Origin of the sequence: Bradyrhizobium iriomotense (assembly GCF_018129405.1) — a bacterium.
Taxonomy (GTDB): Bacteria; Pseudomonadota; Alphaproteobacteria; order Rhizobiales; family Xanthobacteraceae; genus Bradyrhizobium; species Bradyrhizobium iriomotense_B.
The window spans coordinates 108,425-162,336 of the sequence record NZ_JAFCLP010000019.1 but is presented as its reverse complement, the minus strand read 5'-3'; the positions used below and the strand labels follow the sequence as shown (position 1 = coordinate 162,336).

Annotated in this window: 42 protein-coding genes, 2 tRNA genes and 1 pseudogene (1 of these 45 cut by a window edge); 12 read left to right on the top strand and 33 right to left on the bottom strand. The window is 65.2% G+C overall.

Annotated features, from left to right (window positions below):
- The 7 genes and pseudogenes from JQ592_RS30150 to JQ592_RS30120 form a co-directional block, all read right to left on the bottom strand.
- Positions 1-294: pseudogene (locus tag JQ592_RS30150) on the bottom strand (hypothetical protein); the annotation flags it as partial.
- A gap of 20 nt (positions 295-314) precedes the next feature.
- The gene (locus tag JQ592_RS30145) at positions 315-698 is read right to left on the bottom strand and encodes a RidA family protein (protein ID WP_211406398.1); all 384 of its coding nucleotides are present in this window, start codon (positions 696-698) and stop codon (positions 315-317) included.
- 14 nt (positions 699-712) lie between these two features.
- The gene (locus JQ592_RS30140; RefSeq protein ID WP_211406403.1) at positions 713-3,043 is read right to left on the bottom strand and encodes an acetamidase/formamidase family protein; all 2,331 of its coding nucleotides are present in this window, start codon (positions 3,041-3,043) and stop codon (positions 713-715) included.
- A 274-nt stretch (positions 3,044-3,317) separates the two neighbouring features.
- Positions 3,318-4,559, bottom strand: a complete 1,242-nt coding sequence (locus tag JQ592_RS30135) for an acetamidase/formamidase family protein (RefSeq protein ID WP_211406397.1) — start codon at positions 4,557-4,559, stop codon at positions 3,318-3,320.
- Positions 4,560-4,602: 43 nt separating this feature from the next.
- A complete protein-coding gene (locus JQ592_RS30130; RefSeq protein ID WP_211406396.1) occupies positions 4,603-6,225 on the bottom strand; it encodes an amino acid ABC transporter permease/ATP-binding protein in 1,623 nt (540 codons plus the stop codon).
- Positions 6,225-7,139 carry an ABC transporter substrate-binding protein gene (locus tag JQ592_RS30125; RefSeq protein WP_211406395.1) on the bottom strand — a complete coding sequence of 305 codons (915 nt, stop codon included), beginning with the start codon at positions 7,137-7,139 and terminating at the stop codon, positions 6,225-6,227. Before JQ592_RS30125 ends, JQ592_RS30130 begins: the two co-directional genes overlap by 1 nt.
- Before the next feature lie 433 nt (positions 7,140-7,572).
- Positions 7,573-7,833: a hypothetical protein gene (locus tag JQ592_RS30120; protein WP_211406394.1), complete on the bottom strand. Its 261-nt coding sequence runs from the start codon at positions 7,831-7,833 to the stop codon at positions 7,573-7,575.
- Between the two features lie 263 nt (positions 7,834-8,096).
- Here JQ592_RS30120 and JQ592_RS30115 point away from each other — a divergent pair, with 263 nt between their 5' ends.
- Positions 8,097-8,291 carry a hypothetical protein gene (locus JQ592_RS30115; RefSeq protein WP_018641869.1) on the top strand — a complete coding sequence of 65 codons (195 nt, stop codon included), beginning with the start codon at positions 8,097-8,099 and terminating at the stop codon, positions 8,289-8,291.
- A gap of 83 nt (positions 8,292-8,374) precedes the next feature.
- Here JQ592_RS30115 and JQ592_RS30110 read toward each other — a convergent pair whose 3' ends face one another.
- The 7 genes from JQ592_RS30110 to JQ592_RS30080 all read right to left on the bottom strand — a co-directional run bounded on the left by JQ592_RS30110 (position 8,375) and on the right by JQ592_RS30080 (position 18,792).
- Complete coding sequence (locus tag JQ592_RS30110) at positions 8,375-8,521, bottom strand: hypothetical protein (protein ID WP_211406393.1); 147 nt, start codon at positions 8,519-8,521, stop codon at positions 8,375-8,377.
- Positions 8,522-8,685: 164 nt separating this feature from the next.
- Positions 8,686-8,759, bottom strand: a tRNA-Cys gene (locus JQ592_RS30105).
- Between the two features lie 93 nt (positions 8,760-8,852).
- Positions 8,853-9,593, bottom strand: a complete 741-nt coding sequence (locus tag JQ592_RS30100; RefSeq protein ID WP_211406392.1) for a tRNA-uridine aminocarboxypropyltransferase — start codon at positions 9,591-9,593, stop codon at positions 8,853-8,855.
- Between the two features lie 37 nt (positions 9,594-9,630).
- Positions 9,631-12,738 (bottom strand): efflux RND transporter permease subunit, encoded by a 3,108-nt coding sequence (locus JQ592_RS30095; RefSeq protein ID WP_211406391.1) that lies wholly within the window; start codon positions 12,736-12,738, stop codon positions 9,631-9,633.
- On the bottom strand, positions 12,738-15,884 hold the full coding sequence (locus JQ592_RS30090) for an efflux RND transporter permease subunit (RefSeq protein ID WP_211406390.1): 3,147 nt from the start codon (positions 15,882-15,884) through the stop codon (positions 12,738-12,740). The genes JQ592_RS30095 and JQ592_RS30090 overlap by 1 nt, the downstream gene beginning before the upstream one ends.
- Before the next feature lie 36 nt (positions 15,885-15,920).
- On the bottom strand, positions 15,921-17,318 hold the full coding sequence (locus JQ592_RS30085; protein WP_211406389.1) for an efflux RND transporter periplasmic adaptor subunit: 1,398 nt from the start codon (positions 17,316-17,318) through the stop codon (positions 15,921-15,923).
- Complete coding sequence (locus JQ592_RS30080; protein ID WP_211406388.1) at positions 17,308-18,792, bottom strand: efflux transporter outer membrane subunit; 1,485 nt, start codon at positions 18,790-18,792, stop codon at positions 17,308-17,310. Before JQ592_RS30080 ends, JQ592_RS30085 begins: the two co-directional genes overlap by 11 nt.
- 745 nt (positions 18,793-19,537) lie before the next feature.
- Between JQ592_RS30080 and JQ592_RS30075 the strand changes: the two genes are divergently transcribed.
- Positions 19,538-20,572 (top strand): cysteine synthase A, encoded by a 1,035-nt coding sequence (locus JQ592_RS30075; protein WP_211406387.1) that lies wholly within the window; start codon positions 19,538-19,540, stop codon positions 20,570-20,572.
- A gap of 61 nt (positions 20,573-20,633) precedes the next feature.
- Here the strand turns inward: JQ592_RS30075 and JQ592_RS30070 are convergent, their stop codons facing one another.
- The 6 genes from JQ592_RS30070 to JQ592_RS30045 all read right to left on the bottom strand — a co-directional run bounded on the left by JQ592_RS30070 (position 20,634) and on the right by JQ592_RS30045 (position 29,858).
- Positions 20,634-22,877 carry a tetratricopeptide repeat protein gene (locus tag JQ592_RS30070; RefSeq protein WP_211406386.1) on the bottom strand — a complete coding sequence of 748 codons (2,244 nt, stop codon included), beginning with the start codon at positions 22,875-22,877 and terminating at the stop codon, positions 20,634-20,636.
- A gap of 131 nt (positions 22,878-23,008) precedes the next feature.
- Positions 23,009-25,249, bottom strand: coding sequence for a tetratricopeptide repeat protein (locus tag JQ592_RS30065; protein WP_211406385.1), 2,241 nt, complete (start codon positions 25,247-25,249; stop codon positions 23,009-23,011).
- A gap of 99 nt (positions 25,250-25,348) precedes the next feature.
- The gene (locus JQ592_RS30060) at positions 25,349-26,086 is read right to left on the bottom strand and encodes an amino acid ABC transporter ATP-binding protein (protein WP_080138647.1); all 738 of its coding nucleotides are present in this window, start codon (positions 26,084-26,086) and stop codon (positions 25,349-25,351) included.
- Positions 26,087-26,097: 11 nt separating this feature from the next.
- Complete coding sequence (locus JQ592_RS30055) at positions 26,098-27,618, bottom strand: amino acid ABC transporter permease (protein ID WP_211406384.1); 1,521 nt, start codon at positions 27,616-27,618, stop codon at positions 26,098-26,100.
- Positions 27,615-28,820, bottom strand: a complete 1,206-nt coding sequence (locus tag JQ592_RS30050; RefSeq protein WP_211406383.1) for an amino acid ABC transporter permease — start codon at positions 28,818-28,820, stop codon at positions 27,615-27,617. Before JQ592_RS30050 ends, JQ592_RS30055 begins: the two co-directional genes overlap by 4 nt.
- A 21-nt stretch (positions 28,821-28,841) precedes the next feature.
- A complete protein-coding gene (locus JQ592_RS30045; RefSeq protein ID WP_211406382.1) occupies positions 28,842-29,858 on the bottom strand; it encodes an amino acid ABC transporter substrate-binding protein in 1,017 nt (338 codons plus the stop codon).
- Between the two features lie 381 nt (positions 29,859-30,239).
- Here JQ592_RS30045 and metC point away from each other — a divergent pair, with 381 nt between their 5' ends.
- Entirely contained in the window at positions 30,240-31,424 is a 1,185-nt protein-coding gene (gene metC / locus JQ592_RS30040) for a cystathionine beta-lyase (protein WP_211406381.1), read from the top strand.
- Positions 31,425-31,556: 132 nt separating this feature from the next.
- Entirely contained in the window at positions 31,557-33,248 is a 1,692-nt protein-coding gene (locus JQ592_RS30035) for a Na/Pi cotransporter family protein (protein ID WP_211406380.1), read from the top strand.
- Here the strand turns inward: JQ592_RS30035 and JQ592_RS30030 are convergent.
- The 7 genes from JQ592_RS30030 to JQ592_RS30000 form a co-directional block, all read right to left on the bottom strand.
- Positions 33,231-33,659, bottom strand: coding sequence for a DUF3592 domain-containing protein (locus JQ592_RS30030; protein ID WP_211406379.1), 429 nt, complete (start codon positions 33,657-33,659; stop codon positions 33,231-33,233). The two genes, JQ592_RS30035 and JQ592_RS30030, sit on opposite strands and share 18 nt — an antisense overlap.
- Positions 33,660-33,702: 43 nt before the next feature.
- Positions 33,703-34,041 carry a lipid-A-disaccharide synthase N-terminal domain-containing protein gene (locus JQ592_RS30025; protein ID WP_211406378.1) on the bottom strand — a complete coding sequence of 113 codons (339 nt, stop codon included), beginning with the start codon at positions 34,039-34,041 and terminating at the stop codon, positions 33,703-33,705.
- Positions 34,038-34,775, bottom strand: a complete 738-nt coding sequence (locus JQ592_RS30020; RefSeq protein ID WP_211406377.1) for a glycosyltransferase family 2 protein — start codon at positions 34,773-34,775, stop codon at positions 34,038-34,040. Before JQ592_RS30020 ends, JQ592_RS30025 begins: the two co-directional genes overlap by 4 nt.
- Before the next feature lie 66 nt (positions 34,776-34,841).
- On the bottom strand, positions 34,842-35,687 hold the full coding sequence (locus tag JQ592_RS30015; protein WP_211406376.1) for a phosphatase PAP2 family protein: 846 nt from the start codon (positions 35,685-35,687) through the stop codon (positions 34,842-34,844).
- A 1-nt stretch (position 35,688) separates the two neighbouring features.
- Positions 35,689-37,431, bottom strand: a complete 1,743-nt coding sequence (locus JQ592_RS30010; RefSeq protein ID WP_211406375.1) for an ArnT family glycosyltransferase — start codon at positions 37,429-37,431, stop codon at positions 35,689-35,691.
- A gap of 50 nt (positions 37,432-37,481) precedes the next feature.
- Positions 37,482-39,542: a penicillin-binding protein 1C gene (pbpC, locus tag JQ592_RS30005; protein ID WP_211406374.1), complete on the bottom strand. Its 2,061-nt coding sequence runs from the start codon at positions 39,540-39,542 to the stop codon at positions 37,482-37,484.
- A 137-nt stretch (positions 39,543-39,679) separates the two neighbouring features.
- Positions 39,680-44,884 carry an alpha-2-macroglobulin family protein gene (locus JQ592_RS30000; protein WP_211406373.1) on the bottom strand — a complete coding sequence of 1,735 codons (5,205 nt, stop codon included), beginning with the start codon at positions 44,882-44,884 and terminating at the stop codon, positions 39,680-39,682.
- Positions 44,885-45,288: 404 nt separating this feature from the next.
- Between JQ592_RS30000 and JQ592_RS29995 the strand changes: the two genes are divergently transcribed.
- From JQ592_RS29995 to JQ592_RS29980, 4 genes are all read left to right on the top strand, one after another.
- Positions 45,289-45,365: transfer RNA gene (locus JQ592_RS29995), tRNA-Arg, on the top strand.
- A 184-nt stretch (positions 45,366-45,549) separates the two neighbouring features.
- Entirely contained in the window at positions 45,550-46,167 is a 618-nt protein-coding gene (locus tag JQ592_RS29990) for a hypothetical protein (RefSeq protein ID WP_211406372.1), read from the top strand.
- A complete protein-coding gene (locus JQ592_RS29985; RefSeq protein ID WP_211406371.1) occupies positions 46,164-47,108 on the top strand; it encodes a hypothetical protein in 945 nt (314 codons plus the stop codon). Before JQ592_RS29990 ends, JQ592_RS29985 begins: the two co-directional genes overlap by 4 nt.
- Positions 47,109-47,296: 188 nt before the next feature.
- Complete coding sequence (locus JQ592_RS29980) at positions 47,297-47,533, top strand: hypothetical protein (RefSeq protein WP_246820756.1); 237 nt, start codon at positions 47,297-47,299, stop codon at positions 47,531-47,533.
- A gap of 23 nt (positions 47,534-47,556) precedes the next feature.
- Here the strand turns inward: JQ592_RS29980 and JQ592_RS29975 are convergent, their stop codons facing one another.
- Together JQ592_RS29975 and JQ592_RS29970 are read right to left on the bottom strand one after the other, a co-directional pair.
- Complete coding sequence (locus JQ592_RS29975; protein WP_211406369.1) at positions 47,557-48,834, bottom strand: hypothetical protein; 1,278 nt, start codon at positions 48,832-48,834, stop codon at positions 47,557-47,559.
- Between the two features lie 278 nt (positions 48,835-49,112).
- Positions 49,113-49,265 (bottom strand): hypothetical protein, encoded by a 153-nt coding sequence (locus tag JQ592_RS29970; RefSeq protein WP_211406368.1) that lies wholly within the window; start codon positions 49,263-49,265, stop codon positions 49,113-49,115.
- Positions 49,266-49,527: 262 nt separating this feature from the next.
- Between JQ592_RS29970 and JQ592_RS29965 the strand changes: the two genes are divergently transcribed.
- A complete protein-coding gene (locus JQ592_RS29965; protein ID WP_211406367.1) occupies positions 49,528-49,689 on the top strand; it encodes a hypothetical protein in 162 nt (53 codons plus the stop codon).
- A gap of 105 nt (positions 49,690-49,794) precedes the next feature.
- Here the strand turns inward: JQ592_RS29965 and JQ592_RS29960 are convergent, their stop codons facing one another.
- The 3 genes from JQ592_RS29960 to JQ592_RS29950 form a co-directional block, all read right to left on the bottom strand.
- The gene (locus JQ592_RS29960) at positions 49,795-50,577 is read right to left on the bottom strand and encodes a hypothetical protein (RefSeq protein WP_211406366.1); all 783 of its coding nucleotides are present in this window, start codon (positions 50,575-50,577) and stop codon (positions 49,795-49,797) included.
- A gap of 196 nt (positions 50,578-50,773) precedes the next feature.
- Positions 50,774-50,998, bottom strand: a complete 225-nt coding sequence (locus tag JQ592_RS29955; RefSeq protein ID WP_211406365.1) for a hypothetical protein — start codon at positions 50,996-50,998, stop codon at positions 50,774-50,776.
- 76 nt (positions 50,999-51,074) lie between these two features.
- Positions 51,075-51,311: a hypothetical protein gene (locus JQ592_RS29950; protein ID WP_211406364.1), complete on the bottom strand. Its 237-nt coding sequence runs from the start codon at positions 51,309-51,311 to the stop codon at positions 51,075-51,077.
- A gap of 267 nt (positions 51,312-51,578) precedes the next feature.
- Here JQ592_RS29950 and JQ592_RS29945 point away from each other — a divergent pair, with 267 nt between their 5' ends.
- The gene (locus JQ592_RS29945) at positions 51,579-51,926 is read left to right on the top strand and encodes a DUF6481 family protein (RefSeq protein ID WP_211406363.1); all 348 of its coding nucleotides are present in this window, start codon (positions 51,579-51,581) and stop codon (positions 51,924-51,926) included.
- A gap of 152 nt (positions 51,927-52,078) precedes the next feature.
- On the opposite strand, the gene JQ592_RS29940 is transcribed toward JQ592_RS29945, so the two are convergent.
- Positions 52,079-52,321, bottom strand: a complete 243-nt coding sequence (locus JQ592_RS29940) for a pentapeptide MXKDX repeat protein (protein ID WP_130367076.1) — start codon at positions 52,319-52,321, stop codon at positions 52,079-52,081.
- A 333-nt stretch (positions 52,322-52,654) separates the two neighbouring features.
- Between JQ592_RS29940 and dctP the strand changes: the two genes are divergently transcribed.
- Both dctP and JQ592_RS29930 read left to right on the top strand, forming a co-directional pair.
- Positions 52,655-53,677, top strand: a complete 1,023-nt coding sequence (dctP, locus tag JQ592_RS29935; protein ID WP_211406362.1) for a TRAP transporter substrate-binding protein — start codon at positions 52,655-52,657, stop codon at positions 53,675-53,677.
- Positions 53,674-53,912, top strand: partial view of a TRAP transporter small permease gene (locus JQ592_RS29930; protein WP_211406361.1) — the 5' portion only. It continues 316 nt past the right edge of the window; the window shows 239 of its 555 coding nt (coding positions 1-239); the start codon lies at positions 53,674-53,676; its stop codon lies off the right edge, out of view. The genes dctP and JQ592_RS29930 overlap by 4 nt, the downstream gene beginning before the upstream one ends.

Below are 53,912 nucleotides of genomic sequence, written 5' to 3'. Positions count from 1 at the left end.
GCCTTCGCTCACGGTTGCCCGCCCTGCGATGCCTTCTCGCGCCGATGTGACTAGCGTCCACCGCCGCTCACCCCGCGCGTCGTGACGATCGCGATACGCCCCTCTGACCGGGATGAGGTGGCGCACGAATACGCCAAAGCCGAATTTCGGTAAAGTGGAATATTTTTGAAGTTGCGGATGGACCTGCAGGTTGTGTGTTTTGCCCGGCGGGCAACGCAAGGGCTTGTAGCCCGGATGAGCGAAGCGACATCCGGGATTCGTGCGAGCAGCGGTCCCGGATATCGCTTCGCTCATCCGGGCTACGAAAGCTGGCCTCACGGCCGCCGGCACACCAGGTCGATCTCGATCAGCGCGTCATAGGCAAGGCCGGTGACGCCGACGCAGGTCCGGGCCGGCAGGCGATCCGATGCGAAGAAGCTGCGATAGGTCTCGTTCATCGCGGCGTAGTCTTCCTTGAAGCGCGTGAGATAGATGCGCGCCATCACGACGTGCTCGAGGCCGAGATCGAGGCCCGCCAGAACGACCTTCAGGTTCTCCATCACCGCGCGGGTCTGCGCGACGATGCCCTCGGGCAGCACGCCCGGCGTCTGCGGCGTATCCGGCATCTGGCCGGTGACGAATACAAAGCCGTCGGTCTCCACGGCATGGCTGAAGGGCGCGACCGGCTTCGGCCCGCCGCTGATCATGTGGAATTTCACTCGATGTGTCCTCGTTAAGTCGCGCTCTGGAACAGGCGCTTGCTGAGAATGGCGTGCACGCCCCAATTGCCGTCGACGACTTGCGTGACGCCGAAATCGACGGCAGCCGACATCAGTGCGATCGCCTCGTCCTCACTGAGCCCCTTGGTGTTCATCAGGAAGCGCCGCATCTTGCGGAACGCATCCTTCATGGCGAGGTCGAGCGACGATTTGGCGTAGACCTCGCTCTGCCCTTGCGCGCCGAACTCGGCGAGGTAATTGGGATGGCTGAAGCCGGTCAGCACCCAGTCAGTGGCGGTTTCGATCAGGGGATATGAGAGATCAGCGAAGGGACGGCCGGAAAGATCGGCCTTCTTGTGCAGGATCACCTCGAAGGTGCCGGTCATCGAGCACTCGATCGCGGTGCCGCTGAGCTCGCCGTCGCCTTGGGCTGCGTGGGGATCGCCGACCGACAGCAGCGCGCCGGGCACGGAGACCGGAAGATAGACGGTCGCCCCCTTCCCCAGCCGCCAATTGTCGAGATTGCCGCCGAAATAGGACGGCGGCACGGAATCGACGAAATCGACCTCACGCGGCGCCACCGCGATCACGCCGAAATGCGGCCGCAAGGGAATGCGGATGCCGTCGAGCACGGCGTGCCGGCGCTTGATCGTACCGGGTGCGACGGGAACGCCGGGATAGTCGTAGGTGGCGTGCACCACGCCAAAGGGATCGGTCTGCGGTTCCCAGCGATAAGAATAGAGCGCGCGGGCATGGGGCGCGTCCACATCGTCAAAGATCTCGTAAATGGTCACGGCCTCGCGCGGCTTGGGACCGCCGAGAAACTCGTTGTAGTGATAGCCCCACCAGGCCGCCACAGAGGAGCCGAACACGCGCCCGGCATGGTTCGGGCTCCGGCTCGCCCGCGGCACGATGTCGAGGATGCGCACCTCCAGGACATCGCCGGGCTGGGCGTCCTTCACCGCGACGGGGCCGGTGCAGATGTGCACGCCAAACCCCTCGCCGGCACCGCGGCCGAACACGCTGGCATCCATGGGTCCTGCGCCGCGGCGGTCGACGTTCTTCTTGTTCCGCGTCCAGCCGAACACGCTTTCGGCGGCGGCATCACCGGCGATCATCATGTCAGGGGCATCGGAGGCGTGCTGGGTCAGCGTCTCGATGGTGATGGTGTCGCCCGATGCGATCTCGATCTGCGGCGGCAGCGAGCGGCTGAAATAGCCCCAATGGACGCGGCTGGCCTCGACCGGGAGATGATGATGCCGGCGCTCCGTGGTCGTGCGCTCCCCGGCGCCGGCACAGGCGACGTTGCTGCGTGTCTCGACGCTCTGATGTGCACGCAGCTGTGCCAGCGCCTCCTGTGGCCAGCCGCGCTGGCCGGCGACGCCATGCTGCGAGGTCGCCCGCTCCGCCTCCTGCTGGCGAAACTCGCGCGGCGGCAGGCCGAAGCGATGGCGGAAGGCGCGGCTGAAATGTGCGGAGTCGCCGAAGCCATAGGCGTAGGCGATCTCCGAGATCGAGCGATGCGCCTCGGTCGGGTTGGAGAGATCCGCCCAGGCGCGCTGGAGACGACGCTCGCGAACGTAATGGGTAAAATTGTCGCCGACCGTTTCGAACAGCTTTTGCAAGTAACGTTCGGAAATGCCCTCGGCTTGCGCGACACGCGCCGGCACAAGGTCGGGATCGTCGAGCCGGCGTTCGATGGTCTGGCAGATCCGATGCAGCAGCGCGGCCTGCGTTGCGCTCGACCCGGCGTCGGACGTCGACGCCGCCAGTTGATGCGCGAGCGTCAGCAGCAGATCGACCAGCGACTGCGCCAGCGAATTCCATTCGGTATCGCTCAAACTATCGAGCGTGCGCGCGGTCGCGTCCAGCAGGCGCGAGAACACGTCGGCAAAGCCACCGGGCGGAACGACACGGGGCTCGCCGAGCCGCGGCTTGCCCGACAGGCGTCCGTGCAGCGCCTCCGACGTCACCGACAGCACGATGGCGCGCATGTCGCGCTGGAACACGATGCTCCAGTCGCCGCTGCGCGGCAGCAGCACGAGATGGCCGACGGGAACGATGCGGTGGCCGCCGGCGCTTCTGAGCACCATGCCGTCCTCGACCGGCATCAGCGCGATCGGGAGGTCTTCGTTGGCTTGCGAGAGCGGTGCGACGCTCTGCGCGCCCGCGGCCATGCGCGTCAGCGCAACACCTGCGGCCTGGCGATGCGAGGCGGTTGCGTGCCCGTCAAAGAAGGAATGACCGCCTGCCGGTTGCAAGCCGACCGCCGCCAGCACGTCCCGCCAGGCTTCGGGGCGGTCGTCTTGCGCGTAGGACTCGCTCGTGAACGGCCGGAAGCTCATCGGATCGACCCAGATTGCAGTCGATCGAAGCAACCTCTGTGCCAGACGAACGCGGTCATCCGTCGCAGCGACGGGCCGCAAATGGGGTTCATTGGTCAAGTGTTCATCCAGGAATTGGACTGTTCTTCAAAGTGTTAGAGTATGGCGGCCCCCCTTCGTCATTCCGGGGCGCGCGCAAGCGCGAACCCGGAATCCATTGCGCGCAGAAGACGGTAGTGAAATGGATTCCGGGTTCGACGCGTTGCGTCGCCCCGGAATGACGAAGTGGAGAGATTCAGTCGCACCGGAAGATGTTCTTGCGGATCGTGCCGTGGACACCCCAATTGGCATCGACCACCTGGGTGACGCCGAAATCGGCGCCGACCGACATCAACGAGATTGCCTCGTCCTCGCTGAGGCCGTGCACGGTCATCAGGAACCGGCGGAGTTTTCTGAACGCATCGCGCATCGCACGGTCGAGGCTGGAGTGATTGGCAATCTCGGTTTGCGCATCAAGGCCGAGCGCTGCGAGATAGTTCGGATAGGTGAAGCCGTAGAACGACCAGGCGTGGTCGGTCTCCAGCATGGGATGATCGAGGCCTTCCAGATGGGTGCCGGCAAGGTCGGCCTTCTTGTGCAGGATGAATTCGAAATCGCCGGTCAGGGAGGTCTCGATCGCGGTGCCGCCGAGCTCGCTGTCGCCCTGCGCGGCATGGGGATCGCCGACCGAGAAATAGGCGCCGGGCACGGCAACGGGATAGAACATCCGCGCGCCCTTGCCGATGCGCCAGTCGTCGATATTGCCGCCGGTGTAGCTCGGCGGGATCGAGCTGACGAAGTCGGCTTCGGACGGTGCAAGGCCCATGGTGCCGAAGTGCAATCGTGCGGGTACCTTCACGCTGGAGAGGATGTTCTCGCGTTTCCTGATGGTGGCGTGATCGACGCGGACGCCGGGATAGTCGATGGTCGGATGCACGATGCCGTCAGGATCGGTCTGCGGCGTCCAGACATAGTTGTAGACCGCCTTCGCATAGGGCTCGCCCGAGGTGTCGAGCTCGAAGATGGTGACCACTTCGCGCGGCTTCGGCTCCTCGATCAGATCGTGATAGTGAAAGCCCCAGTTGGCGGCGACATTGGAGCCGAAGCAGCGGCCGGCATGGCAGGCGCTGCAGCTCGGCCGCGGCCTGATGTCGAGGATGCGCACTTCGAGAACATCGCCGGGCTCGGCGCCTTCGATTGCGACCGGCCCGGTGAGCAGATGCACGCCGATCCCCTCGCCTGCGCCGCGGATGAACGGGCCTTCGACCGGGCCTGAGCCGCGGCGCGCCACCGCCTTGTGCTCGCGCGTCCACTGAAACACGCTCTCGGCGCCGGGATCGCCCTGGATCATGCGCTCGTAGTCGTCGTTGGCATGATGGGTCAGCGTCTCGATGGTGGCGCGATCCCCGGAACGCAGCGTCAGGGCCGGCGTGACTTTCTTGGAGAAATAGCCCCAGTGGACGGTTTTCGGCGAAACCGGCAGCGTGACATGCTTCATGAGGTGGCCTCTTCGGGAGTCTTGAACCTTGTGGATGCGCCGCTCATCGCACCGCCTCCGGAGTCTTGTCGGCTTCCATCACGCTGAGGAAGCGCGCCGTCAGCGCATTGCGCGGGTTGGAGAGCACCTCGTGCGCCGGCCCCTCCTCGATGATCGCGCCACCGCTCAGGAACGCGACGCGGTCGGCGACCTCGTCGGCGAACCGGATCTGGTGCGTCGAGATGATCATGGTGAGGCCGTCGTCGATGGCGAGACGCCGGATCACCTCCAGCACCTCGTTGACGAGCTCGGGGTCGAGCGCCGAGGTCGGCTCATCCAGCAGCAGCACGCTCGGATTGGGCGCAAGCGCCCGGGCAATGGCGACCCGTTGCTGCTGGCCGCCGGAAAGATGCCGCGGCAGCGCATCGGCGCGATGCGACAGCCCGACGCGGTCGAGCAGCTCGCTGGCGCGGCGGTCGGCGTCGATGCGGGTCATGCCGTGGACCCAGCGCAAGGGCCCGGCGATGTTCTCCTTGGCCGAGAGATGGGCGAACAAATTGAACTGCTGGAACACCATGCCGACGCCGACGCTGGCCCGCTCGTTGGCGATGGCGCGCGGCGACAGCGGCTTGCCGTCCTCGGAAAAGCCGAGGCGCCGGCCGCCGACGCGCACGGTGCCGGCGTCCCAGTTTTCGAGATGGTTGATGCAGCGGAGCAGCGTGCTCTTGCCCGAGCCGCTCGGTCCGAGCAACGCCACCACCTCGCCCACACGGACCGTGAGGTCGAGACCGTCGAGGACTTTCTGCGGTCCGTAGCTCTTGGTGAGATCCTTGACCTCGACCGCGGTGTTGTTGCGCGCGATCGTCGCGGTGCGGCGGGCGCGTTCCTCCCGGGTCAGGGCCAGCGGCGGCGTATCCGTGAGCTCTGCTTGCGCGGGCTCGGGATCGATGGCGGTCGCATCGGCAGGTTCGAGCTTGGTGACGAGATCGACACGGCGCCAGGGCAGATAGTCGGCGAGCTTGCGCTCGCGGCCCTTTGTACGATCGAGATCGAGCAGCCGTTCGACGAACAGCTGAATGCCGCTGATGGTCGCGGTCAGCACGAGATAGAGCAGGCCCGAAGCGAAGAAGATCGAGAAGAAGTCGAATGTGGAGGACGCCAGCTGGGTCGAGCGCAGCGTCAGCTCCTGGACCGCGACGACGGAGGCGAGCGAGGAATTCTTCAGCGCACTCACCGCCTCGTTGCCGAAGGCCGGGATCATGGTGCGGATCGCCTGCGGCGCAATCACCCGCCACATCAGGATCCGGGGCGTCATGCCGAGCGCCTGTCCAGCCGTCACCTGCCCGCGGTCGACGCCGAGCACGCCGGCGCGCAGCATCTCCGCAATGAACGGCGCCTCGTTGCAGGCGAGCGCGAGGCCGGCGGCCAGCACCGCCGGCAGCTTGATGCCGATATGCGGCAGCGCGTCGTAGGCGAACACCATTTGCAGGATCAGCGGCGTGCCGCGGAAGATCACGGTGTAGGCCCTGGCGATCGCCGCCAGTGGCCAGAAGCGCGAGAGCTGCATGCCGGCGAGGATCAGTCCGAGGATCAATCCGCCGCCGAGCCCGAGGGCAGTCACCTCGAGGGTGAGCTCGATGCCCTCGAGCAGATACGGCATGCTCAGGTAATGGAGGAACAGCGACATCAGTCAGCCGTCAGAATGTCCGGCTCCTTGAAGTTGTTCACATCGAGCCCGTGTTTCTTCAGAAGCTCCATGTGCGTGCCGGCCTTCTGCACCTCGATCAGCGCGGCGAGCACGGCGTCACGGAATTTCGGCTTGTCTTTGGGAACGGCGATGCCGACCGAATACGGGATCGTCACCGCGATCGCCTTCTCCAGCTTGTCCGGATAGGCCTTCACCGCACTGTCGACCGTGTTGACGTCGTTGACATAGGTGTCGGCGCGGCCGGCGAGGATCGCCTGGATGCAGTTGGCGTTGTTGTCGTAGAGCTGGATGGTCGGCTCCGCCTTGCCGGCCTTCTTGCATTCCGGGATCAGCGCCTGGATCAGGGGCACCTCGACATAGCCGGTGTTCTCGGCGGCAGCCGCGCCGCACATCGACATGTTGATGCCGTTGATGCCCTTCGGATTGCCCTTGGCGACCAGCACGCCGTCGAACACCTTCGAGTAGGTGATGAAGTCGGCGGCCTTGGCGCGCTCCTTGGTGGCGTAGATGTCGGAGATCACGATGTCGGCCTGGCCGGCGGCGAGCGTGGTCAGGAGCGCTGCGAACACCACGGGCTTGTAGGTCAGCTTGAAGCCGAGGCATTCGCCGATGGCCTCGCCGAGATCGATGTCGAAGCCGATATATTTGCTGGGATCCTTGGGATCGATGGTCTCATAGCCCGGCGTGTGCGGGTTGATGGCATTGACGAGCGTCTTGCCCTTCCAGTCCGGATATTTCTGCTGGAGCGCGGCGCAGGCGGCGGGCGCTGCGGCCTGCGCGCTCAGCGGTGCGGCGGCGACGAGGCCGAAAGCGATGGCCGCGCCGAGCGCGGCCTTGCGCCACGGCAATGCGCGCGACATCCCCCGCGCCTGGGGCAATACCCGTGTCTCCATCTCGAACTCCCTCGAATTGCCATGGCATCGGCCATGTTCCAGATCTCGGGGAGCGAGCCTAGGTGGGATGCGAACCGGAAAGCTTGTCCGCGGGCGTACAAAAAATTGGATGGAGGCGGCCCGCGATTTGGGCAAGCGGCTGCACAAAAACTGTTCGCAAGTCGCGAGCCGATGCAGATACGGGATTCCGAATTCGGGGGAACCAAACAATCCCGGATGACGCAGCGATCAGTATGATCCAGCAATCATCTGATGAGGCTATTTGACAGAGATATGACGATTACCGAGGGAGATGCGGCGCGGGATCGACGCATTTGCGGTCGGTATCCACAGCACTCCACAGACTGTCCGCAGCATATCCACAGGCTGACTATGCCGGATTCGCGAGACCGCGCTAGCCACTTGCTGCGCACAAACTCACAGGGCTGGCATGTCAGCCGCCGGCCTGATCGAACACGGTGCGGCAAGCCTCGCTCAAGCTTGATCGCTTACGGCGCAGGCAGGCGGTGATGGCGCGGACATTGGGGATCTCGCCGGCGCAGAGCCGGTAGACGTCGGGGGTGCAGGCTCGGCGCTGTTCCGCCGTTCCCTGCGCGTGAGCCGCAGAGGCGAACAGCGTCAGGAACAGCCCGACCGTCGAGGCGCGACGCGCCCGGCTCTTCACGCCCGCAAACCGCAAGAACCTTGTCTTCATGACCAAGTCTCCCGTTCTGCCCGCCCGCTCCCGGCCCGCGTTGGCCGGTCGTCGCGAAGGGTTAGGAGAAATAAATCGCCGAGAATGTGATCTCTTTCACACTGGCGACGGGCCAGGGACGCCTAGGTTCCCGCGGGGATTTTTTCAGGAATCGCTAACCAAACGGGCCCCGATCGCCGGATCGTTAAAATGCGAACGATCGGCTCAATCGGCTAACAAACCGGCTTTGCGACATTGCGCCATCCGCGTTCTGCGAGGGTGTGATGAGCGAAGCCGAATTCAACTTGCTGCTGGATGCCGTCCGGGACGCCATGATCAACGAAGATTTTGCGCCTGAGCCGGAGGAGAATTTCGTGCCCCGCTCTTGGTCGTATGCCGCAACACCCAAGGCCGCCAATGACAATGAGGGCGCCTGGCCCCTGCTGCCGTTTCCGGACGGCTGGTACGCGGCCTGCTGAGGCCCGCCCTGCCGTGACCTGATGCGCCCGCCCTGCAGGCGGTTCGGCGTCAACTGCGCGCCGGGGAATGGCGCCGACCCCGATCAGTTCTTGACGCGTTCCTTGCCATCCTGCGGCGCCCGGTCGGGTGCAGCGGGCGGAAAGATGCTGTCATAGATCGCGCGCGCCTCGGCAATGAGGCGGGCCCGCTCCAGCTCGGATTTCGGGACAAATCGAACGACGTCGGCCACGTGCTCTCCAGCTCCAGGGTTTGGATGCGTCCCTTCGCAGATGCGAAGTCTATGCCAGAGGGCCTGAATCGTGGCCCCGGGCAAACCCGGTGGCTCCCGGCGCGCGCCGCCCCGGCGGAACCGCGCAGAACTCAAATTTTGGCTGAAAGATCAGAGATTTGTGATGGAGGCCACGACCAGAATTGAACTGGTGTACACGGTTTTGCAGACCGTTGCGTAACCACTCCGCCACGTGGCCCCGTAAGGGCGGACCAATATAGGGGATCAATGGCTTAGGCAACCGCCTTCGTCCGACTTTGGCGGCGATCGCCTCTTCCGATGTGGACCAAGCTCAGGCGCGCCTGCTGCGCCGGAAATCGCGGCGGCGGCCCTTCGGAGCCGGCTTTGGCGCGAGTTCCGGCATCTCAGCCTGGACCTCGCGATAGCGCGTCAGCATCCGCTCGAAACTGGCATGCAGCGTCTCGGCGATGTCGGGGCGCCGTTCGAGGCCGGCGAGGATCGTCGCGGCCGCTTCGATGGTCGAGAGGCCGTCGCGGCGCGGCTCCTTGCGCAGACGTCCGTATAGCGATGGGCGCGACGGGTTGAGGATCACGCGCTGGCATTTCAGCATCCAGGGATTGCGCCACCACAAGGCCTTGGCCTGGCTCCAGGTGCCGTCGAGCAGCACCACGCCTTCGAGCTTGCCGAGGATCGCGCGCTGGTTCTCCGCGATCTCGCCCTTGCGGGTCAGCGCCACGATCTCGCCCTCGGCCTCGAGATCGGCCGCGCGGGCCGAGCCGAGATAGAGCACGCCCCAGCGCGCGGCATTCTCGACCGGTCGGCCCAGTGCCTTCGACAGGCTCGGCCAGGACAGGCCGACCCGCACGGTGGCATCGGCAAAATGCTTCGCAAGCAGCCGCGCGGTGCCGAGCGCCCTGTCCTGCTCCTGCGGATGCTGCAGGATCAGCAGCGAAAGCCGGTTCTCAATGGGCGTGACACTGTCGCAGATGCACAGCGGCATCGGCTTCTGACAGTGCGGGCATTCGGGGATCGGCTCGGGCGCGGCGGCCGGGGCCTCGGACGGGTTCGACATGATTGCCGCTATACGCTTCGCGCAGCGCTGCAACAACCTATTCCGCGGGCGCGGGCAGCGCACGCCGCTCCGACCGCCGCCGCAGGCGGTCGATCAGGAGGTAGATCACGGGCGTGGTGTAGAGCGTCAGGATCTGCGAGACGAACAGGCCGCCGATGATGGTGATGCCGAGCGGTCGCCGCAGCTCCGTGCCGGGGCCTGTTGCGATGACGAGCGGAATGCCGGCGAACAGCGCCGCCATCGTCGTCATCAGGATCGGGCGGAATCGCGCCTGGCAGGCTTCAAAAATCGCCTCCGCCGAGGACAGGCCGCGCTGGCGCTCGGCGTCGAGCGCGAAGTCGACCATCATGATTCCGTTCTTCTTGACGATGCCGATCAGCAGGATGATGCCGACGAACGCGATCACCGTCAGCGGCGTGTTGGTCAGCTGCAAGGCCAATAACGCGCCGAGGCCGGCCGAGGGCAAGGTCGAGATGATCGTGAGCGGATGGGCGAGGCTCTCGTAGAGCACCCCCAGCACGATATACATTGCCACCAGTGCGCCGAGGATCAGCAGCGGCTGGCGGCCGCTGGTTTTGGCGAAGTCACCGGCATTGCCGTCAAAGCTGCCGCGAATGCCCTCGGGCATGTGCAGCTCCTCGACCGCACGCTGGATGTTTTGCGTGGCAGCCTGAAGCGGCACGTCCGGCAGCAGGTTGAACGACACCGTGGTCGAGGGGAACGATTGCGAATGGTAGACCGCGAGCGCGGCGAGCCCGCGCGTCGCGTGGACCACGGCCGACAGCGGCACCTGCGCGTCGCCCGCGCCGGCGACATAGATGCGGTCGAGGTTGGAGGGATCGACCTGGAATTTCGGATCGATCTCCAGCACGGTCATGTACTGGTTGCGCTGGGTGTAGATGATCGAGATCTGCCGCTGCGAGAACGCATTGTTCAGCGCGTTGTCGATGTCCTGGACCTTGACGCCGAGTGCTGAGGCCTTCTGGCGGTCGATGTTCAGCGTCAGCTGCAGCCCGCCGGGATCGCGGTCGCTGGAAATGTCGGTGATACCCTCGACGCTCTCCATGCGCTTGGCGACGATCGGCGCCCATTTCTGCAAGAGACCGAGGTCGGTGCTGGTCAGGGTGTATTGGTAATCGGAATCGCTCTGCCGTCCGCCGGCGCGCACGTCCTGGGCGGCGAACATGAAGAGGCGGATGCCCGGCACCGGGAACAGCGCCCGCCTGAGACGGTCGATCACCACTTGCGTCGAGACGTGGTCGCGCTCCTCCGGCGGCTTCAGGCTGATGAACATAGTGCCGCGGTTCGAGGTCGCCGGCCCCGGGCCCCCGCCTCCGCTGCCGACGGTGGAGCCGATGCCGGCCACCGCCGGATCCTGCATCACGATGTCGGCGAGCCGCTGCTGCAGGCCGAGCATCGACTGGAACGAGATGTCGGCCGAGGCGCGCGTCGCGCCGATGATGAAGCCGGAATCGTCGGTCGGGAAATAGCCCTTGGGGACCTTGATGTAGAGCGTCACCGTGAGGCCGATGGTGGCGAAGAACACCAGCAAGGTCAGCATCGGATATTCCAATACGGTCCGCAAGCTGCGGGCGTAGAAGGTGACGATGCGCGACAGCGAGCCCTCGATGAGGCGGTCGAACAGCGTCGCGGTGCCGGAGGTGGTCTGCCGGATGTAATGCGCGCAGATCATCGGCGTGACCGTCAGCGACACCAGCGTGGAGACCAGGATCGCAAAGGTCAGCGTCAGCGAGAATTCGCGCAGCAGGCGGCCGACGATGCCGTCCATGAAGATCAACGGCGTGAAGGCCGCGATCAGCGACAGGCTGATCGAGACCACGGTGAAGCCGATCTGCCTGGCTCCCTCCTGTGCCGCCTGAAACGGCCGCATGCCGTGCTCGAGATTGCGGAACATGTTCTCGATCATGACGATGGCGTCGTCGACCACGAAGCCGACGGAGATGGCGAGCGCCATCAGCGACAGATTGTCGATCGAGAAGCCTGCGACCCACATGCCGGCGCAGGTGCCGGCCAGCGCCAGCGGCACCGAGATGCCGGCGGCGATCGTCGGCGTCATCCGCCGCAGGAACACGAACACGACGACCATCACCAGGATGGCGGTCGCCAGCAGCGTCCATTGCATGTCCAGCACGCTGGCACGGATGGTGCCGGTGCGATCGACCAGGGTCGAGATCTCGACACCGGCCGGGATCCACTGCTTCAACTCGGGGATCAGCGCCTTCACCCGGTCGACGGTATCGATGACGTTGGCGTCGCCCTGCTTGGTGATCTGGATCAGCACCGCAGGCTGCTTGTTGAACCAGGCGATCGAGCGGGCATTGCGGACGGAATCCTCGATGTCGGCGACGTCGGAGAGCCGGACGAAATTGCCGTTCGAGCTCTTGATGACGATGTCGCGGAACTCTTTCGCCGTGCGCATCTGCTTGTTCAGCGACAGCGTCTCGCTCTGGCGCTCGCCGTTGAAGATGCCGACAGGTCCGAGCGGATTGGCGTTGATAATCGCGGTCCGCACGTCGTCGGTGGCGATGCCGGCGTTCGAAAGCGCGACCGGATTGAGCTGTACCCGTACCGCCGGCTGGTCGGCGCCCGAGACTGTCACATCACCGACACCAGGCACCTGCGAGATGCGCTGCGCCAGCACCGTGTCGGCGACGTCGTAGATCGCGCTCGCCGACAGCGTCTTCGAGGTCAGCGCCAGCACGAAGACGGGCGCGCCCGCCGTGTTGGCCTTGCGGAAGCGCGGCAGCGTCGGCAGGTCGCTCGGCAGGTCGACCAGCGAGGCGTTGATCGCGGCCTGCACGTCGCGCGCGGCCTTGTCGATGTTGCGGCCGATATCGAACTGAAGCTGGATATTGGAGATGCCGAGCGAACTCGTCGAGGTGATCTGGTTGATGCCCGATATTTCGCCGAGGCGCCGCTCCAGCGGTGAGGCCACCGTCGCCGCCATCACGGACGGGTCGGCGCCCGGCCGGCTGGCCGAGACGAAGATGGCGGGGAAGTCGACGTTCGGGACCGAGGCGACGGGCAGGAACTCGTAGGCGACGACACCCAGCAGGAACAACCCGATCGACAGCAGCGTGGTTGCGACCGGACGGCGGATGAAGGGCTCCGAGATCGATACCATCACATCCCCTCGGTCGCGCCCGCGACCGGCGGCCCACCGGATTCGGCCGGCGGCAGCGCCTGCTCGAGGCGGCGGTTGATGCGGTCGAGCGCGAGATAGATCACGGGCGTAGTGTAGAGCGTCAGCAACTGGCTCAGCAGCAGGCCGCCGATGATGGAGATGCCGAGCGGGAAGCGCAGCTCGGCGCCGGTGCCGCTCTCGATCGCCAGCGGCAGCGCGCCGAACAGCGCCGCCAGCGTCGTCATCATGATCGGACGGAAGCGCAACAGGCACGCCTGCACGATCGCCTCGTTGGGCGACATCCCCTGCCCGCGCTCGGCCTCCAGCGCGAAGTCGATCATCATGATCGCGTTCTTCTTGACGATGCCCATCAACAGGATGATGCCGATCAAACCGATCACCGAGAGGTCCTGCCCGCACAGCACCAGCGCCAGGATCGCGCCGACGCCGGCCGAGGGCAGCGTCGACAGGATCGTGATCGGGTGGATGTAGCTCTCATAGAGCACGCCCAGCACGATGTAGATCGTGATCACGGCGGCGAGCAGCAGCCAGGGCTGTCCCGCGAGCGCTTTGGCGAATTCAGCCGCGTCGCCGGCATAGACGCCGACGATGCTGTTGGGCATTTCGATGCGGGTCTCGATCGCCTTCACGGCCTCGACGGCATCGCCGAGGGCCGCGCCCGGCGCGAGGTTGAAGCTGAGCGAGACCGACGGGAATTGCGCCTGGTGGGAGATCGCGAGCGGCGCCGTGGTACGCTTCAGCGTCGCCACCGCCGACAGCGGCACCTGCGCGCCGGGTGCGCCGACGATCGTGCTCGCGGCGCCCGGCAGATAGAGTTTTGACAGGATCGAAGGATCGCGCTGGTACATCGGCAGCGCCTCCAGCACCACGCGGTACTGGTTGGCCTGGCCGTAGATCGTCGAGATCTGCCGCTGCGCGAAGGCATCGTTCAGCGTGTCGGTGATTCCTTGCAGGCTCACGCCGAGCTGGCCCGCACGGGTGCGGTCGACATCGAGCTGCGCCCGCAAACCGCCCTCCTGCGCTTCCGAGGAGACGTCGCGGAACAGGGGATCGCGCCGCATCTCCGCAACGAGCTTGCGCGCCCATTCCGAGACCAGCGCCGCATCGGTGCCGGTCAGCGTGTACTGGTATTGCGAGCGGCTCGACTGGGTCGAGATCTGCACGTCCTGCACCGGCTGGAAATAGACGGTCATGCCGGGAATGCCCGCCACCCTCTCCTTCAGCCGGGTCACGACCACGCCGACATCGTCACGCCGCTCGCCGCGCGGCTTCAGCGTCATGACCAGACGCCCGACATTGGTGGTCGGGTTGACCGAGCCCGCGCCGATCACGGAGACCACGCCGACCACGTCAGCGTCGGCCTTGATGGCGTCGGCGGCCTCGGCCTGCCGCTTCTGCATCTCCGCGAACGAAACGTCGGGCCCCGCCTCCGTCACCGCCGTGATCGAGGCGGTGTCCTGCAGCGGCAGGAAGCCTTTTGGCGCGACGACATAGAGGACGAGTGTCGCTATCAGCGTCGCAAAGGTCACGACCAGCGTGGCGCGCTGGCGCTCCAAGACCCAGAGCAGCGTGCGGTGATAGAACTCGACGGTGCGGTCGATGAAGCGGCTGATGGCGGCAAGGCCCGGCACCGCCAGCTCCTCGTGCGCGTGCTTGAGCAGCCGCGAGCACATCATCGGCGTCAGAGTCAGCGACACCACGGCCGACGTGACGACCGCGATCGTCAGCGTCAGCGCGAATTCGCGGAACATGCGCCCGACGAGGCCCGACATGAACAGCAGCGGGATGAACACTGCGATCAGCGACACCGTCAGCGAGATCACGGTGAAGCCGATTTCGCTGGCGCCCTTCAGCGAGGCCTGCATCGGCCCGTCGCCATTCTCCATGTGGCGGACGATGTTCTCGATCATGACGATGGCGTCGTCGACCACGAAGCCGGTGCCGATCGTCAGCGCCATCAGCGACAGATTGTCGAGGCTGAAGCCGGCGAAATACATGATGCCGAAGCTGGTGATCAGCGACAGCGGCAGCGCGACGCCTGCGATCAGCGTGGCGCGCAGCGAGCGCAGGAACAGCAGCACCACCAGCGTCACCAGCACGACGCTGAGGATCAGCGTGAACTGCACGTCGCGCACCGAGGCGCGGATGGTCACGGTGCGGTCGGAGACGATGGTGAGGTTCACGCCGGCGGGAATGGCGCGCTGGACTTTTGGAATTTCGGCACGGATCTGGCTGACGACGTCGATGACGTTGGCGCCGGGCTGGCGCTGGATGTCGATGATGACGGCCGGCGTGCCCTGGTACCAGCCGCCAGTGCGGTCGTTCTCGAGGCCGTCGACGATCTGTGCGACGTCGGCGATCGTGACGGGCGAACCGTTGCGGTAGGCGATGATGACAGGCTTGTAGGCCTCGGCGGCGGCGATCTGGTCGTTGGCGGCGATGATGTAGGATTGCTGCGCGCCGTCGAGCGAACCCTTCGGCCCTGATACGTTGGCATTGGCGATCGCGGTGCGCAGATCTTCCATGGCGATGCCATAGGCGGCAAGCCGCGCCAGATCCGCCTGGATGCGCACGGCCGGCTTCAGCCCGCCGAGCACCGAGACGCGCCCGACGCCGGAGATCTGGCTCAACCGTTGCGCCAGAATGGTGTCGGCGATGTCGCTCATCACCCGCAGCGAGATCGTGTCCGAGCGCAGCGCCAGCGTCATGACAGGCGCGTCGGCCGGGTTCACCTTGGCGTAGGTCGGCGGGTAAGGCAGCGTCTTGGGCAGCACGCCGGCCGCCGCATTGATCGCGGCCTGCACGTCCTGGGTCGCGCCATCGATGTCGCGGTTGAGGTCGAACTGGAGCGAGATCTGGCTGACGCCGAACGAGCTCGTCGAGTTCATCGCCGACAGCGACGGGATCTGGCCGAGCTGCCGCTCCAGAGGCGCGGTGATCAGCGAGGCGATCACGTCGGGGCTGGCGCCCGGAAGCTGCGTCGTCACCTGCACGGTCGGGAAGTCGACCTGCGGCAGCGCCGAGACCGGCAGCGCGAAATAACCGAGCAGCCCGCCGATCAGCAGCGCGATACCGAGCAGCGAGGTCGCGATGGGCCGGCGGATGAAGGGTTCGGAGACTCCCATGGAATACGCCTGCCGCCTAGGCGGCTGTTGTCGGGATCATGGCTGCTTGGCTCCAGATCCCGATGCCCCCGGCCCCGGTGCCGGACCGGTCTGTCCTTTCTGGTCGCCTTCACTGCTGTTTCGCTTGGCGCGGAACTCGCCGTCCTTGGCTTGTCCCTCCTTTTGCGAATCCTTCTGACCGTCCTTTTTCTGGGCGTCCGGACCGCGCGAGCGCTTGCGCGGGGCGAGATCGGCCGATGGGGTCTGATCGTCGCGGCCGACGATCACCTTGGAGCCGTCGGACAGATTGGCAAAGCCCGTGGTGACGACCTTGTCGTTCGCCGACAGGCCACTGGCGATGACGGCGTCATGCTCGTTCTGCTGCGTCACCGTCACGGGCTTGGCCGAGACGACATTGTCCTCGCCGATGACGTAGCTGAAAGTGCCGACCGGGCCGCGTTGCACCGCCGATGTCGGCACCACCAGCGCCTGCGTCAAGGTCTCGACCTTGAGACGGACATTGACGAACTGGCCCGGCCAGAGCTGGTAATTGGCGTTGGGGAATTCCGCCTTGAGCTTGAGCGTGCCGGTGGTCTGGTCGACCTGGTTGTCGATGCCGGTGAGCTTGCCGGTGTCGATCACGGTGATGCCGTCATTGCCGAACACGTCGACCGCGAGCGGCCCCTTCGCCGCTGCCGCGTTGACCCGCATGATCTGCTGCTGCGGCAGGCTGAACCACACCGCGATCGGCTGCAATTGCGTGATTACCACGAGGCCGGTGGTGTCGGCGGCGTGGATGATGTTGCCCTGGTCGACCTGGCGCAGGCCGACGCGCCCCGAGAGCGGCGCCACGATCTTGGTGTAGCTGAGCGTTGCCGCCGCATTGTCGATCGCGGCCTGGTCGGCCTTGACCAGCGCCTCGGTCTGCGCGACCAGCGCGCGCTGGGTGTCGGCCTGCTGCTTGGAGCCGGCATTGGTCGCAGCGAGCTGCTCGTAGCGCGTAAGGTCGATGCGCTGGTTGGCGAGCTGGGCCTGGTCCTGCGCCTTCTTGGCAACCGCCTGATCGTACTGCGCCTGGTAGATCGCCGGATCGATCTCGCCAAGCACGTCTCCTTTCTTGACGTCCTGGCCCTCAGTGAAGTTGACCGCGATCAGCTTGCCGTCGACCTGCGAGCGCACGGTCACGGTGTTGAGCGCGCGGATCGCGCCCACGCCGTCGAGATAGACCGGCACGTCCTGGATGCGTGGCGTTGCCGCCAGCACCGGCACCGGCAGATCGGGCCGCTGGTTGCGGCCATTCGCCTGCTGCGGCTGCTGGTGCCAGACGGTCCAGCCGAAATAGCCGAGCCCACCGAGGATCGCGAGCGTGATCAGGGTCATGACGAAGCCGCGGCCGCGCGATTTCTTCGCCGTCCCTTCTTTCGCGCCTTCCTTCGTATCCGGCTTAAAGAGCATTGACCGGTTTCTCCATTCGCGGCTCCCAGCCGCCGCCGAGCGCCTGATACAGGCTGACGATGGCGAGAAGCCGTGCGAGTTGGGCCTGCCACAACGCGTCTTCGGCCTGAAATAGTGTCTGCTGGACGTTCAGCACGGTCACGATGTCGGCCGTGCCGGCGCGCAATTGCTGCTCGGCGAGATCGAAGGCGCGCTTCGACGAGGTAACGACATCGCGCTGCAATTGTAGCTTGATCGTGGTCTGCTTGATCGAATACAGCGCGTTGTCGACGTCCGCAAACGACTGGATGATGGTCTTGCGGTAGGTCTGAAGCAACTCGTCCTGCCGCGCCTTGGCGAATTCGAAATTGCCGAGGATCTTGCCGCCGTCGAAGATCGGTTGCGTCGCGCTGCCGACGAGCTGGAAGAACGCCGCATGCGGCTGGAACAGCGACACCAGCGCCGAGCTCTGATAGCCGCCATTGCCGGTCAGCTGGATGGTCGGAAAGAACTGCGCGCGGGCATTGCCGATATTGGCAGTCGCCGAAGCGAGCTGCGCCTCCTGCCGGCGGATGTCGGGCCGCTGTGTCAAAAGCTCCGACGGCAGGCCGGGCGTGACGCGCGGGATGGCGATCTTGTTCAGCGAGCCGCCGAGCACGCGGACGCTCTCCGGCGGCCGCGATACCAGCACGGCGAGTGCGTTGACATTCTGGTCGAGCGTCTGGCGCAGCGGCGGCACCAGTGCCTTCTGGTTGGCGAGCACGCTCTCCTGCTGGGCGACGTCGAGGTCGGTGCCAGTGCCGGCCTTGCGGCGCTCGCGGATCGCATCGAGGATGCGCTGCGCGCTGGCGATGTTGCTCTGGGCGGTACGCAGGCGATCCTGCGAGGCCAGCACCTGGAAATAGGCGTTGGCGACGGCGGCGAGCGTCGTCAGCGCGACGGTGTCGCGATCGAAGCGGTTGGCGTTCGCCGTCTCCTCCGCCGTTTGCAGCGCATCGCGGTTCTGGCCCCAGAAGTCGAGCTGGTAGCTCGCGCTCAGCGAGGCCGAATAGTTGACGACTTCGCGTCCGCCATTGGTGAGGCCGGACGACGAGGAGCCGGAAGTGCGCGAATAGGTTTCCGATCCGCCCCCCGACAGGGTCGGCAGCAGCGCTGCACCCGCCTGCCGCGCCTGCGCATCGGCCTGGACGATGCGCGAGACGGCGGCGGCGATGTCGAGGTTGACGGTCTGCGCCTCCTCCATCAGTTGCGTCAGTTCGGTGGAGCGGAAGCCGCGCCACCAATCCAGCGACGGCGGCGCATCGCCTTTGCCGGCATATTTGTACTGTGCGGGAACATCGAGCGCGGGATCCGGAAGATCCTGCGTCAGCACGCATGCGCCTGAGCTTGCAGCGAGGCACAGCACGGCAAGCCAGCGCGCTACACGACGCGTCCGGGACGCAGACCCCAAAGACCGCCGCATGGCGATCACCGGAACATGCTGTGTCACATCCACCCCCCGCCGGGCAGATCGAGCCGCCACCGCGCAGCCGGATTAACCGATTCGCAGGCAGGCAGTCGGGGGGCTTTTGGCAACTCGCTCACAGGTGATGCTTTCTGCGGAACCTTCGGCTTCATACTAGCCGGGCGCGGAACAGCGGGACAGTGCCGCAGGTGCGAGGTGGCGGGCCATGCGCCTCCCCATCGCGATCATACAAATGCAAGATATGTCTGTCTTGCAGCGACTTTTCGACTTTTCGCGGTGCCGGAAAGGGCGCTCAAGCTTACCAAGATTTCATGTGATATTGGTGCCACACCCAGGTGAAGCGGCTTCATCCGGCTGCACCGGTCAGCAACGAGCTGCATGCGGCCTCGGCTCCGTCTCAAGGCGTAGCGGGTCGCTCTCACTAGGTCGCTAAGAATCGGCACGAACACCCGGCCCGCGCACGTTTCTCCGCATACCATTCAACTCGTCCGGGAACCATGCGCGGCCAGCCGGCTTGCACGCGATAGAGATTGGCTGCGGGAGCTGCTTGCGACGACCGATATCTTCCATGTCCCGACGGTCACCGGGCATAATCGTTCCGTCGATATCCGCGATCGTGTCCCAGCATCGTTCGCGTGGTTCTTTGCTCGGGACTATCGGCACTCCGCGGGCCGCGTCGGGACTTTCGCCGCAGCGCAAAAGCCTTCCCCTTTGGCCTCCCAGGCACTAGGTTCTGGCCAGCCAGATCAACCCTTTGCCAGTGATTTCCCCCGACATGACCATTCGAACCAACGTTGTCGAAGCCATCGGCAACACCCCGCTGATCAAACTCAAGCGCGCCTCGGAATTGACCGGGTGCACCATCCTGGGCAAGGCCGAGTTCATGAATCCCGGCCAGTCGGTCAAGGACCGGGCCGGCAAATGGATGATCCTGGAGGCCGAGAAGCGCGGCGAGCTCAAGCCCGGCGGCCTCGTGGTGGAAGCGACCGCCGGCAACACCGGCATCGGGCTCGCGGTCGTCGCCAGCGCTCGCGGCTACCGCACGCTGATCGTCATCCCTGAGACGCAGAGCCAGGAGAAAAAGGACTTCCTGAAGCTGTGCGGCGCCGAGCTGATCGAGGTCCCGGCTCTCCCCTATGCCAATCCCAACAATTACCAGCATGTCGGCCGCAGGCTGGCCGACGAGCTGCGCAAGACCGAGCCGAACGGCGTGCTGTTCGCCGACCAGTGGAACAACCTTGACAACGCCAAGGCGCATTACGACTCGACAGGTCCCGAGATCTGGGAGCAGACCGGCGGCAAGATCGACGGCTTCATCTGCTCGGTCGGCACCGGCGGCACGCTCGCCGGCGTCAGTCGCTATCTCAAGGAGAAGCACCCGGGCATCGTCAACGCCTGCGCCGATCCGCAGGGGTTTGCCATGTACGAGCTGTTCAAGAACGGTCAGGCCAAATCGACCCCGGGCGACTCCATCACCGAGGGCATTGGCCTGGGCCGCGTCACACCCGTGATCGAAACCGCCAAGGTCGACGATGCCTTCCTGATTCCGGACACCGAAGCCGTGTCGGTGATCTACGACCTGCTCCTGCACGAAGGCCTGTGCCTCGGCGGCTCCACGGGCATCAACATTGTGGGTGCGATGCGTCTCGCAAAGCAGCTCGGGCCGGGCAAGACCATCGTCACCGTGCTGTGCGATTCCGGCAGCCGCTATCAGTCCAAGCTGTTCAACGCGGACTTCATGCGCGCCAAGAACCTTCCGGTGCCGGAATGGCTGGAGAAGCGCAGCAACATCAAGCCGCCGTTCGTCTGATCGCCGCAGGCCTCCTCACGTCGGGGACGCGCGTCCACGAGGTCGCCGCGGCCCGGCCGGTCTACGCCCCCTCGTCGATGTCCGAGGCTGCAGCACAATAGTCGCGCCAGAACTGGCGATAACCGGCTTCGAGCTCACGCGTGTAGATCTCGACGTTGCCGGCGGGCGAGGCTGCAATCTTTGCCGGAAGGTCTGCGCGCAACTTCGCCAGAAGCGCCGGCTGCGAGGCAAATTTCCGGGCGATCTCGATATAGCCCTCGTCATCTTCCGCGACCCAGTCGCCGAGACCGACAGAAGCCACGATCGAGGCGCCGGCCCGCGAGGGGGCGCCGTTGCCGAGCTTGGTCACCACGGGAACACCCGTGTAGAGCGATTCCCAGGTGCTGATGCCGCCATTTTGCGGGAACGTATCCAGGGAAATATCGACATTGGCAAAGGCCAGCAGGTGGTCGTTGCGCGAGGTGAAGCCCAGGCAGGTGATGTTCTCCTCGGCAATGCCCTGCGCGACGAAGCGTGCGACCAGGCCGTCGCGCAGCAAGGGTTCGTCGAGCAAACCATGCTTGACGATGATCCTCGATCCCGGCAGCTCCCGCATCAGGCGCGACCACACACGGATCGCATCATCCGAAATCTTGTAGATGCGGTTGAACACGCCGAAGGTGACGTAGCCGTTGCGCAGCATCGGCAGCTCCGACGGCTGCAGATCCGAGACGGGCTCCATCGTGATGAGGCACGGCAGATCGTGGATCTTTTCGGGAAACAGATGCCGGACCGGTGGCGGAATGAAAACGGGATCCGCGAGCACATAGTCCATGGTCTGCATGCCCGTGCCCGTCGCATGTCCGAAGCCGGTGGCCTGGATCGGAGCCGGCTTCCGCGCGAAAACCTGCAGCCTGTTAGTGTTCGTGTGGCCCGAAACGTCGATCAGGATGTCGACATTGTCGGCCTCGATGCGATCGGCGAGTTCGTCGTCCGAAAGCTGCCAGGCGTCCACCCAGACGTCCGCCAGTTGCTTGAACATGGCGGTGTACTCGTCCGCTCCCGGCCAGGAGTAGTAGCAGATGATCTTGAAGTTGGCGTGATCGTGATGGCGCAGCACCGGCAGCAAGGTGAGTCCCGCCGAGTGTTGCCGGAATTCGGCGGCGACATAGCCGACCACAATCTGCTTGTCCGGATCGAGCGGCCGCTTTGGCAGTGTCCGCCGCGACAGCTTGGAGCCGATCAAGTCCCACCAAGCTCGTCGCACCGCCTGCTGGAGCGCAAAGTCGGCCTCGGGGAGGTAGTCCAGCAAGAAGATCTTGCCCCTGATCGCATCCTCGTAGTCCGGCTTTATCGCCAGCGCGCGATCGAGATATTCAATCGCGGCGTCCATCTCTCCCTGGTTCGAATAACAGAAACCCATCAGCGCCAAGCCGAGCTCGGAGCGCGGATTTTGCTCGATCAAGGCCGTCGCGGCCGCCATCGCCTGCGCGGTCTTTCCCATCACGAGACAGGCCTGTGCCTTGCCCTGGAGAGCCAGTTCGAACTTGGGCGAAATCGCAAGCGCGGCCTCGAAATCCGCAAGCGCCGGCTCCAGGCGCTGCAACTCGTAACTGAGCCGACCACGCTGGGCGAGAATCCTGGGCGAGCCCGGCTTGAGCGCGAGCGCCATGGCAAACTTGGCTGCCGCCTCCTCGTGATGCCGGAGCTCCATGCTGATCATGCCGTTGCCGACGATCGCCTCGGCGTGCCGCGGCTGAAACAGCAGGGCGCGATCGAAACTTTGCTTGGCGCGCTCGACCTGTCCGAGCAACATCTCGACCATGCCGCGATTGCAGAATGCATCGGCGTAATCCGGCTTGATCTTGATTGCGCGCTCGTGCAGCTTAAGCGCCTCCTCGTACTGCCCCAGATGCATCAGCGTATTGCCGAGATTGGTCAGCGCCACCGCAAAATTCGGCTTCAGCGCGATCGCCTTCTCCTGGCACCGCCGCGCCTCCTCGAAATTGCCGAGGTCGAAATGCACGGTCGCGAGGTTGTTGTGGGCATCGTGCAGGCGCGGATCGAGCGCAATCACACGCTCGAGCAGCTCTTGCGCCTCCTCCAGGCGCCGGCCGTCATGCGCACACATCCCGAGCAAGTGCATGGCGTCGACATGATCCGGAAGCGCCTTCAGGATCTCACGGCAGAGCGCCTCGGTCTCGGCATATTTTCCCTGGCCATAGGCGCTCGCCGCGGCGGAGATGATGGCGTCCGCCTGCTTCATCAGTTTCTTCTGCAACCGCGCGTTCTGGAATGCGCGTGCGCCGGCGCCGCTGTTCTGCAAGGTTACTCTCCGGAGGATGGCCCAGAACGAGTCTAACTGATTCGCAAGCCTGGCCAGCCGGTTGGCTCGACCGGCAACGGCCCCGGGATTATCCGGGGTTCACGCATGCTCATCCGCCGCGGCCGATCTGCCTACGCAACCTCGCCGCCTTCGGAGGCCGAGGCACAATAGTCGCGCCAGAACTGGCGATACCCCGCCTCGACCCTGCGCGTGTAGATCTCGACATTGCCGGCGGGCGAAGCTGCGATCTGGGCCGGCAATTCCGCGCGCAGCTTCGCCAGATGCGCTGGCTGGGCGGCATATTTGATCGCGATCGCGGCATAGCCCTCCTCGTCCTCGGCGACCCAGTCGTCAAGGCCGACGGCCGCCACGATCGACCCGCCGGCGCGCGATGACGACCCGTTGCCGAGCTTGGCGACGACCGGCACGCCCGCATAGAGGGATTCCCAGGTGCTGATGCCGCCGTTTTGCGGGAACGTATCGAGCGAGATGTCGACATCGGCAAAGGCCCGCAAATGTTCGTTGCGCGGCGTCGTGCCCATGCAGATGATGTTCTCCTCGGCAATGCCGTGTGCCACGAACCGGGCGACCAGGCGCTCGCGCAACAGCGGATCGTCGAGCAGCCCGTTCTTGATGATGATCTTCGATCCCGCCACCTCGCGCATCACCCTCGACCACACCCGCATCGCCTCGTCCGAGATCTTGAAGATGCGGTTGAACACGCCGAAAGTCACATAGCCGTTGCGGAGCATGGGAAGCTCCGAAGGCGGCACGTCCAGGATGGGATCGATCGTGATCAGGCACGGCAGATCATGGACCTTTTCGGCCAGGAGATGCCGCGCCGATTGCGGAATGAAGGTCGGGTCCGCGAGCACATAGTCCATGGTCTGCAGACCCGTGCCGGTGGCGTGGCCGAAACCGGTGACCTGGATGGGGGCCGGCTTGCGTGAGAACATATGGAGCCTGTTGCCGGTCGTATGCCCGGACACGTCGATCAGAATGTCGATTCCGTCGGCCTGGATGCGATCGGCCAGTTCGTCGTCCGAGAACTGCGCGGCCTCGACCCAGACGTCTGCGCAAGATTTGAATTTCTCGGTTATCTCGTCCTGCAGCGGCCAGCAGGAATAGCAGACGATCTTGAACGCGGCACGATCGTGATGGCGCAGCACCGGCAGCAGCGAGTAAGCCGCCGAGTGCTGCCTGAATTCGGAAGCGACATATCCGACCACGATCTGTCGGTCCGGATCGAGATTGCGCGGCGCCAGCGCCCGTTGCGGAAGCTTGGCGCCGATCTGATCCCACCAGTATTTTCGTGCCGCCTGCTGGACCACGAAATCGGCCTCCTGCAGGTAATCCAGCACGAAGATCTTGTATCCGATGGCCTCGGGAAAGTCGGGCGCGATCGCCAGCGCCGCATCGAGATACTCGAGCGCCGTCGCGATGTCTCCCTGGTTCGCATAGCAGGAGGCCAGGAGCGACATGGCCGCCTCGGATTGCGGATTGACTTCGAGCAGCTTCTTGGCGCCCGCCATCGCGCCCGCCGTGTTCCGTACCATGATGTCGACTTGCGCCCGCCAGCACAGCGCGAGCTCGTTCCGAGGCGATTGCGCCAGTGCGGCGTCGAAATCCGCTGCCGCCTGCTGCAGCCGGGAGAGAGTCAAATAGAGGCGTCCGCGCTGCACCAGAATTCTGGCCGAGCCCGGCTTGAGCGCCAGCGCGGCATCGAGCGCGGCTTCCGCCGCCTCGAAGTGCCGGAGCTCGAGGCTCACCATGCCCCTGCCGGCAATCGCTTCCGCATGACGCGGCTGCAACGACAGGGCCCGTTCGAAGTTCTGTCCGGCGCGCTCGAACTGGCCGATCATCAGTTCCGCCATGCCGCGGTTGCAGAATGCGTCGGCATAGTCCGGCTTCAGCCTGATCGCGCGCTCGTGCAGCTCGATTGCCTCTTTGGCCTGGCCGAGGTGCAGCATCGTGTTGCCGAGATTGGTCAGGGTGATCGGACAATTCGGCTTCAGCGCGATGGCCTTCTCCTGGCATGCGCGGGCGTCCTTGTACTTTTCGAGTGAAAAATACACGGCGCCGAGATTGCTGCGCGCATCGGGTGAACGCGGATCGAGCATGGTGGCACGCTCGAGCAGGAATTGCGCGTCCTCAAGCCACCCGCCGTCGAACGCCAGCAGGCCAAGCAGGTGCGTGGCGTGGAAATGATCCGGAACCTCTTTCAGGATCTCGCGGCAGAGATTCTCGGCCTCATCAAGTCTGCCCTGCCCCAGCGCCTCGACGGCGAAGGACATGACGGCGTCCGCCTGTTCCCTCAACTTCTGCTGCAATCGCGCGTTCTGGTGGGCGCGCGCGCCGAGGCTGCTCTGCAAGGTTGCTCTCCGGAGAATGGTCCGGAGGGAGCCAAGCCGATTCGCATGGTGCCAAGCTTGCGTGCCGTCAGGCCAGCGAGACCACCGGATTGCAGGCACTCACCGCAGGATCTGGCTCAGGAACAGCTTGGTGCGGGCGTGCTGCGGGCTGGCGAAGAACTCGTTCGGGGTGTTGGCCTCGATGATCTGGCCGGCGTCCATGAAGACCACGCGGTTGGCGACCTCGCGGGCGAAGCCCATCTCGTGGGTGACGACCAGCATGGTCATGCCCTCCTCGGCGAGGTCGACCATGGTGTCGAGGACCTCCTTGACCATCTCGGGGTCGAGCGCCGAGGTCGGCTCGTCGAACAGCATCACCTTCGGGTTCATGGTCAGGGCGCGGGCGATCGCGACGCGCTGCTGCTGGCCGCCGGACATCTGGCCCGGAAACTTGTTGGCTTGGTGCGGGATCTTGACCCGCTCCAGGAATTTCATCGCGGTCGCCTCGGCGTCCCTCTTGGGGATGTTGCGCACCCAGATCGGCGCCAGCGTGCAGTTGTCGAGGACCGTGAGGTGCGGGAACAGATTAAAACTCTGGAACACCATGCCGACCTCGCGGCGCACGGCGTCGATGTGCTTGAGATTGGGCCCGAGCTCGATGCCGTCGACGACGATCTCGCCTTCCTGGAATTCCTCCAGCGCATTGATGCAGCGAATAAGCGTCGACTTGCCGGAGCCTGAGGGACCGCAGATCACGATGCGCTCCCCCTTCCGGACCTCGAGATCGATGTCGCGCAGGACGTGAAATTCACCGTACCATTTGTTCAGGCCGGAAATCTTGACGATGGGGTCGGACATGGTGGCCTCGATCAGTTGCGGCGGTGGGCGTTGAGGCGGTGCTCGACGAACAGCGAGTAGCGCGACATTCCAAAGCAGAAGATGAAATAGATGATCCCGGCGAAGGCAAAGCCGGTGAACGCCGTGGATGGCGTCGACCACTTCGGATCCGAGAACGAGGCGCGAAGCGAGCCAAGGAGGTCGAACAGCGCCACGATCGAGACCAGCGAGGTGTCCTTGAACAGCGAGATGAAGCTGTTGACGAGGTTCGGAATGACGTGGCGCAGCGCCTGCGGCAACACGATCAACGAGGTCGTCTTCCACCAGGACAGTCCCAGCGCCGCTGCGGCCTCGCCCTGCCCGCGCGGGATCGCGGCAAGTCCGCCGCGGACGTTCTCGGCCTGGTAGGCGCCGGTGAACAGCGCGATGCCGATCAGCGCGCGCACCAGGCCATCGACGGTGAAATTGCCGGGCAGGAACAGCGGCAGCATGTAGGTCGCGAAGAACAGCACGGTGATCAGCGGCACGCCGCGCCAGAATTCGATGAAGGCGATCGAGAAGATCCGGATCAGCGGAATGGTCGAACGGCGGCCGAGCGCGAGCGCAATGCCGATCGGCAGCGAGGTCACGATGCCGGTGACGGACACCACCAGCGTCACCAGCAGCCCGCCCCACAAATTCGTCAGAACGATGGGCAGTCCGCCGTGGTCGAGCCCCATCAGCTTGATGACGATCGCAATGGCGACGAAGGTCGCGATGCTCGCGGCCAGCGCGCGCCACCCGGTGCGCAGGCCGCCCCCGAGGACGAAGGCGATCAGTGAGACGACGGCCGTCGTGATGGCGAAGTCGGCCCAGACCGACTGGCCCGAGCCCTGGATCTGGTCGCGCAGCCAGATCAGTGGGAAGACAAGCCAATGGATCGCCGTGCCGACCAGCAAGATCAGGTTGCCGATGACCCACAGCAGCGGCGCGATGGCCGAGGTCTTGCTGAGATTGAGCAGGACGTTTCCGGCGCCGATGATGCTGTCGTCGAACAGCTCCAGCAGGCCGGCGGTCCAGCTCAGGCCGAAGCCGGAAATGCCGCCGCCTCGCAGCAGGAAGAAGGCGACCACGGGAAGAGCGAAGAAGAACAGGCCGGCGTTCAGCCCTTTGGCCGGCAGGCGGGGCATGAGCATCGGCACCAGCAGGACCGCCGCCAGGACGAACGTGAGGTTGACCCGCCAGCGCTCGGCCTCGGGATAGAAGCCGTAGATCAGTTGCGGCAGCTTGGCCTGGATATAGGGCCAGCAGGCGCCGACCGCGAAACCGGCGTTCTCGGCGAGGCAAGCCGTGCGATCGTTGCCGCTCCAGACCGCATCGACCATCAGGAACTTCACGCTGGGAACGATGGTGAACCAGAGCAGCAAGGCGCCCAGGATCGTGAGCAGGATGTTGGTCGGCGAGTTGAACAGGCGGGTCCGCGCCCAGCCGATGAAGCCCGTGGTCTTCACCGGCGCGGGACGCTCGTTCACCAGATCGTGCCGGACGAAGGAGGATGAGGCAAGATCGGTCATGCGCCAAGGCTCCGGCTGACGCGCCAACCATAGACGCTCATGACGGCACTGGTGACGAGGGAAATCAAGAGATAGATGCCCATCGTCATGGCGATGATCTCGATCGCCTGCCCGGTCTGGCTCAGCGACGTCCCGGCGAACACGGAGACGAGGTCAGGATAGCCGATCGCGACCGCCAGCGAGGAGTTCTTGGTGAGGTTGAGATACTGGTTGGTCAGCGGCGGCACGATGACCCGCATGGCCTGCGGCACGACGATCAGCCGGAGCGTGGCGCCGCGGCTGAGGCCGAGCGAAGACCCCGCCTCCATCTGTCCCTTGTGCACCGACAGGATGCCGGCGCGTACGATCTCGGCGATGAAGGCGGCGGTATAGGTCGACAGAGCCACCGTCAGCGCCACGAATTCCGGGATGATCCGCGAGCCGCCGGCGAAATTGAATCCCTTGAGCTGCGGCAGCTCGAAGGTAAAGGGCAGACCGAAGACCAGCATCGTGGCCAGCGGAAGCCCGAACAGCAAGGCCAGCACAGAGGGCCAGATGCGGATCACCTGCCCCCGCTCAAACAGCGCACGCCTGGCGTAGAAGCGCAAGCCCAGCGAGACCACGATGCCGAGGACCAGCATCGCCAGGAACGGCTCGAACCCGCTCTCGCCGATCGGGCGGGGAATGACGAGGCCGCGATTGCTAATGAAGGCGATGCCGAGCAGCGAAATGCTCTGCCGCGGATTGGGCAGGGCCGCCAGCACCGCCAGGTACCAGAACAGGATCTGGAACAGCAGCGGCAGGTTGCGGATGATCTCGACATAGATCTCGCCGACGCGCGACAGCAGCCAGTTGGGCGAGAGCCGGCACAGCGCGACGATGAAGCCGATCACGGTGGCGAAGAAGATGCCCACCACCGAGACCACGAGCGTGTTGAGAAGCCCGACCACGAACACGCGCAGGAACGTGTCCGAGCCGGTGTAGGAGATCAGCGTCTGGTTGACGTCGAAGCCGGCATTGTTCCTGAGGAAGCCGAAGCCGGCGGCAATGTGCTGGTTCTCGAGGTTGGCGCGGGTGTTGGAGACGATCTCGTAGCCAATCCAGCCGAGGATCGCCGCGAAGGCAAACTGGACGACGATGCCGTTCCAGCCGGACTTGCCCCCCAGAGCGCGCCTGATCTTCAGCGCGATCTGGGGTGGCGGTTTACGGGCCTCGGTGCTCATCGCAGCCGCGGATCGTGCAGATCAGCGGATCGGCGGCGCGTACTGAAGACCGCCCTTGTTCCAGAGATTGTTGAGGCCGCGATTGATGGCGAGCGGCGAGCCGGCGCCGACGTTGCGGTCGAACACCTCGCCGTAATTGCCGGTAGCCTTCACGATCCGCACCACCCAGTCCTTGGTCAGTCCGAGCTGCTCGCCGAAATTGCCGTCGCTGCCGAGCACGCGCTTCAGCTCCGGATTTTCCAGCTTGGCCTTCTCGTCGACATTCTTGGAGGTGATGCCGAGCTCTTCTGCAGTGACGAGCGCGAACAGCGTCCATTTCACGATGTCGAACCACTGGTCATCGCCGTGGCGCACCATCGGCCCGAGCGGCTCCTTCGAGATGATCTCGGGAAGCACCATGTGGTCGTTGGGATTGGCGAGCTTGAGGCGGTTGGCGTAGAGGCCCGACTGGTCGGTGGTGAAGACGTCACAGCGGCCAGCTTCATAGGCCTTGACCGTTTCGTCGTTGGTGGCGAACGCGATCACCTCGTACTTCATGTTGTTGGCCTTGAAGTAGTCGGCGAGATTCTGCTCGGTGGTGGTGCCGGTCTGGACGCAAACCGAGGCGCTGTTGAGTTCGAGCGCCGAATTCACCTTGAGCGACTTCTTCACCATGAAGCCCTGCCCGTCATAATAGGTGACGCCGGTGAAATTGGCGCCGAGCGAGGTGTCGCGCGAGATGGTCCATGTCGTGTTACGCGAGAGCACGTCGACTTCGCCCGATTGCAACGCCGTGAAGCGATCCTTGGCGGACAGCGGCACGAACTTGATCTTGGTCGGATCGTTGAAGATGGCGGCCGCGATCGCGCGGCAGAGGTCGACGTCGATCCCCGTCCAGTTGCCCTTGTCGTCGGGCGAGGAGAAGCCCGGCAGGCCCTGGCTGACGCCGCAGGACAGTGTGCCCCGGTCCTTGACGGTCTTGAGCGTTTGCGCGTCGGCGGCTTGGGCAGAGAGGCCAGCGGCGAGAGCGAGAGTGAGAGCCAAGGTTACGCGTTTCATGGGCTGAAGGCCTTTCAAAGTCGTCTCAAGGTCAGGAATGTTGTCTCAGGATCGTCTCTGCCAGGGGGAGCCTTGCAAGAGTCATGCTGGGAAACCTTGCCGAACACTCGCCGATCTCGGGAGGCCATACCTTAATCCCCGCCGCAGGCGCCCGCCGTTATGGCCGTGGCGCAAGGTCCGGTCAGACGATGGATCGAAGGTCGCGGCAGGCCCCTCAACATGCGGCGACTGAATAGCACCTGCGCATCACAGAACGACTGGCGAGCCGGGTCAAGGGGTTGACGGGACTCTTCTGTGTTCTGTTATTAACGACAGCGGCCTTTCGGCCGGCCCGTTTGGTGCAAAGCGCCCCGGCGGAAACGCGGTTTTGAAAGCAGACGCATGGATTCCTCGCACCCCTCCCAGCAACAGGCCGAGACCCGGCTGGTCACCTCCGGCCGCGACACCAAGGCGCAGAAGGGGTTTGTCAATCCGCCGGTGTTCCACGGCTCGACCGTGCTCTATCCGACCGCCGAGGACCTCCATGCCCATCGCGGCGAGTTCACCTATGGCCGCCACGGCACCCCGACGACCAGGGCGTTCCAGGACACGCTGATGGCGCTGGAGGGGCCGCAATGCGCCGGCGTCGGCATCGTGCCGTCGGGGCTGTCGGCGATCTCCACCACCCTGCTCTCGGTGCTGAAGGCCGGCGACCATATTCTGGTTGTCGACAACGTCTATCGGCCCTCGCGCAATTTCTGCAACGGCATGCTGACCCGCTATGGGGTCGAGACCACCTATTTCGATCCGCTGATTGGCGCCGGCATCGACGGACTGTTCAAGCCCAACACCCGCGCCGTGCTGGTGGAGGCGCCGGGCTCGCAATCCTTCGAGATGCCCGACATCCGCGCCATTGCCGAAGTTGCGCATGGGCGCGGCGCGCTCGTGATCGACGACAACACCTGGGCCACCCCGCTCTATCACCGCTCGCTCGAACAGGGCGTCGACATCAGCATGCAGGCCGCCACCAAATATATCGGCGGCCATTCCGACATCATGTTCGGCACCATCTCGGCCAACGCCAAGGCCTGGCCGCAGATTTCAGAAGGCATCCGCCTGCTCGGCGTATGCGCCGGCCCCGATGACGTCTTCCTGGCTTTGCGCGGCCTGCGCACGCTGTCGGTGCGGCTGGCGCAGCATCACCGCTCCGGGCTCGACATGGCGCGCTGGCTGGCTGCCCGTCCCGAGGTTGCGCGCGTGCTGCATCCCGCGCTCGAAACCGATCCCGGCCACGCGATCTGGAAGCGCGACTTCACCGGCGCCTCCGGTCTCTTCAGCATCGTGCTGAAGCCGGCGCCGCAGAAGGCCGTCGACACCATGCTCAATACGCTCAAGCTGTTCGGCATGGGTTTCTCGTGGGGCGGCTTCGAGAGCCTCGTGATTCCGTTCGATTGCGACGCCTATCGCACCGCGACCAAGTGGGCGCCGGGCGGCCCGACTCTGCGACTCCACATCGGACTCGAGAGCACCGACGACCTCAAGGCCGATCTCGATCGCGGCTTCGCTGCCCTCAAGGCAGCAATGTGAGCCTGCTCACAAGGCATCGCGCCGCGGGAACGGGCAACCGAGGCAAACGTTAACGCCGACGCGCCAACAAAGGGTTGATCCGCGGACGTTTGGCGCTAGCCTCACCAATCGACTCCAATCCGGACACGGAGCATGGGTACGTTGGTTCTGCTCGATCTGATGGGCGGCGTTGCGCTGTTGCTGTGGGGACTGCACATGGTCCACAGCGGAATCCTGCGCGCGTTCGGTCCCGACCTGCGGCGGCTGCTCGGCAAGGCGCTGGGCAACCGCATCAGCGCGTTCGCCGCCGGGCTCTCGCTCACTGCGCTGCTCCAGAGCAGCACGGCGACCGCCCTGATCACCTCTTCGTTCGCAGCTGAGGGCCTCGTCAGCCTTGCCGCCGCGCTCGCCATCATGTTGGGGGCCAATGTCGGCACGACGCTGATCGTGCAGGTGCTGTCGTTCAACATCGCCGCTGTCGCGCCCGTGCTGTTCGTGCTCGGCCTCGTCGCCTTCCGCTCCGGACCGCGCTCCCGGATCAAGGACATCGGCCGTGTCTGCATCGGCCTCGGCCTGATGCTGCTGTCGCTGCACATCCTGCTCGACACGATGGCGCCGGCGGAGAACGCACCCGGCATGCGCGTTGTGATGTCGGCGATCACGGGCGATCCCGTACTCTGCATCGTCATCGCCGCGCTCGTCACCTGGGCGGTGCATTCGAGCGTCGCCAGCGTGCTCTTGATCATGTCGCTGGCCTATTCGCAGTTTATCTCGCCCGAGGCGGCGCTGTCGCTGGTGCTGGGCGCCAATCTCGGCAGCGCCATCAATCCCGTGTTCGAAGGTGCCAGGCGCGACGATCCCGCGAGCTACCGCCTGCCGGTCGGCAATCTCGTCAACCGCGTGGTCGGGATCGCGCTCGTCCTGCCGTTCCTGAACGTGATCGCCGCCCACATGCATGCCTGGCAGCCGGATCTCGCGAAGATGACGGCTGCCTTCCACATCGCCTTCAACCTCGGCACCGCCGTCATCTTCATCGGCCTGCTCGACACCATGTCGCGCCTGTTGACGCGGCTGCTGCCCGATCGCGTGCAGGAGACCGACCCGGCACGGCCGCGCTATCTCGACGAGAGCGCGCTGGAGACGCCGTCACTGGCGCTGGCCGACGCCGCCCGCGAGGTGCTGCGCATGGGCGACCTCGTCGAGATCATGCTGCGCAAGGTGATGACCGCGATGATGACGGGCGACCGCGCGCTGGTCGATCAGGTCTCGAAGATGGACAATGCCGTCGACGGTCTGGACGAGGCCATCAAGCTCTACGTGACCAAGCTCATGCGCGGCAGCCTCGACGAGAGCGAAGGACGGCGCGCGATGGAGATCGTCTCCTTCGCCATCAACCTCGAGCATATCGGCGACATCATCGACAAGAGCCTGAGCGAGCTTGCGACCAAGAAGATCAAGCGCCGCTTCCAGTTCTCGGCCGAGGGCGCCGAGGAGCTCGCCGCCTTTCACAAGCGCACGATGGAATCGCTGCGGATCGCCTTCGGCGTGTTCATGTCGGGCGATGCCAACGAAGCCCGCAAGCTGCTGGTGGAGAAGACCACGCTGAAGAACACCGAGCTCGCCGCCGTCGAGCGCCATCTCGACCGCCTGCGCGAGGGCCGGCCCGAGACCATCGAGACCACCTCGCTGCATCTCGACGTGCTGCGCGATCTGCGTCGCATCCACTCGCATATCTGCTCGGTCGCCTATCCCGTGCTCGATGCGGCCGGCGAGCCCTATCGCAGGCATGAGGCCGAGACGGCCACCCTGCCCGCCTCAGGCGCAGCATCAGTGCTGCCGCGCTAAGGCTGCGCGAACGAGAACAGCGCCTCCCGACAGAAGCAGGCCGGCGCCGCAGAGCAGGATCGGAGCAATCCAAAGCGTCAGGAACGACAGCGGCCGCGCATCCTCAGGGCGTCCGGGATCGTAGGCGATCCTGACGCGCTCGCCGTCCGCATAGGGCTGGCTCGTCGACCCCGACGAGGACGTGAACGTCATCGCGCGGCCGTCGCGCGTCGTGAATTGAAAAGTCGGATAGAGAAACGTCCCGCCATGATTTCCGCCGCTGCGCGCGACGGCGCCGGCGAAACGCGCCTCCGTCTGCTCGGCTCTCGCGAGAAAAGCGATGGTAGCGCCGAGCTCGAAAATGCCGAGCCCGAGCAGGACCAGGCCGACCAGAACAACCGATACGAACAGAACTATCGGTGACTTGCGCATGCCGATTGGACCATCCGGATGCCTTGCCGCCCTCGGCCCCTGGTCAGCGATCCAGCGTCTTCGACGCGCTGCCGCGGTTCTTCCAGATCAGCATGATGTTGCGAACATAGATGATGGTCGCCAGCCCCTGCCCGAGGATGATGACCGGCTCGCGCTTCACGACGCCGTACACCAGCGTCATCATCCCGCCCCCGATCGAGCAGAACCAGAACGCCATCGGCACCACGCTGTTGCCGGCGCGCTCGCTCGCGATCCACTGCAGGAGAAAGCGCGCAGTGAAGAACAGCTGTGCGACCAGGCCGAACGCCAGCCAGAAGTCGAACTTGGCGACGAAGACGTCGTAGAGATAGTTGCTCAGCGCCTGACCGTATTGAATGATCATGCGTTCACCTCAGTCACATCTGGTGTCGGCTTCTTGCGGCGGATCAGCCACCACACGCCGACGAGATCCATAATGCCGATCCAGAGCCGGTCGAAGAAACCATAGTTGGACACGCCGGAACGGCGCGGCCGGTCGATCACGTCGACATAGGCGATGTCGTAGCCCTCGCGGCGGACCAGCGCCGGCAGAAAGCGATGTAGCCCATCGAAATAGGGCATCATCAGGAACACCTCGCGGCGGAACGCCTTCAGCCCGCAGCCGGTGTCGCGCGTGCCGTCCTTCAGGATGGCGTTGCGGACCTTGTTGGCCACGCGCGACTGGAATTTCTTGAAGCCGGTGTCCTTGCGTCCGACGCGCTGGCCCGCGGCGAGGCCGACCCGGCCCGCCCCTTTTTCCACCGCAGCGATCAGGTCCGGCAGGAAGGCCGGATTGTTCTGTCCGTCACCGTCGAGGGTTGCCACGATCACGCCGCGCGCGGCGCGCACCCCGCTGCGCACCGCGGCCGACTGGCCGCCTGATCTGGCATGGCGGATCTGACGCAGATTGCTCCGTTGCGCCATGATGGCCTTGAGCCGCTCGCCGGTCGTGTCGGTCGAGCCGTCATTGACGTAGATGATCTCGTAATCCCAGCGGCCGTCGAGCGCCGAAGTGATCTCCTCGATCAGGGGCGCGATGTTGTCGGCTTCGTTGCGCACGGGAACGACGATGGAAACCGAAGGCTGGGACGTCGACAAATCGAGGCTCGTGGTTGGAATTGGCCTGCCCCTCAGGGAACCGGCGGCCCCGGCAGGCAGCCGCTTTTATGGGGCGGATGCCCCGCGGGCAACCCTTTTGAGGCGCCCTGTGACCGGCCCCGGAAGTGGCACGATGGTGCCGTCGGCACGGATGGCAAAGGCGAGCCGGCGTGCTGCAAACCAATAGCGGACCGCCATGGCTCCGACCAAGCCGACCAGAGCTCCGGCGATGACGTCGCTGGGGTGATGCGCGAGCAGCACGAGCCGTGTCAGCAGGATCACGATTGCGTAAGTGAACATGAACACGCGCAGCCGCGGCCAGAGTGCGGAGACCGCAAACGCCAGCGCGAACGCCGCGATCGCATGACCTGACGGCAGGCTGGCATAGGCTCCCGACCCCTCGAACGGGATGAAGTTGAAGGGATCGGCCTTGCCGCCGACGAACGGACGCCCCCGGCCGATGAGGTATTTCAGGATCTCGCCGACGAACGCGGAGACGGCAACGGACAGAAACAGGAACTGAAGCCGCGTGCCGAGGCCAAGCAGCAGCGCGCGGCTTGTGCCGTGAAGTCCCGCCGCGACGAGCGCCACGACAATCAACACAACTCCCAATATCGAGAGCACGTACTCGTCCTTGCCGAAATCGGTGAGGATGCGGATCGGCCACAGGCTTGGCGTGCCGCGCGCCGGCATCAGCTGGATCTCGGTCCCGTCGAACGCCAGCATCAGCGCGATGACCAGGGCCGCACCCGCCATGCTGAGCCACAGCGAGTGCCGTGCCAGCTTTCGTGCGGCCTCGGCGCGACGCGAATGCGACGGCGAGCGCACGAGCTGCGCCAGCGCACGCCCCGACACCGTGAGCAACTGCGCGGGATAGCCCGCCCGCGGCGCGATATGGGTCGGGGCCGACATCCTATTCGGTGCCTTCCGAACGGAAGATCGAGATCGAGATCGCGCGCCCTTGCGAGAAATTGTAGCCGTCGATGCGCGCGCCGACCTTGTAGCGCAGCCCGATCGCCTCGGCGCGTTGTACGAAGCTGCGCTCGGAACGCTGCTCGATCAGCGCGAAGCGGCAGCTGCCCTGCCGCAGGAAATCCGCCGCGCCCGAGCCGTCGGTGAGCAGCGTCTGCGTGCCGGTCAGGAACACCAGGCTCGGCTCGTGATAGCCGGCGGCGGCCGCCTTCGGCCCGACGCAGGTGACGTTGCGAAGCGCCCGCGCGATCTCGATGCTCGGAAACAGCGGGGTCAGCGACGGCAGCACGATGCCCCAGACCACGACCGCCAGCATCAGCGCCGCGACCAGCGCGTTCAGCACCGAGCGCTCGGCGCGATTGGTGTCGAACAGCCACCAGGCGAACAGGCCGAAGATCAGCGAGGCCGCGATGAACGGCCAGGCCACGAAGGCCGGCTGCCGGGTCAGCATGACCGCGCCGACCACCGCGATGATCGAGGCTGCCGCGGGGATCGCGAACCACCAGGCCGAGCCGCGCATCAGCCAGGACCGCGACAGCACGCGCCGCTCCAGCGCGCCGACGGTGAGGATCGCGATCGCCGGATACAGCGGCAGCACGTAATGCGGCAGCTTGGTCAGCACGGCCTCGAATACGATCCAGGACGGGATCAGCCAGGCCAGCAGGAATTGTGCGCCGGGCTCGCGCCGCGCCCGCCACACCGCAGGCGCCGCCATCGCCGCCAGCGGCGCGCCCGGCCAGAACGTGATCCAGAACAGCGCCAGGTACATGCCGGGCGGCGCGCCATGGGATTCCTGCGCCCCTAACTTGCTCAGCATGTCGCCGCCGACGGAATCGGCGAAGAAGGTCTCGCCCGCGCGCCAGAAGATCGCGACGAACCAGGGCAGCACCAGCACCAGCATCCACATCAGGCCCCAGAGCGGGCGCAGCTTCCACAGCCAGGAGGCATCGCGGTCCAGGATCGCGAGCGCAACGATGGTGAGGCCGGCGAACATCAGGATCAGCGGGCCCTTGATCAGGATGCCGACGGCGAGCGCGGTCCAGAAGATCGCGGGCCAGCTCCAGGGCGGACGCGTCTCGTCCTCGGCGCGCTGCCAGGACAGGTAAGCCCGCGCCATCGCGCCCATCGCGGCGGTGACGCAAAACAGCAGCATCGCATCGGTCTTGGCGAGCCGCGCCTCGACGCCGAGCAGCACCGAGGCGCACATCAGGAGCGCCGCGAGCACGGCAGCGCGCCGCGTGACGAAAGCAAGCGCCGCCCAATAGGTCATGAGCACGGCGCCGATCGCGCCTATCAGCGACGGCAGCCGGTAGACCCAGATCCGCAATTCGGCCTTCGGCAGCTTGAGCGCCGATGCGGCTTCGACCGCGGCCGATTGCAACCAGTAGATGCCGACCGGCTTCTTGTAGCGGACGTCCTCCTGGAAGCGGATGTCGACATAGTCGCCGCTCTCGACCATCTGCTTGGTGGCCTGGGCGAAGCGCGCTTCGTCGCGATCGACGGGCGGGATGGTGAAGAAGCCCGGCAAGAACAGCAGCAGCGCGCACAGCAGCAGAAAGGCGACCGCGCGGGCGTGGCTGGCCGTTGCGATATCGAACATGGACACGAGCCGGCTGCCCGGATTCACGGGCGATTTCGGCTCACGGGGCGCTCCAAAACGGGGGCTTGGGTAGGTCTCGGCCATTGGTTCCGCTTACGCTGAAACCGCCATCGCCACAACCGCTTAAGGCAGGGTCATTGAATTCGAATGACAACTGTGTCCGCGGCGCCCGTGGCATCGATCACGGTGAGCCGTGCAAAGCCCGGGCCGGGCGGATCGATCAGGCGCTGGCGGCGGCCGTCGATCTCGCCGCGCGCCGTGCCGTTAACCATGACGGTCATCGGCAAAACCCCGCCGGCGACTTTTACGGGCATGGCGGCGCTCTCGGGACCGCCCGACCGATCGACATCAATTCGCGAGCCGTTCAGGGGAAACTGGATATGCAGCGCCTGCTCGCCCCCAGTCCGCACCAGTTCCCCGACCGGACGGAACCGCTTCAAGGGCAGCGGCAATTTTGCGTTGCTGGCGACCAGAGTTCCCTTGGGCGGCTTCGGTAAGGGGGCCAGCGTCTTGCCACTCCGGGCAAAGGCGTCGAACAGGATTGGGGCCGCGGCGACGCGGCCGATGAGGCCGGGAACCGGCGCGCCGTCGGGACGGCCGACCCAGACGCCGATGGTCATGCGGCCGTCGAAGCCGATCGACCAGGCATCGCGATAGCCGTAGGAGGTGCCGGTCTTGAAGGCGATGCGGTTGTGGGCGGCGTTCTCCGGCGGCGGCGTGCCGAGCAGGACGTTGCCGACCTGCCACGCCGCGACCTGATCCAGCAGCCGCAGCGGCTCGCGGTCATCCTTGGCCGTGACGATCTCGCGCAGCGGCTTGGTGGTCCCAAGCCGGGCGAAGCCGGCATAGAGCTGCGCGAGATCCTGCAGCGTCACGCCGACGCCGCCGAGGCCCATGGCAAGCCCGGGCGTCTCGTCTTTCGGCAAGATGAGGTTGCCGCCGGCCTGCCGCAGCCGCGAGGCCAGCCGGCTCGAGCCGACGCGGTCGAGCAGCACGATGGCCGGCACGTTCAGCGACAATTGCAGCGCCTTCCTCACCGGCACCGTGCCCTGGAACGTCATGTCGAAATTTTCCGGCGCGTAGGAGCCGAAGCGGACCGGCCGATCGTCGATCAAGCTGTCGGGATGAACGAAGCCGTCCTCGAAGGCGAGCCCGTAGATGAAGGGTTTCAGCGTCGAGCCCGGCGAACGGATGGCGCGGGTCATGTCGACCTGCCCTGCCCGGCTCTCATCGAAATAATCCGCCGAGCCGACGCGCGCGAGCACGTCTCCGCTCTCATTGTCGACCACGATGATGCCGACCGAGATGTTGGGCCCGAGCGCGATGGCACGGTCACGCGCCAGCGGCTCCAGCACTTTCTGCAAGGTCGCATCCAGCGTCAGTTTGATGACCGGATTGTCTTTCACGGTCGACAGCGCGGTGTCCGAGGCGTGCGGCGCCAGGATCGGCATCGGCTTGCGCAATGTCGGCACCGGCGCGGCCTTGGCCTGCCTGGCGTCGTCTGCGCTGACCACATGCTCCTCGACCATGCGATCCAGCACGCGATCGCGCGCCTTGCGCGCCGCCTCGGGAAAGCGGTCGAGCCGGCGCGTCTCCGGCGATTGCGGCAGCGCGACCAGCAGCGCGGCCTCCGCCAGCGACAGCCGCTTCGGCTCCTTGCCGAGATAGGCGATTGAGGCGGCGCGGATTCCTTCGAGATTGCCCCCATAGGGTGCCAGCGCGAGATAGAGATCGAGGATCTGCTCCTTGCTCATGCTGCGCTCGATCTCGATCGCACGCACCATCTGCCGCAGTTTTGCGTAGAGCGAGCGCTGCCGCCGCGGCTCCATCAGCCGGGCGAGCTGCATGGTGATGGTCGAGCCGCCGGAGACGATGTGGCCGCGCGTTCCGAGCTGCAACGCGGCGCGGCCCAGCGCCAGCGGATCGATGCCGTCATGGGCGTAGAAGCGCTGGTCCTCATAGGCAAAGAGCAGCTTCAGATAGGTCGGATCGACATTGGTCCTGGCATCGACCGGCAGCCGCCAGCGTCCATCCGCCATCGCGTAGGCGCGCAGCAGCTTGCCGTTGCGATCAACGATGGTGGTGGAGACCTGACGCGCTTCGTCGAGCGGGAGCGGCCCGAGGGAGTAGACCCAGGCGACGAAGCCGGTGATGGCAAGGATGAGGGTGAAGGCGGCGGCGGAGAGGATACGCATGATGGTGCGCCCTCCTCTCCCGTCGTCGTTCCGGGATGGTCCGAAGGACCAGACCCGGAACCTCGAGATTCCGGGTTCGGTGCTGCGCACCGCCCCGGAATGACGAGAGACTTCGCTGGCTTCGTTCATCCCACCACTCACTTCGCCGCCCGCACCTCGACCGTTCCCGTCCCTGTTCGGCCATAGCGCGAGGGGTTGTACATGTCCTCGACATAGGCCTGCGGCAGCACGTATTTGCCCGGCGAGACCGCGCGCACGACATAGGCGACGGTGAAGACCGACTTGGAATCCGAGGCCCGATCGACCGCCGCGGTGAAGCGATCGTCACGGAATTCGGTATCCTCGGGCTCCTCGCCATCCTCGATCCAGTCCAGCGTGCCGCTGTCGCCCGACGAGACCAGCTTCGGATTGTCGATCTCCAGGCCCGCCGGCAGATAGTCCGACACCATGATGTGGCCGTACTCGGGCTTGGCCTCGGTGATCTTGAGCACCACCGCAAAGCGCTGGTTCTGCTTGACCTTGCTGATGTCGGCGGGCTTGCCGTCGAGCGTGTAGTAGCTGCGCTCGATCTTGAAGCCGTTCGACGCCGCCGGCTCCGGCGTCACCGGCGAGCCCGACACCGAGACCACCGCCTGCACCGGTGCATCGCCGGTGTTGGTGATCTTCAGCGGCTTTCCGCTCAGCGTATCCGCCTTGTAGCTGCGATAGAGCGCGGTCTTGACCGGCTGGCCGTCGACCTCGATCGAGAGGTTTTCCTTAGCCAGCGCCCGCGCCGCCAGCACCAGCCACGCATTCTCCTGCGTGGAGGTGTAGGGCGTCAGCCCCCGCGCGGTCTCGACCCGCGACACCGCCTGCGTCAGCGTCGCCTTCGGCGCATTGCCTTCGCTCGCGAGCGACACCAGCGCCGCGGCATCGCGGAGCTGCGAGCCATAGTCGGTGCGGCCGAACTCCAGCACCGGTTTTGGCGCGAGGCTGTCGAGCGCCGCGCCATAGACGCGTTCGGCGCGGTTGCGGTCGCCGACCAGGGCTAGCGCCGCGGCAAGCTGCGACTTCGCGATCGGGGTTGCGAGGTTGTTCAGCTTGGTGTCGGCGAGATAGCGGAGATCGCCGATGGGAGCTGCGCCGTTGCGGGCGAGCACGTAGAGGCCGTAGGCGAGATCGCGGCCGCCGTCCTTCTCCGGCTCGTTGCCGTTGACGACGGAGTTGCGGATGCGGTCGAGCGCGTTCTTGAACAGCACGTCCGGCACCGCAAAGCCCTTCTCGCGGGCGCGGGTCAGGAAGTCCGTCACGTACGCATCCAGCCAGGCATCGTCGCCGCCCGCCGACCACAGGCCGAACGAGCCGTTCGAGCCCTGGCGGGCCAGGAGCCGCTCGATGGCGTCGCGGATGCGCTGGTCGACCTCGGTGTCCATGGCGAGATGCGCGCCGGCCGCGAGCTCGTTGACATAGAGCAGCGGCATGGCCCGGCTCGTGATCTGCTCCGAGCAGCCATAGGGATAGCGGTCGAGCGCCTTCAGGATTGTCGCCGCATCGAGCGCGGTCGACAGGCTGGCCGAGACCGAGACGCTGCCGGTGCCCGGCACGAGGTCGGAGAACATGTCCGAGGTCAGCGTCAGGCTCTCGCCCTTCGCCAGCGTCCGGATCGAACGCCGCGCCAGCACCTGCGTTGCCGCCTTGACGTCGAACGCATAGTGACGCGCCAGCGCGAGGCCATTCGGCCCCTTGATGTCGACGTCGAGCGTCGCCTGCCCCGCCGCGGTCGCATCGAGCGCGAGCGAGAAGGAGTTGCGCTGCTTGGCGGCAAGCTTGACCGTGGTGGCGGGATTGCCGGTCATCTTCACCGGGCCGCCCGTCTTGACGTTGATGACGTAGTCACCGGCCTGGCCCTCGACATTGTCGATCTCCAGATTGACTGTGCCGTGGTCGCCATTGAGCAGGAAGCGCGGCAGCGTCGTGGTCAGCACCACGGGATCGCGGATCACGACATCCGTGTTGGCGCGGCCGAGTTTCGTGGCGGTCCACGCCACCGCCATGACGCGCGCGGTACCCGCGAACTCCGGAATATCGAAGCTCACCTCCGCGGTGCCATCCGCAGCAACGGTCACGATGCCCGAATAAAGCGCCAGCGGCTTTTGCGAGGGCGGCGAGCCCTGCAGTTCGGCAGCTCCAGCGTCGCCGCCCGACTTGATCTGGCCGCGCGTGCCCGACATGCCATCGATCAGCTGGCCATAGAGATCGCGGATCTCCGCGCTGAGGCGGCGCTGGCCGAGATAGTAATCATCCGGCGCCGGGGGCTTGTAATTGGTGAGGTTGAGGATGCCGACATCGACCGCAGCGATAACGATCTTGGCGTCCTCGCCCGGATTGAGCCCGTCGAGCTTGACCGGGATCTTCAGCATCGCGTTGGGCCGGATCAGCGCCGGCGGCGTCAGCTTCACACTCAGCGTGCGGGTCTGCTTGTCGATGCCGAACCATTTCAGGCCGATCGCGCGGCCCGGCATGCGCTGGGCCGCCGCATCGAGCGGACGGCGCAGCGTCGCCACCACATAGGCGCCGGTGCCCCAGTCCTTGCCGACCGGGAGCTTCACCTGCGCCGTGCCTTCCTTGACGTCGATGGTCTGCGTCGTCAGCAGGCGGTCGCCGAGCACGTTGATGGTGAGCTTGCCGGCGCTGCGGACGTTGACCGACACCGTCATGGTGTCGCCGGAGGCGTATTGCGGCTTGTCGATCGAGGTCTCCAACAGGTCCGGCGTGTCGGCGCTGCCGTCGGAGTACCAGCCGACGTCGAACTGCACCGAGGTCACCGGGCCGTCAGCGTCGCTCGACTTGACGTCGAGCCTGTAGCGGCCGGGCTGCGGGCTAAGCGAGATGCGCGACGGCTTGTCGGCAGCGATCGTGACGTCACCGTCGGCGACGCGCGAGGTCGACTTGACCGGCTCGTACTCCCAGTAATTGTTCTGGCGATACCATTGGTAGCGCGACTCCATCTTCAGGAGCTCGTAGCGCAGGCCGTCGCGGCGCAGCCTCTCGCCCTCGGGCGAGACGAACACGACGTCGAACTCGGCCTTGTCGCCCTCGGCGACGTTCTTGTCGCCGAACAGCGGCTTGATGCCGATCTGCGCAGCAGTGGGCGCGACCGGGAGCACGATCTTGCGCTCGACGGCCCGGCCGCCGGTCTCGACCATGCGGACGAATATCTGCGCCTCCTGCGGCCGCGTCGAGGCCGGCTGCTTGTCCAGCGTCACCGGGAAGGTCGCGACGCCGTTGGCATCGGCCTCGGGAAGGTTCTCCAGCGGCGTGCGCTCGTTCGAAGTGGTCTCCTCGTCGGCGACGCCGAACTGGTAGCCGGCAAAGCCGGGCCGCTCGGCCGCAGGCGCGACCAGCATGTCGCCTTCGAGCTGGAGGCCCGAGGCCGGCGCGCCGTAGAGGAAATGGCCGTCCGCCTTAAGCTCCACTGGAGCATTAGCTTTGATCAGCTTGTCCTTGGCGGACAGGTCGAATTCGATTCTATCGGGAACATAGTCTTCGACCATGAACGTGGTTTCGCCGACCGAAGCGCCCTTCGGATCGGTGAAGGCGCGCACGCGCCAGGTGCCGGTCGGCACGGCCGAGTTGAGCGGCACGGACAGGGTGCGGCCGCCGGCGCCCTGGTCGGGCAGCACGGCCCGGCGGTATTCGACGCCGTCGGGGCGCTCGACCACCAGCGTCATCGGCCCGCCGGTCACGGCGTTGCCCTGCCCGTCGCGCAGCAGCGCAGTGAGGAAGACGGTCTCGCTGGAGCGGTAGACGCCGCGCTCGGCATAGACGAAGGCATCGGCACCGGCGGGCACGGCGCGCCCCGAGACGCCGCGGTCGGAGAGGTCGAAGGCAGACGTCTTCAGGCTCAGGAAGGCGTAATCAGCCTTCTCGCCCGTGACCGTGAGCATCGCCGGCGACAGGCCGCCCTCGCCGCGCGCGAGGCCCGCCTCGAACAGCACATGACCGGAATCGTCGGTCTTGCGCGTCGCCAGGATCTCGTTGTTGCGGGCAACCAGCCGCACCTCGGCCTTGCCGACCGGATCGGTCGAAGCCAGCGAGTTGACGAAGACGTGGATGCCGTCGTTGCCGGAGTAAGCGGAGACGCCGAGGTCGGAGACGATGAACCATTGCGTGGCGAGCTGGTATTCGTCGTCCGAGCCCGGGCCCTTGGCCGCGGCGGTCATCACGTAGACGCCGGGCTGGAGCTCGCCGAGCGCCTGGTCGACCGGGAATGCCGTGGTGACGTCCTGGTTCAGCGTCATCGCGGTCGAAAGCTCGCCCGACCAGACCTTGACGCCACGCTCGTCGCCGAGATCGCCGAGCTGGTATTTCGACAGCGTCTTCTGGAAATCGCTGTCGACCACCGTGTTGATCAGGTTGCGGTCGCCGATCCGGAAGACGTTGATGTTGACCGCGGGCGTGTTGACGCTGACCACGGGAATGCCGCGCTGGCCGGTCCGCGGCAGCACATAGGCACGGCTGGTGAAGCGCACGAACGGCTTGCGGTCGCGCACATAGATGTTGAACTCGGCCGATTTCGGCAGCCCCTCCTTCACCGTGGACGGCAGGCCGGCGCGCAGATTGATGTTGTAGCGTTCGCCGTGCTTCAGCCCGTCGACACAGAGCTGCTTGCCTTCCGCCGACAGCGCCGGCTTGTCCTGCCCTGCGAGGGCCAGGAACGGCGCGAAGTCGGTGCGCTTGGCGAGCTCCTCCGAGAACTGGAAGCAGGCGCGCGGGCTCGCCGAATCCGAGTCCACGGTGTAGTCGAGCAGCCGGAAGCCGTGTTCGTCGCGCAGCTTCTCATATTGCCCGCGGACATCAGCGACCTCGCGCAGGTCGAGCGACAGCCGCAGCGAATCCAGTGCCGGCCGCCACAGCTTGCGTTCGGCCAGCGATTTGCCGAGCACGGCGAGCGCGTCGGCCTCCTCGCCCGGATTGCCGGCCCGCATGTAAGCGATGTAGGCCGCGGTCGAGGCGCGCTCCAGCAGGAAGGTCTGTTCGCTCGAGTTCTTGGGCCAGATCTGAAAGATCACCTTGGCGAGCCGCAGCCAGTTGCCGGCATCGTCAGGGGTAGTGGCCGCGATCTGGCCGAGCACCGACAGGCCGGTGCGGTAATCATTGCGCCGGAATGCGGCGTCGGCATCCGTGCGCAGCGTCGCGTTGGTCTTGGCGACCGGGCCCGCCTCGCTCTTGATCTGCGCCTCCAGCTTGATCGCGGAATCGGCGAGATCGTCGCGTTTGAAGGCCTTGTCGGCGGCCTGCGCAGCCGAAAGGCCGAGCGCCAGCGCGGCGCAGATTGTGACGGCGCGAACAAGACCGATCATGGATGGACTCCCGGAAATCGCGGACGAACGCCGCTTGTCGCAAGAAATGCGCGGAAAGGTGACGGACTCAAGGCGATGGAACCAGAGGTGCAAAACGTCGCATTCGCCATGACAAGGCAGGCCCAGAGGAGACCAGTCCAGATACCGCCGCGCACGCCGTCCTGATGGCGCAGCAACACCTAGCCAGTCGACCGGCGGCCGTGTCCCGGAAGCTGTTCAGCGTTCCCGGCGATGTGATCCATCGTCCAGTCCGCTGCCGCTCAACCCGGCACCCTGACACCCCACCGTTCCGCTTTGTCGCGCCATTGAGGAAAACGGTTCGGTTCAGACTTGGCGAAAGACCCAATTTTTCATATTGGCATGCTAGATGAACGGCCAGCCGCCCCAAATGGGCGGCTCCAGACGGTCCCGTAGCTCAACTGGATAGAGTAGCGGATTTCTACTCCGCGGGTTGCAGGTTCGAGTCCTGCCGGGATCGCCAGAAAATCCGCTGTATTGATAATAGCTTAGATCGATTTCGCCTTTGTTTTAGTCACGATATTCGTGCTGCGAGCGGTCTCAACCACCACAAGCGAAATCAACGACTTACAAACGCCACCAAAAAAATCGTTCCACGCAACACGAACGCGACATGCGCGGTGCGATTTCGTCAGAGGCTCGACGAGATGCAGCAGCAAACGATACAGCGGGAAACTCATTTCTGGGAACGCAGCTGCCAATACTACGTCGTCGGCCGCTTCGCCTTCATGGCCGGTTTGCACCCGGTCGCGGCAAACTTGCTACATCATGCTGTCGAATTCGCACTAAAGGGTGCCCTTGCGAGAAACAAAACTCTAAAGGACCTTCGCAACCAGCTGCATAAGCTGCCTGACCTGTGGACGACTTTTAAGGCCGAGATAGCGGATGGCGCGCTCGGCTCGTTCGATCCGGTGATCGCCACGCTCCACTCCCACTGGAGCTTGCGTTATCCGGACGACGTGCTGAAGAACGGCATGGAGGTTGTGCACACGACTCATCGCACCACGATTCCAGATGGCTTCCCACGCCGGACACCGCCTGCACATCTTCTTCCGCCGGAGATAGCGGCTCAAATTAGCGAACGGTTAGCGGCGCTCCCGGAAGTCAAGCAGTACGAGACGCTCTGCCTACAGGACGTCGACGAGCTCATTGAAGGCATCTTCGATGCAGCCAAGCGTAATCCGAGGCAGTTCTTCAATGGGATGAATCCGAAGGCACTACAGACGCTGGCCGAAGGCAACTTTGCTGCCGGCCTACTCAAATGAACGCTGGCGCGCTGGAGGGCGTGTTCAAGCAGTTGCGCTTGGACGTCAAAAAGCCCTGCCCCTGTGGAAACGGACAGCCGGCCGAACGATGTCACCTTGACTGGGACGGCCAACTGCGAAAGCCAGTGCCAACGCTGACGCCGCCTGGCGCAATTACGAATTTCGCGCATCCGCGATGTTACCTGCAGGGAATGCGAAACTGCTCTCAGGACATTTCGCGTGAGCACTATGTATCCAAGGCCGTCCTAGATCAGATCGGCGACACGCTCCGCGTCGGCGGCATGAGATGGCTAGATAAAGACGAAATCTTGGAAACGTCCGCGGCAAGCCTCACGGCCAAAATCCTATGCAGTCGCCACAACGCGGCGCTGTCGCCGCTGGACGCCGAGGCTGCATTGTTTTTTCGACAGCTTCGCGAAGTGCACACGGATCTTGATCGCCAGACGTTGGCGCGCAAGCCGAAGTTTCACCTCGCCAGTGGCGAGATGCTAGAACTGTGGATGCTCAAGGTGGCGTGTGGGATGTTTCACTCGGTAGGCTCGGACCTTGGAGGGAAACCGATCGCCGAGATATGCAAAATCGATCTCGAAAAGGTCAACGCTGCGCTGTTTCGGCGACGCTGGGACGATCGTGGCGGCCTGTATTTTCTGGGTGGCGTTGGACAAGGCTACAAGTCCAGCTTGGACGTCGAGCTGGCGCCATTGAGCGACCCTAGCACCGGCACATACTGCGGCGTGGTGATGGCAATGCAGGGGATGCGGCTGCAACTCCTGTTCGATAGCTCGACAACCCCACCTTGGCCCTGGCCAGGCTTCACTCGCCGGCCATCTGGATTGATTTTCGAGCGGCGGCGGCGAGAACACGCGCTTGTCCTGAGCTGGCCGGTCGGAACGCCCGATATTGCCGTAAGGCTGACAATGGACAAAAGCGCGCCGCGGTAAACCGGTGGGCTCGCACTTGCCTTCCCGGTCTATCTCGCCCAACGCCAGCCACAAGACGCTCGGTTGCCAATCCATCGCCCTTCACGAACGCGTGGCTTGGCCTTTGAACCGGGCACATCAGCCCTATCTATGCGCCGGGCGACGTACGCCCGAGAAGGACCCCGATGCCACCATCCGAGTGGACAAGAATGGCCATCGCATCAGCCGTGGCCGTCCTCGCAATTTCGTTTTTGGCAATCGACGCGACCGTGGATGTGAACTCCGGCGGGATTGCAAAACGTATCGAGACGGCGCGGGCGTCCATCGCGGACGCGGCCATTAGCCAGCATCAACTCGCCTTCGCCGTTCAGGCGTGGTCGCGAGGCAATCACCAGAAGCCGCTCTCGGAGAAGCAGCCCCTGGAGCAGTGTCTGGCGATCGATTGATTCTAAGGTGCGCCGCCTGCGCATCATTCCCCGTCCGCCGACTGGTGCGCCCGCCACCACCCTGCAATCGCCGCGGCCAGATCATCCCACAGCTCGGTCGGCAGATCCGGCACCGCGACCCGGACGCTGTATTCGTGCGTCGTCGCATTGTGAAACCATTCCGTCGCGGCGAAGTCGAAGCCGAAGCTGCCGGCATGGCGGATCGGGAAGCCGTCCCGGCCGAGATCGTGGCTCATTGCGTCTGCGGCGTGCCGCGCGCTGGCCTCATCGAGGCAGCGCCTGCTGCGAAGCGTGACGTAGAGGCCGTGGGTGAAGTGGAGCTCGGCCGAGAGCTCTTCGAGCTCACGCGCAAAGCGCCTGGCCGCATGGCGGCCGTTACGAAGGATGGCTGCGACGCGCCTCCTTGTTGAGGTCCAATAGGCCGCCGTGCCCACGAAGGGCGGAAAATGCGCCGGCAGCGCCGCGCCGCCGAGAAGCCGCACGGCGTCGCGCGTCTCCGCCGCGAGGCGCTCGGACAACGAATGTTCGGCGCCCTCCTCGCTCCAGCCGACGAACACCGCAGAGCCGAGCCGGCCGTATTCCGCGCCGAGAGAATCGAGCTTGGTGTGGCTTCGTACCATCACGACGGGGATTCCGCTTCGCCTTGCCCAGCGCAGGACACGCCGGATGCGGCCGGATCGGCCGGCAAAGCATGTCGTGTCGAAGATCAGGAGATCGAACGCTGAACCGTCGCGGCGCAGCGCCGCTTCGAACGCGCCCGCGGAGACGCAGGAATCCAGCAGAAGAATTCGCGGCGCGCCGGCCGGAGCCAAGGCATCGGACCGCGGCAAACTCAACGTGACGAGCCGCAGATCCGGGACGAAGCGCTCGATCAGCTCGAGCGTCTCGCCGTAGGAGCCCGGCAGGACCAGCATGTCAGCGCTGGCGACGATCCGGGTCGCGGCAAACAACAGGGCCGAGATCGCGGCCATGCCGGAGGCGGTATAGATCGTCTCGCTGCTGCAGCCGGGCTCGCGTTCATAGAACGAGGGTCCGTTCACCTTCAGATCCGCGCGCTGATAGTCGTAGCTGAAGGTGAACGGACCGCTGGTCGGAGACGCCGTGGCCGACCACGACGTCTCCGTCGCCTTCCAGTCCTGCAGCGCATGCTCGGCGCGCAGCGCGGCGGTCAGCTGGAATTTCGCCCTGATGACCTCGTCCACCGAGCGCGGACACGGCACATGTCGCGGGCTGCTCAGGCAGCCATTGAGCAACCTGAGCTCGTCGCGCTTGCGCTCCAGATAGGCCTTGATGGTCTCCATATGACTTTTGTCAGCTGCAACTCTCCTTCAACGTCCGGCGCGCCTCCGGGGTCCAAACTGCGGCGCGCTACGCCGTGCAACGAAGATGCGTCTGCATCGTTGAGACTGCGCAAGGAGGACAGCGAAGCCGCGTGACAACACCAGGCTCCTTCGGCGGCCTTTTGTTTGTTCACGATCCGACTCCGCTTCGTTCGCATAGCACGAATCGCGACCGCGAGAATCAGCGCTGCGCAAATGTTAAGATGAGATTGCCGTGGCGCTGATCGCTTGCGCGCCCGCTACTCCGTCGGCTCCTCTTCGCGCCGCTCGCGGGCAAGCTGATGCCAGGCGATGGCGAGCTCGATCAGGCGTTGCCGGTCGGCGCCTTCGGCCGCCGCGGCGCGCTTCATTGCGGCCTCGGCTTCGTGCTGCGGGTCGTACTTGTTGCACATGAAGCCGATTGTAGCCGCCCGATCTGGACAAGTGCGTGGCAATTTCGTCCGTATGATTGCGGATGTCATAGGCCATTCTGACACGCTTCGATTGTGGCACCAGGGAAATTGCACTCGCGGTTTCAGACGCGTCCTCGTGGCAGGTGTCCGGCTTCATTCCGGGCGATCTGTGAATTGCGTCACAGCCTGCGCACGGCCTCCCGCGCTAAACAGTACCTCAGCGCTTCCCTTGGGAGCGCGAGACGGCGTGGGAGGTCCCGTCATGACACAGGAAGCAACCGCCGAAGCCAGGGTCCCGACACAGCGCCAGAAGTCCGACCTGTTCGGCATCGTGTGTCTTGCGACGATTGGTCTGGTGACGCTGGCCTGGATCGCAGGCCTCGTCTGGGGCGCGATGGCATTCTTCAACTGGCTGGTAGCCTGACGCGCGAGGCGATCAGCCCTCATCCGCGCGCAACCGGATCGACCGGCCAACAAAAAAGGCGGGCCTTTCGCCCGCCTCTTCGGTTTCACATCCTGCGCAGAAGCTTCAGTAGCACGCGCGCGGATCGGCCTGCACATACTGTCCGTTCGGATAGCGGTAGTAGCAATTGCCCTCGGCGAGATAATAGCCGGGGCGCGAGGCTGCCGTCGCGCCGGCGATCGCGCCGGTGGCGCCGCCGAGAACCGCACCTGCAGCGGCCCCCGTTGCGTTGCCCGAGATCAGTCCACCAAGCACACCGCCGACAATGGCGCCGCCAAGCGCGCTTGCGCCGGGATCCGCCGGCGGCGGCGGAGGTGGCGGTTCGTAGGCGACCGGAGGCGGCGCAGGGGCATAGGCCACCGGCACGTCGTCGTAATACTCCTCCGAGATGTAGGCGGGCGGACCGGCCATCCGCTGCGGATAATAGTACCAGACGCCGCCGACGTCCCACCACCAGCCCGAGCGGCCGTTATGGACTTCGTGGCGCCAGCGCCCGCCGTCCCAGGCGAGGTTGCCGCGATAGGCATGCCCGCCCCAGTCGCGCGCCGGCGCGGGGCCACGCGCGTAGTTGCGGCCGGGCGGCGGGCCGCCAGCATTGTGCGGGCCGGGACCGGGGCCGCCAGCATGAGGCTGGCCGCCGAGCTGCGGCGCGGGCCGGGCCGCCTGCTGCGGCGGAGGACCCTTGCGCATGTTCTGATTGGTCTGGGGCGGCGCGCCGGCGGCGGGCCGGTCCGGCAACTGGCCGGCGTCCCTGGGCGGCCTGGCTTCCTGAGCCTGCGCCGAAAGCGCGAGCAATGACATGGCCGAAACCAAGGGAATGATGATCTTCTTGCGGCTGGACGCACTCATGCGTGCTTGCCCCCCTACTCTCTCGCTTGCCGTGGTCCCTTGCGCGATAGACGATTCGCCTCGCGCCGGGGTGATGCCGGCTGACATGACTGACCTGCTTGATCGGCCAAGTGATCGGCCAAGTCCCGTTACAAATGATTAAGATCACGGCAATTTTTCGGCCCGACGGGGCTGCAAGGGGCAGAGCCGAGCGCCGCTAGCGAGCCGGTTCGATGACGTTGCAATTGCTCCGTCCCGACATCAGGCAGTCCTGCATCTTGCTGGCCGAGGTGAGATCGCGGGCGAGCCACCAGCCGATTCCAAGGATCAGAAGCGCGATGATCAGGCCGGCGATGGCGCCGCGGCGGTTATCGCCGGGTTGAGGTCTTGGCGGGGATTTGGGCTTCTCGCCCGGTTCGGGCTTGGACGCAGGGCTCGACATGACAACCTGATCGCACGGGTCAGTCGGCTTTATCACCTCTGCGGCGTGGCGTCACATCCCGGCCGACCCTTCCGGCTCAGCCCCGGGTCTGGCGGATCGCATCCTTGCGCGAGGTTTCGACAGCCGGGATCGCCTCGCGGGCCCGCGGTGCGCAGGTCGTGAGCACGAAGGCGGTCTGGCTGCACTCCCAGTCGGCGCCCAGGACGGTGTTCTCGATCGGTTGTGGACGGGCAAACAGCAGTGCGGCACCCGCCAGCGCCGCCACCACGAGGATGAGCGCGAGCGCCTTGAGGCTCAGCCGGAAGATGGTCATGCCCGTGCTCCGTCTCGAATTGGGGCGGACGCTAGGCGTTGCGTCAGGGCGCCCACTATGAGGGACATCACAATTCGGCAGTTTTTCGGGGCTACGAGAGATCGTCGGGGGAGCGATTTTTCGTCTACCTGATCGGCTGCGATTATGGGTGGCTTCGCGACGCGCGTCGATGTACACGCTTCTGCGTCGCGTTGCGCCTGCTATGCCCAGCCGACGTACCAACAGGCACTGATGTAGGATTGAAAGCGAGGAAGACAAGGCTCGTCGATGAGTGGATTCAGGGAACCCGGCTTCGCAGACCGGCAAAAGGCGGCGCAGGACGCACGCAAAAATCTTTTGAACAAATTCAAGTCGCAGCCGGGCCACGACGATCCGGCGGTGGCGGCGCGCCGCGCCGAACGCGAGGCTCTTGCGGCCAAGCGCGCCGAGGCAAAGGCCGCGCGCGAGGCGGAAAGGGCCGAGCAGAAGCGCATCGAGGAGGAAGCCAAGGCCGCCGAAGCCGCGCGGATCGCGCGCGAAGCGGAGGAAGCGGTCGCCAGGCAAGCTGCGCTCGAGGCCGAGCAGAAAGCCAAGCGCGACGCCCGCTACGCCGCCCGCAAGGCCAAGCGCAAGTAACGTGCAGAAGTAACGTTCACAAAGTAGCGTTCGGAAGTCACGTTCAATTGAAATTGAACGGAGACATCATGTCGGGGCGGTCCATGTGACCGCCCCCCGGACTCTTCCGAGCGCGCGTCTGCTTTCGCACGCGCGCCGGTGACGACAGACGATCAGTTCTTCTTCATCATCCCGTCGTCTTTCTTCATCCCGTCCTTCGACATGTGATCCTTCTTCATGCCGTCGTCCTTGGACATGGCATCCTTCTTCATGCCGTCCTTGGACATCGTGTCCTTCTTCATCATGCCGTCGTCCTTGCCCATCTTGTCCTGGGCAAAGGCGGCCGGCGACAGCGCGAGGCCAAGCGAGAGAACGGCAGCCGAGACGCCGAGCGCGATACGGGTACGAATGGTCATGGATCATCTTCCCTTCGAGATGGTGTTGTCAGCGACGGACGCCGCTATTTGATCTCGTCGGATCGACGGCCTGACTTGTTACGGCCTCGCCGATAAATTTCTCCAGACCACCGCGCATTCGCCGCAATCACACCCGCGCTATCCGACCTCCATCCGGAGCAGCAGAACGGCAAGTGTGCAGCGCAGCACGACCGGCACTTGCCGCGGCATTCGGTCTCGAACTATCAGATGAGAGAATATCGGGTGAAAGACCGGCTAGGATGGGCCTGAACGCCGGTCTGACAAGACCCGACCCAAATCACACCAACAAGAACAGTCCAAGGGGATGACACCATGATTACGCGCCGCCATCTGATCGCGACCGCCGTCGCAGCACCCGCTATCTTGCGCTTCGGGACCGGAACCGCGCATGCCGCCACCACGCTGAAGATCTCGCATCAATTCCCGGGCGGCACCATCGACAAGGGCGATTTCCGCGACCGTCTCTGCCGCATGTTCGCCGCTGAAGTCAGTAAGCGCAGCAATGGCGACATCGCCGCCGAGATCTATCCGAACTCCTCGCTGATCAAGACCAACGCGCAGTTCTCCGCGATGCGCAAGGGCGCGCTCGACATCTCGCTCTATCCGATGCCCTATGCCGGCGGCGAGCTGCCCGAGACCAATATCGGCCTGATGCCGGGCCTCGTGACCACCTACGACCAGGGCCTGCGTTGGAAGAAGGAGCCGGTCGGCAAGGCGCTGACCGATTTTCTTGCCGACAAGGGCATCATCCTGCTCACCTGGGTCTGGCAGGCCGGCGGCGTCGCCAGCCGCTCCAAGCCGATCGTCGCCCCTGAAGATGCCAAGGGCATGAAGGTGCGCGGCGGCTCGCGCGAGATGGACATGGTGCTCCAGACCGCCGGCGCCTCGGTGCTGTCGGTGCCGTCGAACGAGATCTACGCGGCGATGCAGACCGGCGCGTGCGATGCCGGCATCACCTCCTCCACCAGCCTGATCTCGTTCCGCCTCGAAGAGGTCGCGAAGTCGCTGACCTCGGGCGCAGGGGCCTCCTACTGGTTCATGCTCGAGCCCTTGATGATGTCGAAGGCGATCTTCGACAAGCTGCCGAAGAACCAGCAGGACGTGCTGCTCACCGTGGGTCAGGAGCTCGAAGCCTTCGGCCGCAAGGGCGCGCAGGACGACGACGTCGAGGTCGCCAAGGTCTACGAGAAGGCCGGCGCCAAGGTCTCGGTGCTCGATGCCGCGACCGTCGGCAAGTGGCGCGACATCGCCCGTGACACCGCCTGGAAGGATTACGGCGCCAAGACCGCGACCTCGGCCAACCTGCTCAAGCTCGCCACCGACGTTGCGGCATGAGCCACGGTCCGCTTCCGGATCGTGACGACCAGACGAGCGCTGCCGCAGGGTCGGGCCCTGCGGCGGCGATCGATCGCGGTCTCGCCATCCTCAACAGCATCATCGTCGTGTTTGCCGCGATCGCGCTGGTCGCAGCCTGCGCCATCCTGAGCTACAGCGTGCTCAGCCGTGCGCTGTTCAAGGCCGCCAATTACTGGCAGGACGAGGCCGCCGTGTTTCTGCTGGTCGGCGCCAC

Bases quoted from the DNA above. Each gene is read 5' to 3' on its own strand.
- JQ592_RS30035 (WP_211406380.1), top strand. From the start codon at position 31,557: ATGGGTACGTTGGTTCTGCTCGATCTGATGGGCGGCGTTGCGCTGTTG.
- JQ592_RS30045 (WP_211406382.1), bottom strand. From the start codon at position 29,858: ATGAAACGCGTAACCTTGGCTCTCACTCTCGCTCTCGCCGCTGGCCTC.
- JQ592_RS29950 (WP_211406364.1), bottom strand. From the start codon at position 51,311: ATGACCATCTTCCGGCTGAGCCTCAAGGCGCTCGCGCTCATCCTCGTG.
- JQ592_RS30015 (WP_211406376.1), bottom strand. From the start codon at position 35,687: ATGTCGGCCCCGACCCATATCGCGCCGCGGGCGGGCTATCCCGCGCAG.
- JQ592_RS30085 (WP_211406389.1), bottom strand. From the start codon at position 17,318: ATGCTCTTTAAGCCGGATACGAAGGAAGGCGCGAAAGAAGGGACGGCG.
- JQ592_RS30090 (WP_211406390.1), bottom strand. From the start codon at position 15,884: ATGGGAGTCTCCGAACCCTTCATCCGCCGGCCCATCGCGACCTCGCTG.
- JQ592_RS29970 (WP_211406368.1), bottom strand. From the start codon at position 49,265: ATGTGCAACAAGTACGACCCGCAGCACGAAGCCGAGGCCGCAATGAAG.
- JQ592_RS29965 (WP_211406367.1), top strand. From the start codon at position 49,528: ATGACACAGGAAGCAACCGCCGAAGCCAGGGTCCCGACACAGCGCCAG.
- JQ592_RS30115 (WP_018641869.1), top strand. From the start codon at position 8,097: ATGAGCGAAGCCGAATTCAACTTGCTGCTGGATGCCGTCCGGGACGCC.
- JQ592_RS30010 (WP_211406375.1), bottom strand. From the start codon at position 37,431: ATGGCCGAGACCTACCCAAGCCCCCGTTTTGGAGCGCCCCGTGAGCCG.
- JQ592_RS29940 (WP_130367076.1), bottom strand. From the start codon at position 52,321: ATGACCATTCGTACCCGTATCGCGCTCGGCGTCTCGGCTGCCGTTCTC.
- JQ592_RS30060 (WP_080138647.1), bottom strand. From the start codon at position 26,086: ATGTCCGACCCCATCGTCAAGATTTCCGGCCTGAACAAATGGTACGGT.
- JQ592_RS30050 (WP_211406383.1), bottom strand. From the start codon at position 28,820: ATGAGCACCGAGGCCCGTAAACCGCCACCCCAGATCGCGCTGAAGATC.
- JQ592_RS30130 (WP_211406396.1), bottom strand. From the start codon at position 6,225: ATGTCGCTGTTCCTCCATTACCTGAGCATGCCGTATCTGCTCGAGGGC.
- JQ592_RS30055 (WP_211406384.1), bottom strand. From the start codon at position 27,618: ATGACCGATCTTGCCTCATCCTCCTTCGTCCGGCACGATCTGGTGAAC.
- dctP (WP_211406362.1), top strand. From the start codon at position 52,655: ATGATTACGCGCCGCCATCTGATCGCGACCGCCGTCGCAGCACCCGCT.
- JQ592_RS30100 (WP_211406392.1), bottom strand. From the start codon at position 9,593: ATGTCGAACCCGTCCGAGGCCCCGGCCGCCGCGCCCGAGCCGATCCCC.
- pbpC (WP_211406374.1), bottom strand. From the start codon at position 39,542: ATGCGTATCCTCTCCGCCGCCGCCTTCACCCTCATCCTTGCCATCACC.
- JQ592_RS29980 (WP_246820756.1), top strand. From the start codon at position 47,297: ATGGCCATCGCATCAGCCGTGGCCGTCCTCGCAATTTCGTTTTTGGCA.
- JQ592_RS29985 (WP_211406371.1), top strand. From the start codon at position 46,164: ATGAACGCTGGCGCGCTGGAGGGCGTGTTCAAGCAGTTGCGCTTGGAC.
- JQ592_RS29975 (WP_211406369.1), bottom strand. From the start codon at position 48,834: ATGGAGACCATCAAGGCCTATCTGGAGCGCAAGCGCGACGAGCTCAGG.
- JQ592_RS29960 (WP_211406366.1), bottom strand. From the start codon at position 50,577: ATGAGTGCGTCCAGCCGCAAGAAGATCATCATTCCCTTGGTTTCGGCC.
- JQ592_RS29955 (WP_211406365.1), bottom strand. From the start codon at position 50,998: ATGTCGAGCCCTGCGTCCAAGCCCGAACCGGGCGAGAAGCCCAAATCC.
- JQ592_RS30000 (WP_211406373.1), bottom strand. From the start codon at position 44,884: ATGATCGGTCTTGTTCGCGCCGTCACAATCTGCGCCGCGCTGGCGCTC.
- metC (WP_211406381.1), top strand. From the start codon at position 30,240: ATGGATTCCTCGCACCCCTCCCAGCAACAGGCCGAGACCCGGCTGGTC.
- JQ592_RS30125 (WP_211406395.1), bottom strand. From the start codon at position 7,139: ATGGAGACACGGGTATTGCCCCAGGCGCGGGGGATGTCGCGCGCATTG.
- JQ592_RS30120 (WP_211406394.1), bottom strand. From the start codon at position 7,833: ATGAAGACAAGGTTCTTGCGGTTTGCGGGCGTGAAGAGCCGGGCGCGT.
- JQ592_RS30025 (WP_211406378.1), bottom strand. From the start codon at position 34,041: ATGATCATTCAATACGGTCAGGCGCTGAGCAACTATCTCTACGACGTC.
- JQ592_RS29945 (WP_211406363.1), top strand. From the start codon at position 51,579: ATGAGTGGATTCAGGGAACCCGGCTTCGCAGACCGGCAAAAGGCGGCG.
- JQ592_RS30075 (WP_211406387.1), top strand. From the start codon at position 19,538: ATGACCATTCGAACCAACGTTGTCGAAGCCATCGGCAACACCCCGCTG.
- JQ592_RS30095 (WP_211406391.1), bottom strand. From the start codon at position 12,738: ATGGTATCGATCTCGGAGCCCTTCATCCGCCGTCCGGTCGCAACCACG.
- JQ592_RS30135 (WP_211406397.1), bottom strand. From the start codon at position 4,559: ATGAAGCATGTCACGCTGCCGGTTTCGCCGAAAACCGTCCACTGGGGC.
- JQ592_RS30030 (WP_211406379.1), bottom strand. From the start codon at position 33,659: ATGCGCAAGTCACCGATAGTTCTGTTCGTATCGGTTGTTCTGGTCGGC.
- JQ592_RS29990 (WP_211406372.1), top strand. From the start codon at position 45,550: ATGCAGCAGCAAACGATACAGCGGGAAACTCATTTCTGGGAACGCAGC.
- JQ592_RS30140 (WP_211406403.1), bottom strand. From the start codon at position 3,043: ATGAGCTTCCGGCCGTTCACGAGCGAGTCCTACGCGCAAGACGACCGC.